This is a genomic window from Chitinophaga sp. 10T418 (assembly GCF_056394125.1).
In genome coordinates this window covers 346028-403698 of record NZ_JBFTHG010000008.1, presented here as the reverse complement: position 1 = coordinate 403698, position 57671 = coordinate 346028, and the positions used below count along the sequence as shown (strand labels likewise).

General features: G+C 45.0%; 52 protein-coding genes (2 of these 52 running past the window's edge). 17 read left to right on the top strand and 35 right to left on the bottom strand.

Going from position 1 to position 57671, the window contains the following annotated elements; all coding sequences use genetic code 11:
* The 8 genes from AC1DCV_RS24280 to AC1DCV_RS24245 form a co-directional block, all read right to left on the bottom strand.
* Positions 1 to 989: the start of a DUF6443 domain-containing protein gene (locus tag AC1DCV_RS24280; protein ID WP_477025583.1), read on the bottom strand. The gene continues 3403 nt to the left of window position 1, outside the view; the window shows 989 of its 4392 coding nt (coding positions 1–989); the start codon lies at positions 987 to 989; its stop codon lies beyond the left edge, outside the window.
* Between the two features lie 68 nt (positions 990 to 1057).
* Positions 1058 to 4819, bottom strand: a complete 3762-nt coding sequence (locus AC1DCV_RS24275) for an RHS repeat domain-containing protein (RefSeq protein ID WP_477025582.1) — start codon at positions 4817 to 4819, stop codon at positions 1058 to 1060.
* A gap of 371 nt (positions 4820 to 5190) precedes the next feature.
* On the bottom strand, positions 5191 to 6522 hold the full coding sequence (locus tag AC1DCV_RS24270; protein ID WP_441574178.1) for a DEAD/DEAH box helicase: 1332 nt from the start codon (positions 6520 to 6522) through the stop codon (positions 5191 to 5193).
* Between the two features lie 108 nt (positions 6523 to 6630).
* On the bottom strand, positions 6631 to 7614 hold the full coding sequence (locus AC1DCV_RS24265; RefSeq protein ID WP_477025581.1) for a DUF6528 family protein: 984 nt from the start codon (positions 7612 to 7614) through the stop codon (positions 6631 to 6633).
* Positions 7614 to 9173 carry a RagB/SusD family nutrient uptake outer membrane protein gene (locus tag AC1DCV_RS24260; RefSeq protein ID WP_477025580.1) on the bottom strand — a complete coding sequence of 520 codons (1560 nt, stop codon included), beginning with the start codon at positions 9171 to 9173 and terminating at the stop codon, positions 7614 to 7616. The genes AC1DCV_RS24265 and AC1DCV_RS24260 overlap by 1 nt, the downstream gene beginning before the upstream one ends.
* 22 nt (positions 9174 to 9195) lie before the next feature.
* Positions 9196 to 12330: a SusC/RagA family TonB-linked outer membrane protein gene (locus AC1DCV_RS24255; protein ID WP_477025579.1), complete on the bottom strand. Its 3135-nt coding sequence runs from the start codon at positions 12328 to 12330 to the stop codon at positions 9196 to 9198.
* Between the two features lie 79 nt (positions 12331 to 12409).
* Positions 12410 to 13429 (bottom strand): FecR family protein, encoded by a 1020-nt coding sequence (locus tag AC1DCV_RS24250; RefSeq protein WP_477025578.1) that lies wholly within the window; start codon positions 13427 to 13429, stop codon positions 12410 to 12412.
* An 86-nt stretch (positions 13430 to 13515) separates the two neighbouring features.
* The gene (locus AC1DCV_RS24245; protein WP_477025577.1) at positions 13516 to 14049 is read right to left on the bottom strand and encodes an RNA polymerase sigma factor; all 534 of its coding nucleotides are present in this window, start codon (positions 14047 to 14049) and stop codon (positions 13516 to 13518) included.
* Between the two features lie 178 nt (positions 14050 to 14227).
* Here AC1DCV_RS24245 and AC1DCV_RS24240 point away from each other — a divergent pair, with 178 nt between their 5' ends.
* Complete coding sequence (locus tag AC1DCV_RS24240; protein WP_477025576.1) at positions 14228 to 14692, top strand: hypothetical protein; 465 nt, start codon at positions 14228 to 14230, stop codon at positions 14690 to 14692.
* A gap of 42 nt (positions 14693 to 14734) precedes the next feature.
* Here the strand turns inward: AC1DCV_RS24240 and AC1DCV_RS24235 are convergent, their stop codons facing one another.
* The 7 genes from AC1DCV_RS24235 to AC1DCV_RS24205 all read right to left on the bottom strand — a co-directional run bounded on the left by AC1DCV_RS24235 (position 14735) and on the right by AC1DCV_RS24205 (position 25729).
* A complete protein-coding gene (locus tag AC1DCV_RS24235) occupies positions 14735 to 16390 on the bottom strand; it encodes a serine hydrolase (RefSeq protein WP_477025575.1) in 1656 nt (551 codons plus the stop codon).
* Between the two features lie 144 nt (positions 16391 to 16534).
* On the bottom strand, positions 16535 to 18931 hold the full coding sequence (locus AC1DCV_RS24230; protein ID WP_477025574.1) for a TonB-dependent siderophore receptor: 2397 nt from the start codon (positions 18929 to 18931) through the stop codon (positions 16535 to 16537).
* Between the two features lie 198 nt (positions 18932 to 19129).
* Positions 19130 to 20185, bottom strand: coding sequence for an SO2930 family diheme c-type cytochrome (locus AC1DCV_RS24225; protein ID WP_477025573.1), 1056 nt, complete (start codon positions 20183 to 20185; stop codon positions 19130 to 19132).
* Positions 20186 to 20210: 25 nt separating this feature from the next.
* The gene (locus tag AC1DCV_RS24220; RefSeq protein WP_477025572.1) at positions 20211 to 21485 is read right to left on the bottom strand and encodes a parallel beta-helix domain-containing protein; all 1275 of its coding nucleotides are present in this window, start codon (positions 21483 to 21485) and stop codon (positions 20211 to 20213) included.
* 18 nt (positions 21486 to 21503) lie between these two features.
* Entirely contained in the window at positions 21504 to 24254 is a 2751-nt protein-coding gene (locus tag AC1DCV_RS24215) for a TonB-dependent receptor (protein ID WP_477025571.1), read from the bottom strand.
* A 144-nt stretch (positions 24255 to 24398) separates the two neighbouring features.
* Positions 24399 to 25283: a LytTR family DNA-binding domain-containing protein gene (locus AC1DCV_RS24210; RefSeq protein ID WP_477025570.1), complete on the bottom strand. Its 885-nt coding sequence runs from the start codon at positions 25281 to 25283 to the stop codon at positions 24399 to 24401.
* Between the two features lie 59 nt (positions 25284 to 25342).
* The gene (locus tag AC1DCV_RS24205; protein ID WP_477025569.1) at positions 25343 to 25729 is read right to left on the bottom strand and encodes a hypothetical protein; all 387 of its coding nucleotides are present in this window, start codon (positions 25727 to 25729) and stop codon (positions 25343 to 25345) included.
* Between the two features lie 61 nt (positions 25730 to 25790).
* Between AC1DCV_RS24205 and AC1DCV_RS24200 the strand changes: the two genes are divergently transcribed.
* A complete protein-coding gene (locus AC1DCV_RS24200) occupies positions 25791 to 26264 on the top strand; it encodes a hypothetical protein (RefSeq protein ID WP_477025568.1) in 474 nt (157 codons plus the stop codon).
* Here AC1DCV_RS24200 and AC1DCV_RS24195 read toward each other — a convergent pair whose 3' ends face one another.
* From AC1DCV_RS24195 to AC1DCV_RS24175, 5 genes are all read right to left on the bottom strand, one after another.
* A complete protein-coding gene (locus tag AC1DCV_RS24195) occupies positions 26265 to 27047 on the bottom strand; it encodes a hypothetical protein (protein WP_477025567.1) in 783 nt (260 codons plus the stop codon).
* An 8-nt stretch (positions 27048 to 27055) separates the two neighbouring features.
* The gene (locus AC1DCV_RS24190; RefSeq protein WP_477025566.1) at positions 27056 to 27574 is read right to left on the bottom strand and encodes a hypothetical protein; all 519 of its coding nucleotides are present in this window, start codon (positions 27572 to 27574) and stop codon (positions 27056 to 27058) included.
* Positions 27575 to 27621: 47 nt separating this feature from the next.
* Positions 27622 to 29214: a Na+/H+ antiporter gene (locus AC1DCV_RS24185; RefSeq protein WP_477025565.1), complete on the bottom strand. Its 1593-nt coding sequence runs from the start codon at positions 29212 to 29214 to the stop codon at positions 27622 to 27624.
* Positions 29215 to 29239: 25 nt separating this feature from the next.
* Positions 29240 to 29788, bottom strand: a complete 549-nt coding sequence (locus tag AC1DCV_RS24180) for a flavin reductase family protein (protein ID WP_477025564.1) — start codon at positions 29786 to 29788, stop codon at positions 29240 to 29242.
* Positions 29789 to 29856: 68 nt separating this feature from the next.
* On the bottom strand, positions 29857 to 30102 hold the full coding sequence (locus tag AC1DCV_RS24175) for an Atu4866 domain-containing protein (protein ID WP_441574197.1): 246 nt from the start codon (positions 30100 to 30102) through the stop codon (positions 29857 to 29859).
* 179 nt (positions 30103 to 30281) lie between these two features.
* Here AC1DCV_RS24175 and AC1DCV_RS24170 point away from each other — a divergent pair, with 179 nt between their 5' ends.
* Entirely contained in the window at positions 30282 to 30812 is a 531-nt protein-coding gene (locus AC1DCV_RS24170) for a VOC family protein (protein WP_477025563.1), read from the top strand.
* 52 nt (positions 30813 to 30864) lie between these two features.
* On the opposite strand, the gene AC1DCV_RS24165 is transcribed toward AC1DCV_RS24170, so the two are convergent.
* On the bottom strand, positions 30865 to 31416 hold the full coding sequence (locus tag AC1DCV_RS24165) for a ferritin (protein WP_477025562.1): 552 nt from the start codon (positions 31414 to 31416) through the stop codon (positions 30865 to 30867).
* 166 nt (positions 31417 to 31582) lie between these two features.
* Here AC1DCV_RS24165 and AC1DCV_RS24160 point away from each other — a divergent pair, with 166 nt between their 5' ends.
* Positions 31583 to 31903 (top strand): Bor/Iss family lipoprotein, encoded by a 321-nt coding sequence (locus AC1DCV_RS24160; RefSeq protein ID WP_477025561.1) that lies wholly within the window; start codon positions 31583 to 31585, stop codon positions 31901 to 31903.
* A 30-nt stretch (positions 31904 to 31933) separates the two neighbouring features.
* The gene (locus AC1DCV_RS24155) at positions 31934 to 33442 is read left to right on the top strand and encodes an FAD-binding protein (protein ID WP_477025560.1); all 1509 of its coding nucleotides are present in this window, start codon (positions 31934 to 31936) and stop codon (positions 33440 to 33442) included.
* A gap of 9 nt (positions 33443 to 33451) precedes the next feature.
* On the opposite strand, the gene AC1DCV_RS24150 is transcribed toward AC1DCV_RS24155, so the two are convergent.
* Positions 33452 to 33970, bottom strand: a complete 519-nt coding sequence (locus AC1DCV_RS24150; protein WP_477025559.1) for a DinB family protein — start codon at positions 33968 to 33970, stop codon at positions 33452 to 33454.
* A gap of 122 nt (positions 33971 to 34092) precedes the next feature.
* Between AC1DCV_RS24150 and AC1DCV_RS24145 the strand changes: the two genes are divergently transcribed.
* Positions 34093 to 35325, top strand: a complete 1233-nt coding sequence (locus AC1DCV_RS24145) for a thioredoxin family protein (protein WP_477025558.1) — start codon at positions 34093 to 34095, stop codon at positions 35323 to 35325.
* On the opposite strand, the gene AC1DCV_RS24140 is transcribed toward AC1DCV_RS24145, so the two are convergent.
* Positions 35326 to 36033 carry a LytR/AlgR family response regulator transcription factor gene (locus tag AC1DCV_RS24140; RefSeq protein WP_477025557.1) on the bottom strand — a complete coding sequence of 236 codons (708 nt, stop codon included), beginning with the start codon at positions 36031 to 36033 and terminating at the stop codon, positions 35326 to 35328.
* Positions 36030 to 37055 (bottom strand): sensor histidine kinase, encoded by a 1026-nt coding sequence (locus AC1DCV_RS24135; protein ID WP_477025556.1) that lies wholly within the window; start codon positions 37053 to 37055, stop codon positions 36030 to 36032. The genes AC1DCV_RS24140 and AC1DCV_RS24135 overlap by 4 nt, the downstream gene beginning before the upstream one ends.
* A 219-nt stretch (positions 37056 to 37274) precedes the next feature.
* On the opposite strand from AC1DCV_RS24135, the gene AC1DCV_RS24130 reads away from it, so the two are divergent.
* Positions 37275 to 38171, top strand: a complete 897-nt coding sequence (locus AC1DCV_RS24130) for an alpha/beta fold hydrolase (RefSeq protein WP_477025555.1) — start codon at positions 37275 to 37277, stop codon at positions 38169 to 38171.
* Positions 38172 to 38219: 48 nt separating this feature from the next.
* On the opposite strand, the gene AC1DCV_RS24125 is transcribed toward AC1DCV_RS24130, so the two are convergent.
* The gene (locus AC1DCV_RS24125; protein ID WP_477025554.1) at positions 38220 to 39068 is read right to left on the bottom strand and encodes an NAD(P)H-binding protein; all 849 of its coding nucleotides are present in this window, start codon (positions 39066 to 39068) and stop codon (positions 38220 to 38222) included.
* A 210-nt stretch (positions 39069 to 39278) separates the two neighbouring features.
* On the opposite strand from AC1DCV_RS24125, the gene AC1DCV_RS24120 reads away from it, so the two are divergent.
* Positions 39279 to 39644 (top strand): hypothetical protein, encoded by a 366-nt coding sequence (locus AC1DCV_RS24120; protein ID WP_477025553.1) that lies wholly within the window; start codon positions 39279 to 39281, stop codon positions 39642 to 39644.
* Between the two features lie 88 nt (positions 39645 to 39732).
* Here AC1DCV_RS24120 and AC1DCV_RS24115 read toward each other — a convergent pair whose 3' ends face one another.
* The gene (locus AC1DCV_RS24115; protein WP_477025552.1) at positions 39733 to 40233 is read right to left on the bottom strand and encodes a hypothetical protein; all 501 of its coding nucleotides are present in this window, start codon (positions 40231 to 40233) and stop codon (positions 39733 to 39735) included.
* Between the two features lie 161 nt (positions 40234 to 40394).
* Here AC1DCV_RS24115 and AC1DCV_RS24110 point away from each other — a divergent pair, with 161 nt between their 5' ends.
* The 3 genes from AC1DCV_RS24110 to AC1DCV_RS24100 all read left to right on the top strand — a co-directional run bounded on the left by AC1DCV_RS24110 (position 40395) and on the right by AC1DCV_RS24100 (position 42262).
* The gene (locus AC1DCV_RS24110) at positions 40395 to 41027 is read left to right on the top strand and encodes a DNA-3-methyladenine glycosylase (protein ID WP_477025551.1); all 633 of its coding nucleotides are present in this window, start codon (positions 40395 to 40397) and stop codon (positions 41025 to 41027) included.
* Between the two features lie 73 nt (positions 41028 to 41100).
* Positions 41101 to 41610, top strand: a complete 510-nt coding sequence (locus AC1DCV_RS24105; RefSeq protein ID WP_477025550.1) for an RNA polymerase sigma factor — start codon at positions 41101 to 41103, stop codon at positions 41608 to 41610.
* A gap of 4 nt (positions 41611 to 41614) precedes the next feature.
* Complete coding sequence (locus tag AC1DCV_RS24100) at positions 41615 to 42262, top strand: hypothetical protein (protein WP_477025549.1); 648 nt, start codon at positions 41615 to 41617, stop codon at positions 42260 to 42262.
* Between the two features lie 11 nt (positions 42263 to 42273).
* On the opposite strand, the gene AC1DCV_RS24095 is transcribed toward AC1DCV_RS24100, so the two are convergent.
* Together AC1DCV_RS24095 and AC1DCV_RS24090 are read right to left on the bottom strand one after the other, a co-directional pair.
* Positions 42274 to 42963, bottom strand: a complete 690-nt coding sequence (locus AC1DCV_RS24095; RefSeq protein ID WP_477025548.1) for a hypothetical protein — start codon at positions 42961 to 42963, stop codon at positions 42274 to 42276.
* A gap of 146 nt (positions 42964 to 43109) precedes the next feature.
* The gene (locus AC1DCV_RS24090; RefSeq protein ID WP_477025547.1) at positions 43110 to 43991 is read right to left on the bottom strand and encodes a heme-binding protein; all 882 of its coding nucleotides are present in this window, start codon (positions 43989 to 43991) and stop codon (positions 43110 to 43112) included.
* 594 nt (positions 43992 to 44585) lie between these two features.
* Between AC1DCV_RS24090 and AC1DCV_RS24085 the strand changes: the two genes are divergently transcribed.
* Positions 44586 to 45251 (top strand): GNAT family N-acetyltransferase, encoded by a 666-nt coding sequence (locus tag AC1DCV_RS24085; protein ID WP_477025546.1) that lies wholly within the window; start codon positions 44586 to 44588, stop codon positions 45249 to 45251.
* Between the two features lie 32 nt (positions 45252 to 45283).
* On the opposite strand, the gene AC1DCV_RS24080 is transcribed toward AC1DCV_RS24085, so the two are convergent.
* On the bottom strand, positions 45284 to 46009 hold the full coding sequence (locus AC1DCV_RS24080) for a class I SAM-dependent methyltransferase (RefSeq protein WP_477025545.1): 726 nt from the start codon (positions 46007 to 46009) through the stop codon (positions 45284 to 45286).
* A 78-nt stretch (positions 46010 to 46087) separates the two neighbouring features.
* The gene (locus tag AC1DCV_RS24075) at positions 46088 to 46756 is read right to left on the bottom strand and encodes a flavin reductase family protein (RefSeq protein ID WP_477025544.1); all 669 of its coding nucleotides are present in this window, start codon (positions 46754 to 46756) and stop codon (positions 46088 to 46090) included.
* A gap of 229 nt (positions 46757 to 46985) precedes the next feature.
* Here AC1DCV_RS24075 and AC1DCV_RS24070 point away from each other — a divergent pair, with 229 nt between their 5' ends.
* Together AC1DCV_RS24070 and AC1DCV_RS24065 are read left to right on the top strand one after the other, a co-directional pair.
* Positions 46986 to 48026: a bifunctional transcriptional activator/DNA repair enzyme AdaA gene (locus AC1DCV_RS24070; protein WP_477025543.1), complete on the top strand. Its 1041-nt coding sequence runs from the start codon at positions 46986 to 46988 to the stop codon at positions 48024 to 48026.
* 19 nt (positions 48027 to 48045) lie between these two features.
* The gene (locus tag AC1DCV_RS24065; RefSeq protein ID WP_477025542.1) at positions 48046 to 49473 is read left to right on the top strand and encodes an MFS transporter; all 1428 of its coding nucleotides are present in this window, start codon (positions 48046 to 48048) and stop codon (positions 49471 to 49473) included.
* Positions 49474 to 49476: 3 nt separating this feature from the next.
* Here AC1DCV_RS24065 and AC1DCV_RS24060 read toward each other — a convergent pair whose 3' ends face one another.
* Positions 49477 to 49935, bottom strand: coding sequence for a DUF2147 domain-containing protein (locus AC1DCV_RS24060; RefSeq protein WP_477025541.1), 459 nt, complete (start codon positions 49933 to 49935; stop codon positions 49477 to 49479).
* 123 nt (positions 49936 to 50058) lie between these two features.
* Here AC1DCV_RS24060 and AC1DCV_RS24055 point away from each other — a divergent pair, with 123 nt between their 5' ends.
* Positions 50059 to 51570, top strand: a complete 1512-nt coding sequence (locus AC1DCV_RS24055; protein WP_477025540.1) for an alpha-L-fucosidase — start codon at positions 50059 to 50061, stop codon at positions 51568 to 51570.
* A 45-nt stretch (positions 51571 to 51615) separates the two neighbouring features.
* On the opposite strand, the gene AC1DCV_RS24050 is transcribed toward AC1DCV_RS24055, so the two are convergent.
* From AC1DCV_RS24050 to AC1DCV_RS24035, 4 genes are all read right to left on the bottom strand, one after another.
* The gene (locus AC1DCV_RS24050; protein ID WP_477025585.1) at positions 51616 to 52842 is read right to left on the bottom strand and encodes an RNA polymerase sigma factor; all 1227 of its coding nucleotides are present in this window, start codon (positions 52840 to 52842) and stop codon (positions 51616 to 51618) included.
* A gap of 52 nt (positions 52843 to 52894) precedes the next feature.
* Positions 52895 to 53248, bottom strand: coding sequence for a YciI family protein (locus AC1DCV_RS24045; RefSeq protein WP_477025539.1), 354 nt, complete (start codon positions 53246 to 53248; stop codon positions 52895 to 52897).
* A 99-nt stretch (positions 53249 to 53347) separates the two neighbouring features.
* Entirely contained in the window at positions 53348 to 53803 is a 456-nt protein-coding gene (locus AC1DCV_RS24040) for a type II toxin-antitoxin system RatA family toxin (RefSeq protein ID WP_477025538.1), read from the bottom strand.
* 180 nt (positions 53804 to 53983) lie between these two features.
* On the bottom strand, positions 53984 to 55108 hold the full coding sequence (locus tag AC1DCV_RS24035; RefSeq protein ID WP_477025537.1) for an epoxide hydrolase family protein: 1125 nt from the start codon (positions 55106 to 55108) through the stop codon (positions 53984 to 53986).
* 294 nt (positions 55109 to 55402) lie between these two features.
* Here AC1DCV_RS24035 and AC1DCV_RS24030 point away from each other — a divergent pair, with 294 nt between their 5' ends.
* Together AC1DCV_RS24030 and AC1DCV_RS24025 are read left to right on the top strand one after the other, a co-directional pair.
* The gene (locus AC1DCV_RS24030) at positions 55403 to 56419 is read left to right on the top strand and encodes a LacI family DNA-binding transcriptional regulator (RefSeq protein WP_477025536.1); all 1017 of its coding nucleotides are present in this window, start codon (positions 55403 to 55405) and stop codon (positions 56417 to 56419) included.
* Positions 56420 to 56543: 124 nt separating this feature from the next.
* Positions 56544 to 57671, top strand: partial view of a glycoside hydrolase family 172 protein gene (locus tag AC1DCV_RS24025; RefSeq protein WP_477025535.1) — the 5' portion only. Its footprint extends 12 nt past the window's final position; only the first 1128 of its 1140 coding nucleotides appear in the window; it begins with the start codon at positions 56544 to 56546; the stop codon falls past the right edge of the window.

The following is a 57671-nucleotide window of genomic DNA, read 5'->3' as shown; positions in this document are numbered from 1 at the left end:
ATCGTCATTCGTCCACGACCATCATAACGGTAAATAAAGCAAAGTTCTGCAGCAATAGCGTTGCTGATTATCCAATTGCTCCATATGGCTTCTACCGCCCTGGGGGGAATGACAAAACGGAGATTCCCCATATCATCATATGTATAATAGGTGCACAACCATCCTGCATGGGCAGCGCCAGGCGTAGTCACCAACTGTACTTTCTTTAATAGTATCTTACCCTCCCTGTCTTTAAACTCAACTATCTGATTTCCCGCTTCGTCAATCAGGATATTTTTATACAATGTTCCTGGCCGGTATATGCTGTCGCTGGTGGGAATAAGGCCAGTGGCTGACAGATCCCACAGTCTTACGGAATCTGCTGCGGTATTAACCATATACTGGTTTTCAACCGGATGATTCCCTCCTCTTTCTACGGTAGACAAATCATTTTTTGCCCAACTGTTACCAGGCGCATATGTTTTCATCACACGATTTAAGGGGGATGCTTCATAATCAATACGACTATAATAAACAGATTCACCGTCGACACCGGGCATCAAAGTCTTATTTTGATAAAACTGCTGTTGACGAACAAAGGGATTGTTTTTAAACCTTCCATCGCTGCTACTGTCGCTTTGTGGTATGTAAGGCAGGTACTTAAACTGTTCTCTGCCCAACGAATCGTATACGACAGGACTCACCAGATCTTTACCACTGATACTAACTCCTTTACTAACAGTTTGTATCAGGCGTCCCAGACCGTCAAAAAACTGAGTCGTTTGCTTCACCTTCTTAATATCATTTGCCTGTTCTACTGCATCCGGGTCGGCGGTTGGCATACTGGGTTCCCAAACACGCACATAGTTAAGAACCATATTAGTATAGGCTGCCGGTGCAGTTACCGGCACACCTGTGACACGGGGAGTAGTACTGGGTTGCTGCGCCAACAACCTGGCAGGCAGCAGCAAGATAATTATAAATAAAGCGGATATCTTATTTCCTGACATACCAAATACTTTATAATGTTTTCTATAACGAATTAGCCTTAAATACGATGAATGATAATATCATGCATTTAGTCTTCTATTACCCTGCATTCATCGGAACTGAAGGTTTCTACCGTTTCATTAGGGCCATAGCTATACTTTATAGTAAATGTGCATTTCCATTTTCTTGGAACATCCTGGATAATAGTACCACTGACGGTGACGGTACCATGTTCGCAGACATTCTTTATTGCTCTGTAGCCTAATCCCACACATCCCTGTATTACAGGACAGGTACTACCCCCGGGTTTGGTCACCCACTGGGTAGTGTTGTAGGTAACACTTAAAGGATTCATGTCTTTTTGCTGTACGGATTGATTGCCCGTATTGCTTCCCCAGGCGTCCAGTAAACAACTGTAGTTACCTGTGGGCTGCCAGTTGGGCGTAATGTTACAGGCAGCAGTTTGACCATTACTGAGCCATTTAGTGGTATTATAGGTGGGACTGTAAGGATTCAGGTCTTTTTGTTCTGCCAGTTCCTCTCCTGTATAATGATCAAATCCATCCGTCGCGCAGCGTTTAACGCCTGTAGCACGCCAATCAGCCACCACCGGGCAATCAGGACTGGCTTTCTTTGTCCATCGAAGAGAGTCATAAGTATAGCTATATGGATTAATATCCTGCTCTTCCTGCTGCTGTTCACCGGTTAAATATCCGCCCGTTCCTGTTATACAGTTTTTTCTGCCGGTAGTTTTCCAGTTGGGAGTCAATGTGGCCTGGTATTGATAATCATATTCTTTCAGGATTTTCCCATCGTGATCCTTTATCCGCTTTAATCGTTGATAGTTATCATACTCATAATAGGTGGTTTTACCAGCAGGATCTGTTTCACTGGTTACGCCGGTGATCGGAGCGTACGTGTAAGTGAATACCATGGCCGGCGCAGGTATATTCTTACGTATATTATTCAGTTTATCTCTCAGTACCAGATCTCCCGGAGGGTTTTGCAGCGTATCACTATTCACCATCCCGCTTATAGTGGTATAATCGCTTCCGCTTACTTTTGCAACAGGATATAGTCCATTGTATCCCCATAAAAAAGAAATGTTCTGGTCTCCTGATTTGTGCATCTGTAGCAGATTGCCGCTGGTATCATATTTATCAAAGTATATGATCGTGTCAAACCGGTTATCGTATACCAGTTTCTCTGTTTTTTTGGTCACTCCGTTTATTACTTCTGTATAGGTATTGATGCTTGTTGGCGTATAATCCGTAATCGGATTGCTGATATTCAACGACAATATTTTTGCCGGAAGAATATCCCCTGATACGGCATCTTTTGCAAACAACTGTAACCGGGCCGCCGTTACTTTATTGCTTCCGCTATAATTAACAGCACTACTCGTTTCTATAGGAGTTGATATCATATTCCGATTCAACATCTCTGTATAAACGGTGGGATTATCTGATTGAAGAGGGGCATAATCAGGTGGATAATTATAGACATTTGTCCGGCTATGACCTTTACTATCAACCAGCGTAGACGATTTCAGCAACCGGTACAGGTTATCGTATGTATAGCTGTTGACTGTACTTACCTGGTTGGCGCCATTCTGGTCGTAGGTAATATCAGTTTCCTTTGTCAGGTATCTTGGGAACGTGTAAATCAGGTAAGCGGTGGCTCTGAAATCGCGTGCAAATCCGTAATTCCGGAGAGACAGATTTATAATACGTACATTATTATTATACCGGGCGGCTGACTCATCATATTCATACTTAGTATCTTTTATCAATGTTTTGTTCGCTTTAAAATACCGCTTTCTTAGCACCTTCCCTCTATCTAGTGACATGCTGGTATTGGGATCCAGGTTCCATACATCCGATATTGGATAAATGCCACCTAACATAGCTTGATCCAGATATTGGGCCTGATCATGATTAGCGTAGTTATTGATAACATAACTCCCATCTGCCGATTTCTCCACTACTTCACTATAAGTAATGTGGTTACCATTGGTGTTACTTAATGGCTGTATGGCATAATCATACCAGTACCAATAGCTGATGGTTTTACCATTGACTATTTTACTTCCTTCATCCAGGTACACCGGGTTGCCTGCCAAAATACCACTGGATACGTTTCCTCCCAGGTTATAATCCTTTACGTAGAAGTATTCTTTTACAACCGGTACACTACCAGGAAATGCGGTATCTGTTATTTTTCGAATTCTCAATCCCCCGCATGGCAGGTTGCCGTTCACACTATCAACAGTAAAGGGGTAACGCTTTGCAACGAGATGATAGGCATGAGGTTCGTACTCAAACTTCGTATAGCCTCCTGTGGGATATCTGATACCTGTTAATACACCTGCCTTCATCAGTGTAGCATTCGGTGCTCTGCTGGCAATATAATCTGGTATATCTGCTTTCGTATAGGTATACGTATTGGGCTTACTATTGAAGAAATTCACGCCGTTATAATATCCCCAGTGATCATTTTTTTGCGCATTATAGGGTGGCAGCGATGTGGTGTCATAATCAAACTGATAGGATTCCACTGCATCGTAATGGGTATTGGTCTTATCAACGCCTTTTAACATCAGGCGGGAATTTGCATCGTTGGAAAACCGGAGGATCGCTGATTTCAGCAACGTATTACCAGTAGAATAAAATTCTATGATCTCCAATTGCTTCCATTTAAATAGGGTATTTACATTGACACGGGTATTTTTAAAATCMTCATATCCTTTTAAAAGATCCAGTGTTGCCTGTTCAAAATTGTATGGTAATTCTATACTGTGGTCCATTTCAAAAGCAACTCTCTGTGAAGGCGCCGTTATTTCATTGAGATAACAAGGGTTGATGACACTAATGCTTTTGGCGGATGGATTAGTAGAGCTTTTCACATTGGCGCCGTTTTCGTTATACGAAAAGATGACCGAAGAAGAAGATTGTGAAGCAATAATATCTTCCCGCTTATATTTGAAATTTATTTTCCGCCCGACTTTAGTAATGATCTGTGTCAGGTACCAGGTGGTGGCAACAACATTATTGTGATAAAGCCCGTCGCCAGAGGGGTTCACGTTCCTGGTAAACTCGATGGCATCCTTATCTCCTCCAAAAATATACTGAGTACCATCAGGTGTGGTAAGGGTAAATTTATAGAAAATACGTTTTATGGAAAGGTCACTGGAAATGGTTGTTTCTAATGCCTTTAAAATAAAGTCAGTGCCCAGTACTTCTTCTACTTTCATGTACACCGGGCTCTCCGATTTTACCTGCCATTTTCCTTTATGATCATAGTAAAAAGAACCAGAGTAGTTCCCAAAATTGAACATAAACTCATCCGGAGCCGGATCGCCTAAAATTGTGGGGTTATAAGGCCCGTATAGGTTCAGATTATTGGATGTATACCAATTACTGATATCTAGTTGATTGAAGTTATTGTAATAATTGAATTTTGTTTCCGGAGGATTGGGATCCAGGCTTTCATCCACCCTTCCATTTACTCTACGGGTAATGGCGCCACCAGCATTTAGATTCCATCCCAGGCCCACCCAGCCAGGATGTTGCTCCGGATTAATGCCCCCACCATGATAACTTAGGCTGATATCCACATTTACCTCGTCAAGTGTAACATTGCCAAGTGGAATGGAGATTTGAGGCAATCCATTGAAAAGAGAAACAGGTACTTGTCCAAATGTACCAAGAGAGGCTGCATTTGGCGACGGAGGGGTCACCGGAGGCAGAATGGCCGAAATTTCGGGGGGCGTAGATTGCGCAAGTCCACTTTCAACATATAAAGCCATTGCCATTATACCTACTACTGCACGGAGTAAACTTTTTATCATACTGTATCTGGTCTTAATGTCTTAAGGAATTAACAGGCCCTTGGGGTGGCCTATCACAATTGCTGGTACAGGGACACGTTGCTTTAAGCATTTAAAACAACAGTCACTAGAAAATTATAGCCAATGTCGATCAGGACTATCATCCACTATGAACCTCAAACAACAAGACATCTGCAGCACCGGGATAAGGATCATTGTTTTCATAAAGGCTAACGGAATAAATAATATAACAAATCAATAGTTAACAAAAAAGGGCATTCTTACGATATCCAATGTCGTAAAAAAGAAAACAAATTATCCAATTCTTTTTGCCGGAAATTAAAAAAGCAGCGACCAATCGATCGCTGCTTTCCAATTATATAAACAGATAGTTATCTAGCGATATCAATCTTCACTTTCTTATTCTTAATCCTTTCATTCTTGATTTGCTCCAGTGCATGTCCTACTTTGGATTTCACCACTGCTACAAAGGAGAAGAAATCTTTCACTTCAATTAAGCCGATATCTTCCTGTTTCAGGTGCGCTCTCTTGGAGAGGAATCCTACTATATCTACTTTATTCACTTTATCTTTTTTACCGGCGCCGATGAAAATGGTAGTCCATTTTGGTTTATCCGGTAAAGTGGAAGTGGCTGGCAATTCAATCTTTTCCACGATTTCGTCTGCGAGGTAAGGCATCAGTTTCTCATCCGGAGAAAGAATCACGATGGCAGTACCACTGGCTTCCATTCTGGCGGTACGGCCATTACGGTGTGTCCAGCTATCTTCTGTATGTGGCAGGTGGAAGTGTACGATATAACGGATATTCGGAATATCAAGACCGCGTGCAGCAAGATCAGTCGTTACCAGTACGTTTACAGAGCCATTGCGGAATTTGCAGAGGGCCGCATCGCGTTCCTGCTGTTCCATGGCGCCATGGTAGAAGGTGTTGATAATACTTTTTTCAGACAGCATTTTGCTGGTACGTTCTACTGCTTCGCGGTGATTGCAGAATACAATGGTAGAGCGGTTGCCCAGGGAGCAGATGAGGCGAAACAGGGTTTCTACCTTATCATTTTCCGGCGACAGTACTTCTTTAATGGTCAGTCTGGCTGCCGGCGTGCCTTCTTCGGGGAGATAATCCAGCTTCTGTGGCTCGTTGAGGGCCAGGAATTCCGGTATTTCCACTGATTCGGTAGCGGAGGTCAGGATACGTTTTTTAACATTGGGAAGGGATTCAATAATGAATGACACTTCCTCCTGGAAACCGAGTTCCAGTGTTTTATCGAATTCGTCCAGTATCAGCGTTTCAACAGCGGCTACGGTGATATTTTCCCTGCGGATATGATCACCCAGGCGGCCTGGTGTTCCAACAATCACCGCTGGCGGCTGTATGAGGTTATTTTCTTCTGTTTCCCTCAGGTGCCCGCCATAACAGGCAGTGATTTTATAACCGGTTCCCATGAGTTTGAACACCTTCTCTATCTGAAGGGCCAGTTCGCGGGAAGGTACTACTATAAGCGCCTGCGTATTTTTATTGGCAGGGTCCAGTTGTTCCAGTATAGGCAGCAGAAATGCCAGCGTTTTACCGGAACCGGTAGCTGACAACAGAATTACATCAGCGTGTTGCTTGTTCGCGTCCACCGATGCCTGCTGCATTTCATTGAGTGAATCGATCTTGAGATTGGTAAGGATATTACCTAATGAGTATTTTTCTTTTTGCATTTGGGGGCAAAAGTACGAAAATTAAATTTGGCCGGCGGCAGGCGGCCTGCCTTTTACGGATTTTGTCTTACCCGATGGGGGTTCGGGTAAGACAAATCTCCGCCTGCTTTACCGGCACAGGTGCATCTGATCATTGGCCGGATAGCTGAAGGTATTGGGTATTACCCATCTTGCTTTATAAATTTTCCACCCTTTTCGGGAGAAGATACTGTTCCCTTTCGCATCCAATACTTCGTCCGTCCACCACGATTCTTTGGGTCTTACCAGGAGTGCCGGAAAACCGCTCCCGGCGGAAGAAACACTCTTAATATTGGCTTGCAGCACATTAGCCTGCGTCAGTTGTTTACTGATCACATTAAACGTATATACGTTGGTGGTATTGGTCAGCCATAAGTTATTTTCACCATATACCGGGAACAGGTCATGTGCTTCCGTACCGGGGATGTTAATGATGGTATCTGGTATCAGATCGGGGGCAGTACAATTGAAATTATACCTGAACGACCGGATGGTAGCCATGGCAGCAGACCAAAGTCGTTGCTGCCCGGCATCCCAAACTACGTTATGCCCGAAGTCAATGGGCACTTTTTTCGTATATACGCCATCAGGGAAGTGAAGCGTATCTGTTTTAAACAGCATCAGGTAATTTCCTGTACTGGAAGCGCTGATAATATTGCCATCGGGCAATAGTTCAGCGGAGTGGGTGTTTCCACCGGCATAGGCATAGAACACCGTTTTTTTATCTGCTATCCTGATCAGGGCCACGCCTCCACCGGAGGCGTTAGTCAGGATGTATTGATTATTGTATACGGCTTTTGCGTCGCTGGGGTTGCTAAACCACTTTACATGTTCCGGTTTTACATTGGAGTTTTCAGGTTTCCATTCCCAGATCACCGCCCCGGAGTTGATATCTGCTATCACAATCCGGTTCTGCGATTGCTCTGCCACGACCATACATTTGCTGCAGGCGGCCACCGTAGCGGGCGTATCTATTTTCACCACTGGTGGCACCGGCGCTACATTGCTTTTGCCGGAACAGGCGATGGCCAGGAGGCTCACACCCGAGAATATATACCATAGTTTTTTCATCATCAGTAATTATCGTTTTGCGCAAGATTGGGGTTCAGGTCACGCTGTGTTTGCGGAACGGGCCACCAATAATCTCTTTGCTTGTTAAAGGTTCTTTTTACGATCTGTTGATTTTCAGAATTAAAAATGGCCGCATTCATTACTGTTTCCGCCAGTTTCCAGCGGCGGATATCTGTATAATAGCTGCCTTCAAAAGCAAATTCAATACGTCTTTCATGCCGGATCAGTTGCCGCATGCTGGCTTGTGTTTGCGTAGCGGGTATTTCGTAAGGCACCAGTCCCGCGCGCTGACGCACCCGGTTTATGGCTTCATACACATTGGCATCCGGACCAGACACTTCATTCTGTGCTTCTGCGTACATCAACAATACATCCGCAAAACGAATATACATATAGTTTGTTTCTGATCTTAGCGCCTGGTTAATCAGGTTAGTAGTGGCTTCTTTATCATAAATGCTGTATTTCTTCACACCATAGCCGGTGATCTTAAAAGGCGCCGTGGGAGTAGTTACCGATCCAATATAGGTATCTCCCGGAAATACCATGCTCTTATAGAAGCGCGGGTCACGGTTTTCATAAGGCTTTGCCGGGTTGTACAACGGAGACACTTCTTTGGATGCACCATCTTTCATGTCATAGGCATCTACAATATCGCGCAAAGGTGCGTTGGTATTGTATTGGCGATCGATCAGATCGAAAGAGTTACCCAGTTCCGGAATTTTTGCACCTATATCGAAAATACATTCCTGGCTATTTTCGTTGGCAGGCAAAAACAGGCTTCTGTAATCGGCAAATAGCCCATAGCCGGTCCCAGCCAGGTCCATCACTGCTTTGGCAGCATCGGCGGCCAGCTTCCAGCTGGCGATGTTACCTGAAGGGTTATTCAGCGGACTGGCATCAAACAGCAATACCTTTGCTTTCAGCGCCATGGCAGCACCTTTGGTAGCACGGCCAATATCCCCGCCACTGTATTTCACCGGCAGGGCCGCAGCCGCTTCGTCCAGATCTTTCAGCACTTGTTGTACTACGGCGGCGCGGGTATCACGGGGCAGCTTACCCTGTTTAGCAGGATCGGGGGCCTCCAGTATGAGCGGTACTCCACCATAATAGGTGGACAACATGCCGTAATAAAGTGCTCTTAAAAATTTCGCTTCTCCCGTCATACGCGCTTTTAAGGCGCTATCCATTGGTACCGCCGGAGATCTGGCCAGGAAATTATTACATCTCCCTATACCCACATTGCAATCACGCCAACGGGCATTGATGATAGTAGCATTAGTAGGTGTTTGCGTACCGAGCGCAATGGAGTTAAATCCCCTGGAATCATCATAGTTATAAGCGTTAGGCGTGGCGGTTTCTTCCCACAACACGGTAGCATCTCCTCCCAATACACCTTCCAGTCTTAATGCAGCATAACAACCCGTTAATGCAGCAGTCACATTTTTTTCAGAAGTCCAGTAGCTATCATCCGTATAACGATCCTTAGGCATGGTGTCCAATGCCTTGTCCGAGCATGCTGCCAGCAGCATTATACCTGTTGCTATCAAAATCAGTTGTTTCATCGGCTATAATTTACAGGTTGGATTAAAAAGTTAGGTTTACGCCGAAGCTGTACGTCTTCAAAGAAGGGTACTCATAAAAAGTATCTCCTTTGATATTTTTCTCCGGGTCAAAATTTTTGAATGGCGTAAACGTGAGCAGGTTTTCACCATTGGCAAATACTGCCGCACGCTTTATTTTCAGCCTGCTGAGCCAACCTTGTGGGAGTTCATATTTCAACTGCAGGTTTTTCATGCGCAGATAAGATCCGTTCTTCAACCAGAAAGTAGAGGGTTGAAAATTTTCCGTTGCACCGGTGGCGGTAGTAAGGATAGGCAGCGATGCATTTGGATTTTGCGGTGTCCAGGAGTTGTCTACCCATTCTTTGGTAACGCCGGCGCCGTTGTTGAAGGGCATGGCCAGGTTCACGGTAGGATACAGGTTGATGCCCTGCACGCCCTGGAAAAATGCGTTCAGCGTAATCCCTTTATATCCGAGGTTGATGTTAAAGCTATAGTTGTATTTAGGAATAGAACTACCGGCAATGATACGGTCATAAGCATCTATTTTACCATCGGGTTTGCCATCTGGTCCGCTCAGATCCGCATACTTCACATAGCCGGGCTTTACCGCATTACTGATTTTGGCGCTGTTATCCACTTCCTCCTGTGACTGATAAATACCGATGGCCTGGTACAGGTAATATGCATCAATAGGCGCTCCTGCCTTGGTAATTCTGCGGGTGCCGATAATAGATTCTCCATTCAGGCTAATCACTTTATTCTGCACATAACTAACGTTAGCGGATATACTATAATTGAATGTGCCGATATCATTGCGGTGTGTAATGGTCACTTCATAACCCGTATTATTCACGGTGCCCACATTGGTAACAGGTCCTGCCAGTCCACCACCCTGTTGCGCGATCTGCACCGGGCGCAGGATGTCTTCTGTACGTCTTTTAAAAACATCTACGCTGACTGCCAGTTTACCATTCCAGGCGCTGGCGTCTGCACCCACATTGTAGGCGGTGGTGGTTTCCCAGGAAATATTGGGGTCGCTGAATTTGGTCACCGCTGCACCGGGGTTGACGGTATTATTAAAAGAATAATCCTGGCCCAGGTTTACTGTACTCATGTAGCCGTATAGATCTGCTGCGTCATTTCCCTGGTTGCCCTGGTTACCCAGTTTACCATAGGAAGCACGGAGCTTCAGCAGATCGATGATACGGGACTGTCCAAAGAAAGCTTCTTTATCAATGCGCCAGCCGGCAGATACAGCGGGATACAGCCCCCAGCGGTTACCGGGTGCAAAGCGGGAAGATCCATCATAACGTACGGTGGCTTCCAGTAAATATTTATCTGCGAAATTATAATTCACCCTGCCGAAATAAGACGCCAGCACATCGCGGGTCACCCTGCCGTTGGCAGTGGGATTCAGCGAGCCGGCATCGAGGTCGGTGAGCGTATTATCGAAATAGCCTTCGATGTGCGCAGTGGTACCGGCATTGTCGAAACGGTTATAACTGGTACCCACCATCAGGTTCAGGTGATGCTTGCTTCGGAAATCATGTTGCCAGTTCAGTGTCTGGTAAAAGGAAATATTGAGATTATTGTCGTCATAGCTATTGGAAGAAGGATTGATATTATAATTATTAGGCGCTCCTGTTTTAGGATTATAGGTCACCAGGTAAGGCACAAAACTACGTGCGTAGCCATCCAGCTTATCTACCCCGAAATTAATGTTATAGGTGATATTAAAAGGGAGCTGGTAGTCTGCATACACCTTTGCCAGCATACGTTGTGGCGCATGATAATTACTTCCTTCTTTCAGGAGCATCAGTGGGTTTTCAATAGTATTTCTGCCGGGGGTAGTAAAAACACTGCTTCCATATTTTCCATCTTTTGTATAGGGAGAAAAAATAGGCAGTACGCGTGTCAGCCGGGTAAAATAATAACCGGTGGCATCACCGCCGCCGAAAGGTGGCTCTGTATACGTGCGGTAATTACCGATGATGCTGGTACCCACATGTAATCTTTTGGATACGTTGGCAGACACATTTACATCCAGCGTATAGCGATTAGCGTGATTCGCGGCGATGAGTACGCCGTCCTGGTCCATATAGCCCAGCGCAATACTATACAGCACATTATCCGAGCCGCCGGAGAAGCGCAGATTATGTTGCTGCAGGTTACCATTTTTCAACACCAGGTCAAACCAGTTAATATTCGGATAGGCGTATGGGTTAGTGGCCATGCCGTTCTTATATTCTTCTATCTGCGCGGGGGTGTAATCTACTGCGGCAGGCGACTTCCCCTCATTGAGGAGGGCCTGGTCTTTCATCTGCATATACTGTATGGGATCCCATACCACATCCGGTAGGGCCGTAGGGTTCTGAATGCCATAAGAGTAGCTGTAGTTGACTTCCATCTTTCCTTTCTTACCACTTTTGGTGGTGATCAACACCACGCCGTTGGCGGCTCTGGAGCCGTAAATAGCAGCAGAGGCATCCTTGAGTACCGTGATGTTATCAATGAAGTCGGGATTAATTTCATTGATGTCATATTCCACACCATCTACCAGCACAAGTGGGTTATTGTTGTTGAGCGTACCTACCCCTCTTACGCGGATGGTGGCGCCATCTTGTCCGGGTTTACCACCGGCCTGATTTACCCATAGTCCGGATACGCCGTGCAGTGCCTGGCTGGCGGAGGTAACAGGTGTATTTTCTTTGGTGCGCATATCCAGCGTAGAGATCGCGCCGGTAAGATTTACCTGTTTCTGAGTACCATATCCCACTACAACTACCTGGTTTAAGGCAGTAGGAATTTCTTTCATTTTCACTACGAGCGATAGCTGCTCACCTTGCTTGAGCTGGTATCCTGCCAGTGTTTGAGGCTCATAGCCTACATAGGTAAATATAAAGCTGTAAGGGCCGCCGGCTTCCAGGTTATTAAAATGGAAGAGCCCTTTTTCGTCTGTCTGCATTCCTTTCGTAGTGGCGTTACCGTTTAACTTAACGGCCACGGTTACACCGGGGAGTGCTTCGCCTTTTTCATCTTTCACAATACCGGTTACGCTCACGTGCGACTGTGCCTGCAGGGATAAGTAAGGAATAGTCAGGAGCATCCATACCAGGGCCAGATAAAGAAAAATAGTTTGCTTTTTAGCGGTGATCATATACCAGGTTTTAGGCAATACGTTTTTAATTTCATCATTGGCTGATGAAGCATGTTTGTTGAAAATGTAGAAGAAAAGTTTACTTATAAATATGGAATCCAGTACTGTCTTGCGTTACACTGAGTTTATTCAATAATCCGATAGTATTTAAAATATTGGCCGGTGATTCTGTTTTCAATAATTGTCCGGAGAAATAATATTTCTTCAACCGGACGGATGAATAGTTAATATGGATATTATATTGTTTCTCTAGTCCTGCCAGCAGTTGTGGCAGTGGTACTTTAGTATATACAAATGCATCACTTGTTTCTTCCACGGTGCCCATGATGAGTGCAGTCGCAGGCGTTGGTTCCGTTTTATGGCGTTGTACATCAAAGGTTTTTGCTGCTGCCCTGAAATCTGCTGCCTGACCGGGTTCCAGGTAAACAATATTTGCCATTGACGTATCTGCTGCCGGCTGGATCATGACTTTTCCTGATACCAGTTTGATATGGGTAGTTGTGCGGGCATTGATTTCAAACACTGTACCCAGTACCGTAGTGGTGACTTGTTTGGTATACACGACAAAAGGATGCGCGGCGCTGGCGGTAACGGTAAAACGCGCCATCCCTTCCAGGCGTACCTTCCGTTGGCCGGGTCGCCATTTCAGTTCACTGTTGCGCCCCAGTTCCACGATAGAACCGTCTTCCAACGATACATGAACATTTTCCTGATCTTTATTTACGATTACCTTTTCCGGCGGGAGTGCTGTAGACGCTATATCAGCAGCGGATTCACGGGACGTGCGCTTTTCTTTACCGGAAGGCCAGAAAACAAACGTCAGCAAACCGGCTACCACGGCGGCAGCAGCCCATCCTATTTTTGTATACATCCTTCTTACCGGCGCTACGGGCATTTCCCGTTTCACTTCCTGCAACATGGCCTCGCTGAGGACAGGTGAAAGATGTTCCGTTGTTTCAAACTCCTCCCATTCCTCTTCCGGCATCCATTGTTCCAGCACTTCCGGATGCTGTTCCAGGTAACCGGCTACTGCGGCCGCCTCTGCAGCAGTACATTCATTGGCTAAGAAACGCCGGATCAGGGCGGGAGTTATTTCCATATTCAAAAATATCAGGCAGTTCAGTATATATTACGTTTGAAAAAAGCGTTGTACCCACGCGTCACCCTAAAATAATTTTGCGGGGGTTATAATTGGGAGATAATAAGCAGTAGCACCAGTACTTCTTTGATTTGCTTAATAGCGCGGTTGACCTGGTTTTCCACCGTTTTAACGGAAAGGGATAGCTGTTCGGCAATTTCTTTATTGGTGAGACCATTAATCCGGTACTGGAATATTTTTTTCCTTTCTGCCGGCAACGATTCCATGGCACGATGGATCAATTGCATGTTATCGCGGTGAATGAGTGCGGTAGACATGTCCGGCTCCGCCGATGGCATTTCCGGATCTACCGGTACCATTTTCTGCTGAGCCTTTTGTCTGAGTACATCTATTAATGTAGTCCGGGCAATCCGGAAAAGCTGTCGGGAGAGGGGAATATTTTCATCGAGATGACCAAAGTACCGCCATACCTTAATAAAGGTAAGCTGTACCAGCTCCTGCGTAAAGTCTGCGGAACCGGTGCGTTTAAGAAAATAGTAATACAGTTTTTCATGAAACTGGTAATACATCTTTTCAAACGCGGCCGTGGATCCTGGTTGTATGTGGTCTGATTTGTTCAAAACAACAATTAGCAATAATTACATTGTTCACAAAGTAACCTACAATAGCTTTTATTCGGAAATTAATTGATTGTTAACTCGCTCTTCACTGCGATCACACATAATTACAATCTTTTTTTCGAAATAAAAAGGGACCTCCGGCAAAAGCAGTATGCTGCTTTTTGTTTAATTTCAGTGCATGAAAATACCTTATATAGTACTGGCGCTGGGGACTGGCATCCTCGTATCCTGCCATCAGCAGGGACAACAACAACAAAATAGTGTAGTAACAGATTCATTACCGGCAGAAACCGAAAAAAAGGTAAACTGCTATGAAAAAGTCCAGGGCAGAGATACCATACAGCTCACCCTCTCCTACCAGGACAGTGTGGCTTCCGGTAAACTGGTGTATAATTTCTTTGAGAAAGATAAAAATACCGGCGAATTCAGGGGGATTGTTCATCATGGTATTATCCGCGGCAAATACACTTTCTTCAGCGAAGGCGTGGAAAGCAGCAGACGGGTTATATTTAAAGTCACCAAAGAGCAGGCATTTGAAGCAGTACCAGAAAGTATCGATCAGCAAGGCTTTCCGGTATTCCCTATTGACGACAGCCAATTGAAATTTGATAGTATCCCGCTGGAAGAAGGCGCGTGTAAATAATATTTTCATCAGGCTCTGGATGATCCGGAGCCTGATAAATTCTTACCGGATCTTCTTACAATGAACGGGGCCCTGCGTAATCCGTAGCATTTGTACCTTCCCGTCAGGCTGTCTTACAAACTCCAATTGAAAATCAATTCCGGGAGCATTATATTTAAACTTATCCGGAGCCACCGGTAATAATTCCGCATCCGGCAAAGGCGTGGTGGAAGATGCCATCAGTTTATTATCATGAACGGTAATGGTAGTAAAGGTGTTCTTCATCGTTGGCAATTGGTATTTGCCGGCATAAGCCTGCAATGATTCATTAGCCACGGCAACATCGCCTGTTACCTTTAACCAGTCAAACGTAGCTTGCTGTAAAGAAATCAGTTCCTCTACATTGCCTTCCCTATCTTTTATAAACTCAATGCCGGAAACCGGGTTTGCGCCCGGGATAATAAATTTATCCGGCCCCACAGGCAGCAGTTTAAAACTACCTTCCATCGAGGCATTACAGAAAAGTATCCCTTTCTTATTACGGATATCTATTGTTTGCTTTCCTGCCTGGTAAGTACCAGTGTAGCTGTCCAGCTGTTGGGTGCTTACTTTTATGGGGACCGTTTTTTCTTCGCCGAGTGCCAATGCAGTGATTTGTGCAAACAGTTTGAAGCGACGGTCACTGAAATCAGTTTTATCTTCTCCCGATTTCACATTGGTTAAAATAACGAGGTACATTTCTTCTGAAGGAAAATATTTTTCCATGGCAATAAACCCGCTGGTTTGTCCTTCATGGTGGATACATTTTTTACCCGCTTCCTGGTCAATAAACCATCCATAACCATAGGAAGAAAAGGTACCATTGGTGAGTTGGTATGGCGTATATGCTTTTTCCAGGGTAGCGGCGCTAATTAACCTCCCTGCCAGCAGCGCCTCGTTCCATTCGTTGAGGTCCTGCGCGGTAGAAAGCAGGTCCCCGCAGCCATAGCCCATAGAAAGGGTTTGATAGGCGCAGTGTTCATAAAAACCATTATCCCTGGTATAACCGGTCACCCGCAGCGGCACGATGGTTTTTTCCTCAGCAAAACGGGTATTTTCCAGACCGACAGCTTTGATCACCTTTTCCGTAATGTACTGGTGATAGGATATCCCGGTTACTTTTTCGATGATATACGCCAGCAGGACATAGTTAGAATTGGAATATCCGTAACGGCTGCCCGGAATAAACTCCAGTGGTGCCTGCTTAAAATAGTTGATGATAAACTCGGGGGTAAAATCCCTTCTTTCAATAAAAGGCTCATCGCTCTCAATAGAGGTATACTCGGTGAGGCCGGAAGTATAGGTTAATAAGTTTTCTATGGTAATAGTAGCGCCTTTAGCCGGGAAGTCTTTTACATATTGCTGTACACTATCCTGCAGGGATATTTTCCGCTGCTCCACAAGTTGGAGGATGCCAACAGCGGTAAACTGTTTGGTAACGGAACCTATCTGGAACACCATATCGGGTTTCAGTGGTACCTGCAGTTCCAGGTTGGCGCTGCCGAAAGCCGCTTCATAAATGACCTTCCCTTTTTTGGCCACCAATACCACTACACCAGGATCGGGCGGTGGGATAGCGGCAGATAAAACCGGGTCAAGTTGCTGGGAGAGGTTCGTTTGTGCGTGTACGTACATCCATGCAAACAGGCATAATAACAATGATAGCATCCGTTTTCTCATGCGAAATTTTTATACCTGCAAAACTGCGGTGAATGCAGCAACCCGCATAAAAACCTATCACTCAAATCGGGATTTGAGTGATATAAAAAGAACAGCCGGCCTCTTTTTAGAGCCGGCTGCTGCCTGTATGAATAACATGACAACTTAAAACTTATAGGATACCGTTCCGGTAAACTGGGTAGGCGGTATTGGGTTAACGCTATAGTTTTCGTGTACGTAATAGTTGTAGGTGTTGGTAACGTTGGATACTTTCGCCATTACACCAAAGCGTTTGAAGTTGTAGCCGGCACTCAGATCAAGAGTAGAGAAACCTGGTGCGGAGATGAGGCGGTTATAGGTCTGTGTTTGACCGATGGTGTTGTTCCATCCTGAAAAACGTTGACCCAGGTAATAATAACCCGCACCCACTTTCAGACCTTTGAGCTTTGTTTGCTGCAGGGTATAGAATACGCTTGCGTTAGCGGTGTGATTAGGATTTCCCACCAGGCGCTCTCCTTCTATGGAGCTGCCTTTTACACCTGGCGTATTTTCGATAGTCATGCTATTATAGCTATAACCCGCGATTACATCCAGTCCTGGTAAAGGATGACCTGCGATATCTACTTCAACACCCTGGCTGAGTGTTTCGCCAATCAATGCTTTAAAGTTGGTATTATTGTTTGGAGCACCGTTTTTGTCAAATGGTGCTGTTTGCGTATAGTTACTGTTCCTGATGCGGTAAGCAGTTACGTTTACAGACAACAGCCCTTTCAGGAAATCGTTTTTAACACCTGCTTCATATTGTGTGATGAGAGATGGTTTCAGATTCTGACCATATATATCCTGTCCGCTGTTGGGGGTAAAAGATGTAGAGTAACTGGCAAATAAGGCAGTCGTGGCAATAGGCTTGTACACTAATCCCAGACGTGGAGAAAATGCCTGATCATATCTTGATTTTCCCACTGTTTTACCACCTTTGAAGTCATAAACTACCGGTGATTCTGTTTGCAGGTAAGAGTAACGTATGCCTGCCATGAATTTCAGTTTTTCTGAAATGCTGATCAGGTCCTGTACATAGATACCTACTCTGTTCGTAGGTGCGTTAGATACTGATTTCAGGGTATCTCCCGGCATATCGGTACGGCGTGGGTACATGGAAGGATTCAGTACATTGATGCTATCATAGATACCAGTAGTCTTACTGAGAATAGAAGGTACTCCATAAGCATAAGTACCCGTCAGATATCTGTCTGCATCTACACCAGCCAGGACAGTATGTTCCAGTGAACCGGTTTTAAATGTGCCAGTTAAATCCACCTGACCGGAATAATAATCTTCATTGGTAGCATTAGCACCCAAAGGACGTAAGAAGTTACCGTTTCCTTTAGCCTGTATTCTTTCCAGTGAGTAATAATCACGTTGATATTTGGAGTAAGAAACAATACCATTCAGCGTCCATTTTTCATTCAGCTTATGTCTGATATTGGCGGAAGTGCTGGTTTGTTGTGTATGTGCATAGTTCCATCCTTCACCATAGAAAGTATTGCGGGATACTTTATTAATAGCCGTATCACCAATGGATCCAATACCAAAATCAGGTGTAAAATCATGTTTCAGGTAATCTGCCTGTACCAGTAATTCCGTACGGTCGCTCAGTTTGAACAACAGGGAAGGATTTATATAATAACGTTTGGAGTGTACCTGGTCACGGTAGCTGTCTGCTGTTTCGAAGGTACCATTTACGCGGTATGCTACTTTGGAAGACAATGGGCCATATATATCAAATGCTGGCTTTAATAAACCATAGCTACCAACGCGCAGATTTACTTCCCCACCGAAATTAAACTTAGGCTGTTTGGTGACCATGTTCAAAATTGCACCTGGCGCTACGTTACCATATAAGATAGCCGCACTGCCTTTCAATACTTCTACTCTTTCCAGGGAGCTCATTTCCGGCATCGCACCGGAGTTGACACGGGCGCCATTTTTAAATGTGTTGGTGCTGGAAAAGCCATAACCACGGGCGTTAAAGGTTTCCTGGGTACCGGCTCTGGTAGAAGCCATGTACACACCATTTATATTTTTCACCACATCGCTCATGCGTTGTGATTGTTGATTTTCAATTACTTCATGGCCTATCAGCGCTACTGCCTGTGGCAAATCCATTACAGGCACCGGTAATTTACCAATGCTGACAGGTCTTTTATTAATGGTCCTGGTGTGAGTACCATCTACCACCACCTCACTCAGCTGGCTGGAAGTGGCTTCCAGTGCAAATGTCACAGCAGTTACCTGATCCGCTGCCACCGTTACCTGGCTCTGCAGGGTTTTGGTACCTGTGCAGGAGATGACCAGGGTGTAATTGCCCGGTTTCACGTTTTTCAACGCAAACTCGCCTTCTTCATTGGTAAGCGTACCTTTCTTGGTATCCTTTAATCCAATAGTCACAAATGGGGCAGCATGTCCGTCTGCCGAGCTGATTTTTCCTTTTATGATACCGTTTTGAGCGAGTACTGTAAGGTTAATTAAAATGAGGCCGATGATAAAATAAAAGTGCTTCAATACCGTAATTTTGCGCAAAGGAACGTTAAAGCGTGCTGTAAGGATGATCAGATCGGGAAAATGATTTACGCAATCGGGAAACATTTTTCCCGATTGCGTAAACGGCAACCTTTAGATCCGGAAAGATCCCGGAAAAAATTTGGGGAGATATATATGAATATATCCATATACATCTCCCCAAAACCTTTCCTATCCTTGCTATTTCTTCATTTCGTTAATCCATTGCTTAATCAGCACCACCCCTTCCTTATGAATCACGGTACGCGCCAGTTCCGGCATGGCAGTGCCGGGTTCCACGCTGTTCATGCGGTAGGCCAGGATGGAATGGAGGGCATCACCGGGAATCACGTCAAAATCAAGTCCACCTGCGCCGCCACCGGCAGAAACAGGCGATTTCAGGATACCCAGGTGGTCGGCACCCGTTTGTTCGTACTCCAGGAAAAGACCGGTATTATAGGCATCTCCGCCCTGGGTATGGCAATGGGCGCAGTTTACGTCCAGGTAGGCCCGGGCCCTTTCATTAACGGTATAATGAACACTGTCTTTCCAGTTGGGCAGCTGTGCTACCTTGTCCAGGGCAGGGAGGCCAGCGAGCAATCCGTTGGCAGCCCATTGCTGCAACTGGTTCTGCGTTTGGCCGCTGCGGGTGAAATTCAGGTTACGTGCCTTGGGGCCAATTGGCGTCAATACGCTGTTATTAATGTGACAGCGCTTACAGTCGTTCGTATTGGGCATCTGGTACACGGTAGACTGCTGTTGTCCGCTGTCATCCAGGAAGGTGATCGGGATCTTCTTGCCCAGGATCCACTTCTCCGCGTCCTGCTGGGCCGCATTCCACAGGTAGTTCATCACCTTCCATTGCTTATCTGCCGGATCTTTGAAGAGCAGTCGTGTTTCGATCATGATCTTTTGATGGGCAGGATTTGTATAGGCAAAGTTTTTAACGATGAATGTCGAATCGGGAAAATCCAACGCGCCATGGGAAGTATACTGCATTGTCTTCCCTTCAGGCAACACAATGAAACGGTCTTTTACCGAATAATCCGTAAACAGCGGGGTGGATAGCTCATAGTTCTGCACTCCTTTACGTGGCAACAAATCCTTGAGCGCGCCGGTAAAGAAGCCATAATCCGATAATTTTTCTTTGAACTGAAACGGCCCTGCTGCCGCAGCAGGCGCCGGTTTCTGCTGACAGCTCTGCGTAACGGCGATCCAGCATATAAAACACACAATAATTAAGCAAGGCTTCCTCATCTCCCTAAAAAAAATTTAATAAAAACTATTTACAAACATAAGGCGTGACATCCGTGCTGGGATGCCAGTTCTTTGATGTCATATTCAAGGCATCTACATTCACGAATAAATTAGGGCCTGTTTGTTTAATACAGAGTGAATCCGGATTTACAGCAGTCCCMTTGGTCAGTATATTAGTGGTGATGCCATCGTAGGTGATGAAAGGTAAACGGGCGTTTTTACGTGCCGGATCCATCGCATTTAGCTGCTGCTCTATGCCTACCAGTATTTTACCGGTATGGTGTTCGTATACAGCAGGTGGAAATGCGCTACCCACTTCCATGGTATTATCATGGATATATACATTTTTGGGGATAGGGAAATAGTGGTCGTTAATTTTTGCACCTGCATTTTCATCTATAAAAAATCCGGATACCACAGAAATGGCACTGGAATTATTGTTGATGATACGGTTATTATACAGTTCTATATCTGAAGCGGCCAGAATCACCACACCACTGCCGGGAGCTGCATTACCAACGCCCCAGGTAGAACCGAAGCTACCGGATTTGGCAAAATTCCTTTCATTATTATCATGGAAATAATTGTCATGTGCTTTTACAAAACCACCACGTTTTGACAGGTCAGGCAGGTCGAAAATGAGGAAACCTGCGGTATTTCCCCAAAACTCGTTGTCATAAACCTGTGCATGGGAGGTATTTTCTATTTCACAGCCGGCTACGTTTTTAAAGGCTTTACATTTACGCACGATGGCGCTATCTGTTTGTCCTACGTAAATGCCCGCATCGGAAGCGCCCTGTGCATAACAGTTTTCTACCAATACATTCTTACACATTACCGGGTAGATGGCATAGCCACCGCTGGTAGAATCGGACACTGTCCAAACAGCATGGAGATTGGTTACCACCACATTTTCGCTTTTGTTGATCTTTATCAGATCGCCTTTGGAATCGCGCAGGGTAAGGCCATCGATCGTAAAGCCTTTTACATCGGTTACCCGGATTCCTTCCCCACCCTGGCTTTGGGCCGAAAAGTCGAGAATCGTTTTGTCCGGACCTGCACCCTGAATCAGGATATGCTTTACCTGGGCAATGCTCAGGTTATCGAATTTGTAGAGGCCTTCTTTCAATGTAATACTACTACTGTCGGTCAGCGACAGGAAAGCTTCTGCAATCTTTGTTTCTTCACCGGGGCCGAAGTTCAGCCGTGTTTTATAGCCGCCGGTTTCTTTTACTTCCGGGTTATTATGACAGGCGGCCAGTAGGGCAATCAATAATAAGCAGACATGATATCGTTTCATATATGGGTTTTTAAAAAATCAGAAAACATTGTAAGCAAAAGTAACATAGTACATGCCACCAATAGCGGGGCTACCAAAGCCATTCCTGTAATACGTGTTGGTCAGGTTAACGCCACCCAGTTTGATGGTGGAATGGGCCTGCAGCAGGCGATAGCTCACCTGCGCATCTATCACGGCGGAAGCTGGTACGGTACCGCTGCCAAAACCTATCTGGTAGAAATAGGCCGGGCGGTAACGGAAAGTGGTATTGAAGGAGAAATGCTCTTTCTTTCCAAAACCGGTATTACCAAAGTCTATATTGAATTTATAGTTGGGCGTATTGAAATTATTCACCTGGCTGTTGTTCCTGTTTTTCAGGAAGTCGGAGGAGAAATTCACTTTCGCCAGGAAGTGATGCGACAAGTCTACGCTTACACTGGCGGCATAGCCATAGGTATTCACTTTTTCCGCACCGTTGTACGCAATATTATACTGTATGTATTTGCTGTGATCCAGGAAATCGTTCGGATCCTTGCTACCAGGCGTATTGGCCACGTTGACGTATCCGATAAAGTTTTTCCAGGTAGAATAGTAGCCCAGTACATCAATGAGTACGCGGCCGGCGATGAGAGAAGAATAACCTAACTCAAACGCATCTACGGACTGCGGCTTGATATCACTCAATGCAAACTGCTTGAGATCTGCCGGGTTTTTGGTGCGCTTAAAACTATCCACGCTGGCCAGTGTGTAGGCAGGATACTGATCAAAATGATACACACCATTGAGCAGGCGGTCGGAGCCTCCGGAAGCAAAGCTGTTATAGTCTACCGGCGTGCTTTGCAGCGATTGTATATTAGACGGGAAGCTGTAAGCATTCTGGTAGGAGAAGCGGATAAAGCTTTCCTTGTTTACTTCCAGTACGGCCGATACCCTGCTGGTGATACGGGGCTTGGCGAACAGGGTATTTTTATCGTAGCGGAAAGCGGCCGCCAGGCTCAGTTTCTCGTGTATTACTTTTTTGGTGAGATGCGCATAAGCACTGTACTCTGCCACATCGATCGGGGAGTCATTGTCGGGGAAGAGTGTCCCTTTCGAATCCAGGCGGTAGAGGCGATAGTTTAAGCCGGCAATGAGTTCCGCAAATTTTATCAGGTGTGTAAAATTATATTGGGCTTCGGCATTAAAGAGCCGGCTCCTGTCGGTGAACAGGGTACCTCCTTTCGAGGTAGGGATGTTGGAGATGCTGTCTTTCAGTCGCAGGAACTGCGCACTGCCGGCATCGGGTCTGCCCTGATCGGCGAATGTTCTGGCCAGGTTGCTGGCGTCCAGGTAACTTTTCCCCTGAGACATAGCTTCCAGTAAGGCGCTGGTATATTGTGGATACCAGCCGTCACCGGTGTTGCCATCATAGCTGGGCTTCCAGGCTTCGTTGATCAGCTGTGCAGTAGGCATCGCAATGATGGTATGCCCTGAATTTTCCCGGCTGGTGTAAGCACGTACAAACCAATGTTCGGCTTTCACTTCCGCACGGTACTGTCCCAGGTGAAAACCGTTCAGCGCGTAACGGGTATCATTGCTATATACCGCATCTCCTTGTCCGTAGGTACCGGAGAGGATCGCTTCCAGTTTGGGCTGTATCTTATAACGCAGTTCCACATTGGCTTTGAACATCTTCGCATCGCTGCTCAGGTAGCCGTACTCGGGGTAGCCGGTACGGGCTACGTTATGGTTACCTTCTGCCAGCAAAGGGTTGATGATAGGCGCCAGCTCTGGCACCTGTTGCAGGGCTCCTTCCAGGAAGGGGTTAATGTCTACGGAGGTTTTGCTACCGTAGATATTCACTCCGTTATAGTTGGGATCCTGCAGGGGGCCACCGGGGCCGTTGGTGTTGGTGGTGTCATTGGCCATCCAGTCTTTCGCCTGGGTGTATTGCACATTTATTTTGAAGGCAAACCTGTCATTCACTTTTTTCGCCCAACGAACGGTCCAGTCGTAGTATGGTGAAGGACCCAGCGGATCATTCGCCTTTCCTTTACTAACGTGGTTGATACCCTGGGTGATCTGGGCGCTGAGTCCCTGGTATTTAAACGGGTCTTTACCGGTCATAACCATGGTACCATTCAGGCCGCGGGAGCCGTATAAAGCAGAGGAGGCGCCGGAAAGCACTTCCAGGTTATCTACGTCCAGCTCTGTTAACCCGATAATAGCGCCTATGGGGAAGTTCAGACCGGGCGCCTGGTTATCCATTCCATCTACGATCTGGGTGAAGTTGGTATTACCGCTGGTATTAAAACCGCGGGTGGTAACGGTAGTGAACAGCAGGCTGGAGGTGGTAACGTCTACTCCTTTGAGGCCTTGCAACATATTATAGTAGCTGGGCTGGGGCGAATTAATGATGTCTTTGGTGCTGATTCTTTCAATGGTAACAGGAGATTCTATCTTTTTCTGAACAAACCGGCTGGCAGAAACCACCACTTCCTTACCCAGTACGGAGGCCGGCGACAGCTCTATTCGCTGGAATCCAGGGCCGGAAATGATGATTTCTTTTGTTTCAAAGCCTACCGATGATAGTATAAGTGTAACAGGATAACTTTTCCTGGTGGAGAATTTAAAGTTCCCCTGGTCATTGGTATAGTCGCCGTTAGGTGCTTCCTTTATGGTAACGGATACTACAGGAACCACTTCTTTAGTAACGCTGTTGCGGACGTTTCCTGAAAGTACGGTTTGTGCCAGGGCGCCATACGGTAACAGAAGCAGGCAAACCAACCCTATAATTATGGATCTTAGCATCGGCAGGGGAATTTAGATGGTTTGGTTGTAAGATTTTACGTGTGTAATACTGGTAATGTGACACAGCGATATTACCAAAATACCCTGAGTGGAAATGGCAGTGGTGGTGACTTTGGGGCGAAATTGTGGCTATTGGGGGTAAAATCAGGCGGCCGGGGCGAATCGTTCCTGGAAGGTGGGCAAACAGGTAGCTGATACCGGGATGCTGATGTCATTTAAACCTTCCAGTTGCAGGTAATGTCCTTTTGCATTTTTCTTAAAAAGCACCACTTTGGTCAGGTTAACAAGATACGAGCGATGCGCCCGCACAAAAGTACCGGCAGGTAAACTTGTTTCCAGTTTTTTCATGGACGTTCTGATCAGTTCTTTGCAGATGGTATTCCCTGACAGGTAAAACACCTGTACATAATTATCTTCTGCCTTCATGAGCAGCAATTTACCCGGATGCAGGGTTAATACCGGCTTATCATGTTCATCACGGAGGAGGATACAACTGTCATCGGTTTTGGCTACCTGCTCCTGTGCTGTCTTCAGACTTTTCAGCTGGGCGATCTTTTCCCGGGTAAAAAACCATAAAAGGCAGATGCAATAAGGCAAAGGCAGGATCAGCGCAGTATAATGAAGGGTATTAATAAACTCTGTCCAGGTAAAGAAGAAAGTATCAGTAATGGTGACGTTTACGATGGTAACCATGAGCGACACCAATATGATTTCACCCAGGAACCAGCAGCCGTAAGTAGCATTGGTCAGCTTGCGGCGCCACTTGAGTTTTGCCAGCCCGAATTGAGTGATACACATCACCACCACTCCGCATAAAGTAAAAATCAGGAAGAGTGGCAACAGGGAAAGGTCTTGCCCTTCATACCACATATTGATATTAAAGGGCAGGAAGATATACATGAACAGGAAGCTGAACACGCTGCAAAAAGCTATCAGTGAAATCCTGTTGGCGACCGGGTCCAGTAAAGTAAAGCGGGGTTGCTCTGCGGCATATTTTGAAATAAGTGGCAAAGTGTGCAAGCTTTTCATATCGTGGATGATTTTCTTCATTTAAGATAAGTAAAAAAGCCGGAATCCCGATAGCCGGTTTACCATTCGCGCCATAAATCGGAAATCCCTTCTCCATCGGCATAATCCGAAGGTTGCAATCCCGCCGCGATGGTGATCATATCCAATACTTCACAGAGGTCTTCGCGTTCACCAGTTTCTATGAAACCGGAAATTTCATCATTCAGGTCGTTATATGCTTTTATCGCTTTTTCAAAAAGGGCCAGTTTAGTTTGTTCGGCTGCATTTTCACCGGCAGCCTGCAGGTCTGCGATCAGGTTATCCATAATCCCGGTAGCGGTGTCACAGTTTTCAGCGCTGTATTGTTCCATACCACCTACATCATTTTCGTCCGGGTAAAATGCTTCACTCCATTTTTCAAAAGGGTAATGTACTTTTACTGCCTGCAATTTCTCCTGGTATGTCATATCAGTTTTTTGAGGCTGCAAATATATAAGATATTACAGGTGAATTTTAAAAAACGTAGATATGCCACCCATTTATACCACAGAGCGGTTTCGGATACCGGATTTTTTCAGGATGATGTGTTTTGTGCTGAGTGTCGTTATGCTTATCATGGCTGGTTACACCATTTCGGTGATCCATGTATCGCCGGTGCTTATTTTTATAGCTATTATTTTTTTATTCCTGGCGTGGTCGATGTTTACTTATGCGCGACAGGAGCTGATCCTGTCAGATACCTCGATTATTTTCAAACAGGTATGGAAACCGCACGATATAGACTGGCAAACGATTACGAAGGTAGATATGGCAGAAGTGGGGAAATACGACGATCCACAAACCACGATCTATTACCTGGACAGGAAGCTGAAAATAGCGCACAGCATGTTTCTCAGGCGGCAGTACAAAGAGATCCTGTTATTGCTGGAAATGAAGTTGCCTCCGGAATTATTTACGGCGAAATATCAGCAACTCCGGGAAAAGCTGGCGAAGAAATGGTGATTATTTACGGTCATAAAGCGACCGTATTTCACCCACTATACAACCGGAACAGGTAATAACGGGGGCATTTCTTTGCTTAATACGACCGTATAATTTACTATTGAGCTTATCTATGGTCACTCCTTTTTTGATCAGCAAATCAATGGCTGTTACACCGAAAGCCTGTATCTCGCAAGACAGATGTTGCAACATCACTGTGATTTCCGGGAGCGGGTCGTCTTTCAATACAAGATCATTTATACGCTTGCCCTCTTTTGTCAATGAAGCTGCAATACCACAATTCATGGCGTACATCTCGTTGCCCGAAAGCTCTACTGATACATCGTTCACCGTTTTTTCCGAGCCGTAAAAGTTATTTCGTTCTTTCAGAAAAAGGTTGGTTACAGGTGCATTATAATGTATCGCCCTGACAGTGTTATCCGCCTCTTTAAATCCTGGTCCTTCCGAAAACGAACTGGTAGTGAAATAGACCGTACTAAAAAAAATGCTGTCATTTCTTGTCAGTAAGTTGACAAAAAAATTGTTAGGATAAAACCTGATGGCGATGCGCTGATGATTAAAATCACCATCAAGTGGCCGGTTCAATTGTAAACCCACGCCACTACGGGATTCCATATAGTTTTTCAGCAAAATATTCAATCGCGTCATTAAAGCTTTCGTTGTTTTGGCACTATCCACCACTGCGTTAATAATGTCAAAATCTTTTTTTGCAAAATGCTGACTATAGCTGTTCATACACAGCAGTAAGGCAAAGGCGATAAGGATATTTGTACGGAAAAACATAGTTGGCATTATTTAAAATCTGGTATTTCTCCGGGCTTCAATTCTCTGCCACGTTTTTTTTCTGCTATCACGAAAGCTTCGTCTGTCAATGCTTTGAAGCCCTTGGGCGCTTTATTGGCCGGTCCTTTATAAATACCTATAAATGGTTTTGAAAATGTTCTGCGGGTAACGGGATCGGTCATACGAAAATACTGCGTATACCATCCTTGCACGATGCTGGTATCCGGCAGTGGTTTATTCGCCGCTTTATTCCTGTTAGCGAATATTTTGTCCAGGGAGATGTTGTCCGCATCGGCTGTGGAGAAGAAATAAACTTTGCGTCCCCGTAACGACTGGCCGGCACTACTCTTAAATACGCCGGCATGATGCCATTCTGTAGCAAACGGCTCCAGCTCCTTTGCTGCTATTTTAGTATTGAATTTCTTTGACAGCAAAGTCGCTACCTCACCGGCTTTCAGTAAACCTTTATCTTCTGCGTCCTGGTAATTTTCGGACTTCCCCTGCCGGAGGTAATGACTCATTTTCATAGGGGCAAGATACAATTTATGAGGGAGTTTGGAAATTTTGCCGCACCCTATATATTTTCATACTTCATTCTTAAAATTTCTTCTTCAATATCAACCAGTTCATGATATTTCCTGATAATTTCATGCTCTGTACGGGGATCTTTATTCAGGTCATGCAGCACACTGCGCTGATGCTCCAACATTTTCAGGTATACCTTTTTATACACTTTATGATCCACCCCTTCCAATTTATTGTGCATGGATACAGACTTACGGTGTATCAGGTCTTCCCGCAGTTGCTGCAATGCAGGGTTTGATTTCAGCTCCTCCGGAAAATGTGTATCCAGGTATTGAACACTATGTTGTAATAATGCTTCGCGGATATTCTTTTCCTGTTCTGCCGGCGACAGATGACTATCCGGGTCTTCCATATTTACCCACTTAATCACCAGGGGCAGGGTAAGCCCCTGCACCACGAGGGTGAGCAATATCACGGTGAAGGTGATAAACAGGATCAGGTTGCGTTGTGGGAATAGTGCACCATTGTCCATGTAAACAGGAATGGATAATGCGGCTGCCAGCGATACCACTCCCCTCATGCCTGCCCAGCCGATAAGCAATGGCCCCTTCCATCCGGGACGATTGTCGGCAGTCGTAATATACCGGCTGATGAACACCGTAAATACAGATGCTCCCAGCGTAGAAAGTAATCTTGTTACAATTAAAACGCCTGTAATGATAAGCCCGTATTTAATAGCCTCTCCCAAACTCACCGTACCCAGCTCCCTTATGATCACCGGCAATTCCAGCCCGATGAGCATAAACACCAGTCCGTTGAGTAAAAAACCCAGCGTTGACCAAACATTGGCTCCTTGTAAACGGCTTCTGTAATTGAGGATACGCTGACTCCGGGCAGAGAGAAAAAGCCCGCCACTCACCACTGCCAGCACGCCGGAGCCATGAAAGGATTCCGCCGCAATGTACATCACATAAGGCGCTGTGAGGGTTAATAGTACGTCCATTTCTGTACTGGTAGGCAAAAAACGGTGCATCACATAATATAATAACCCAACCAGTAAGCCAATCGCAATTCCCATCACGATCACTACTACAAAGCTCACCGCTGCATCCCGCAATACAAATACCCCGGTCATGACCGCCACTTTGGCGAAGCCGAACACAATTAAACTGGACGCATCATTCATCAGGCTTTCCCCTTCCAGGATGGCGGACATACGTTTCGGTACTTTCACGTACTTGAGGATAGTGGTAGCCGAAACAGCATCCGGCGGCGACACAATGCCGCCCAATAAGAATCCCAGCGCCAGTGTAAAACCGGGAATAAGCGCATGAGATACCACGGCTACCACCAGTGAGGTAACGATCACTATCAGAAAGGCGAAGCTGGCTATGACCCGCCGCCATCGCCAGAACTCCTTCCAGGAAGTATACCAGGCCGCTTCATACAGCAGCGGAGGCAAAAATATCAGTAAAATCAGTTCAGGATTAATCTGTATAGAGGGCAGAAAATGAAACATGCTAAGTATCAACCCTCCTATTACCAGTATAATAGGATAGGCTATTTTCAGCTTCTGCGCCAGCATCACCAAAAAAAGGATAATAAAAATCAGGATAATATACTCGATGACGTTAGTAAGCATATATGAGCGCTATAGATTTTGTGGCTTAAACTTTCCCGGTAAGGCCATATGTTTTCCCGATACCATAAATACTCCTTCTCCCCTGTAGTGAACAGTTCTGGGGTATTTGGGATAAACAGCTGCCTGTGCCCTTACCACTTCCAAGATAAAAAAAATTATAACCGGATAACAACTGGGTGTCCATTACTTTGCATTCGTAATTGGCATAACATTCTTTTATCAACGGCGCTTTTACGATTGCTGCTTCTTCCGCAGTAAGACCAAATTTCCTGAATTTGTCCAAATGTGTCCCCGTACTGTTGCCAATTCCAACCACTTCGTTGATCAGGTCTACAGTTGGAATATTGATCACACACTCTTTGCTCTTTCGGATCATCTCATAGCTGTGATTGGCACTGGTAATCATACAGCCTATCAGGGAAGGGGAAAATTTCATGACCGTATGCCAGCCCATCGTCATGATATTCGTCCTGTTTTTCCAGCGGGAGCTCACCAGCACAATAGGGCCGGGTTCCAGGAATTTGCGGATCTTCTCTACCGGAAGGTCCGCTTTTTTATAGACTCTTCTCATCATATCGGCGTTTCAAATATATTATTCAACATAAGGAAGTATTACATTGTTGAGCGTTCCCTCCATTTGTGTCATTTCTCCCGGTAAAAAATATACCCGCCGTGATACAGCGTATCAGGATCGTTAAAATCCCCGGTGGCTGTAAAGCCGGTATCGTCCCAGTATTTAATATGATCTCCGCTGATCTCATACCTGCCTGTGTAAGCACTTTGTTTATTACCTCTTGCCTCATCATAGCGGCCATCAGGCAGCAGCTCCTGGCGGATATAACCGTTACTGGTTACCCACATACCTACGTATTTGTGTTGTTGTTCCATGGTTGTTTTTTTATACCACAAAACTACACCCCGGCAGGGGAAGGTTGTTTACAGAAATCAAACGGATCATTGCAAAATTCAAACATTATCATAAGGGCTCACCTGCTTTCCGGAAGCTAAAGAAGTTGTCGTTTTTCTACAAATACCCAACAGCAGTTGCTATTTACCTTTACGGCTATATGAAAACAATCACCATGTTCCGGGTATTTTGTATGGTAGCGATGTTAGCTGCCTTCAAGGCTTCCTCACAAACAAAAACACATGCCATGAATCAACGACTAAGTGTAATCACCATTGGTGCAGACGATCTCGCTGCTATGCGCGCCTTTTATGTAGACAAATTTGGCTGGACACCTGTTGCGGAAAACAAAGATATTATCTTCTTCCAGCTGAATGGTTTTTTATTTAGCCTATATGGCAGCAAAGATTTATTCGCGCATGCCGGAAAGCCCGTAAAGGAGAAGGTCCCCGGATCCATTACCCTGGCCTATATGGTCAATTCCAGGGAAGAAGTGCTGGCGCTATATGCTTCCCTTAAAGAGAAGGGCGTAAAGATCATTAAAGAACCATTTACGCCTTCTTTTGGAGGACACTTTTTCCTGTTGGAAGATATAGAAGGCAATGTCTGGGAAGTGGCTTATAATCCCTTTATTCCGCTGGATAAAAACGGAGAGGTGATGACGCATAAGCGTATAGATCATCTGCAATGATATATTATGTGGCTTTTCCTGTGGAGGGAAAGCCACATAGTATCCTTTATCCTCACGGATTAGCGGCAGATTTGGTTTCAGCCAGCTCCGCTTCATCCGGCTCCTGTTGAAGATCTTTGTCCAGATTGTATAAAGCATCATCAGATGCTTTTTCACCACCGGCCACTTTAATTTTATCCAACAGATTTAATGCAAGGGTTTCTTCTTCTGTTTGTTCTCTTACAAACCATTGCAGGAAATTCCAACTGGCCCAATCTCCTTCATCAAAGCTTAGCTTCACCAGTCTATAAATTGATGCGGTGTTCTCTATTTCCTGCTGAAATACTTTCTCAAAGCAATTCTGCACACTTACCGGATCGCCCGGAGGCTGTGGAATGGCCTCTATAGCTACCTTTCCACCTCTTTCAAGAATGTACTCCAGGAACTTCGTCATGTGATTGCGTTCCTCGTTTGCATGCCGGAAGAGAAAATTGGCGATGCCGCTATATCCTTCACCGGAAGCCCATGCTGCATAAGATAAATATATCTGGGATGCCAGCGCTTCCTGGGTCATTTGTTTGTTCAGCCCGGTTTCCATATTTGGCGAAAGCCTGTTCCTGTTCATGGGGAAGGTTTTAGAAGGTTATACAAATCTGTGCTGTTGAACGTCGACTCAAAAACTGCACCACTAATTACATACAGATAGCAGACTGCAGCGGTTATTTCCTTTACAAATAGTATATTTAGGAAAATATAAATCTATGTGTAGCCCCAAATTCCATAGATATCGTATGCACTTGCTGCTGGTAACCGGCATGCTGTGTATCAGCAGTTGTTACACTTATCGCGTGGCGACCCACGCACTACCTTCAACAGATACCTCTCCCGTAAACAGCAGACGGACATACAGTCTGTTCTGGGGACTTCTTAACAAGCCACAGGTAATCAGTACGCCCGTATGCGATTCCCTGGGGGTAAATGGTGTATCAGAAGTAACTGTCAAAACTAATTTTGGCAATGCAGTACTCACCATTTGTACCCTTGGTATTTATTGCCCCGTTAAAATAGAATGGAAATGTGCCAAGCCCTGTTCGCAGGAGGTCCCGCTATAACTCATTTCTTCACCCCATTATTCGTCTGCCATGAAAATTGTTAAGCACGGCGGCTTCCCCTGGAGTAACCTGCACAATACCTTCACACAACAGGTTACGGATCTCTATGACCTCGCCAATGACGTAACCGGCACGGTACTGCAGAAGTATAATAGTACAACCAGCGGCATTCAGCAAATCATAAAAGATGCCATACAAAGCGGCACCTCCCTGCGTACGCTGGGCGGGAGCTGGTCATTTTCTCCTATTGCAGCCACCAAAGGTATTTTGCTTAATACGAAGCCACTGAATATCCGTTTCACCATCAACAGCAGCAGCACCGCAGCAGCGTATGCCGGCGATCCCAAAAAACTTTGTCTTGCGCAATGTGGCAACGGCATCTGGGAATTAAACGACTCCCTGCATCAGCGGGGGCTGTCTTTATCGGCATGTGGCGCGAGTAATGGCCAGACGATTGCAGGTGCCATTGCTACCGGCACACACGGCGCCGCCATTGGCTTTGGCGCCGTACAGGAAGGAGTGGTAGGCCTGCATATCATTACGGGGCCGGATAAACATATCTGGCTGGAAAGAGCTTCCTACCCGGTGGTAGCCGACGCCTTTGCGAATAAACTAGGCGCCACCATTGTGCGGGATGATGAAGCCTTTAATGCCGCCGTAGTTAGCTTTGGTGCATTCGGTTTTATACACGGTGTTATGATTGAAGCGGAAGATGATTATCTGCTGGAATATTATCTCCGCCGGGTACCTTTCGATGATGCACTGATGCATCAGCTCACCACACTTGACTTTGCATACCCTCATTTGCCTTATCCGGATATCATCCCCTTTCATTTCCAGTCACTCATCAATCCCTACGACCTGAACAAAGGCGCCTATATGACCACCATGTATAAACGTCCTTATCGTGATGATTATACAAGACCCAAACCCAATGGCGCCGGGATAGGCCCCGGTGATGATGCACCATGCTTTATTGGTAAACTGGCAGGTGTATTGCCCGCCGCCGTACCACTATTGGTCAATAAAGTACTGGCGAAAAGTCTTACGTTATGTGAACAGCAATTTGGACGACTGGGAGAAATATTCAACAATACAACACTCCGTGGTAAAGTATCCAGTGCGGCAGTAGGACTTCCCGTTGCCGTAGTAGACCAGGTCATCAACGGACTGCTGCGGGTAAATAAAGAGTCTGGACCCTTTGCCGGATTATTTGCATTTCGTTTTGTAAAAGCCTCTAAAGCCACTATGGCATTTACACATTTTGCCCCCATCACCTGTGTACTGGAACTGGATGGCGTACTGTCGCCCGAAACGATACACTTTTATGAAGCCGTATGGAATATGCTGGACCAGTTAAACATCCCTTTCACCTTCCACTGGGGCAAGATGAATACGTTAACGCCGGAACGATTACAACATATGTACGGCGATAAACTGGATCAGTTTCTGGCGGCACGCGCCAGGATAGTGGATCCGGATATGATACGGATTTTCAGTAATGAGGCCATGCAGCAATGGGGAATTGATCCCGTATGAGATCCGTTTTCAGATGAGGTATTTTTCGCGGAGCAGGTTACAATGATGGATGCTATGCCCTACCACCATCCAGCCTAAGCTTCTGGCGGTGTAAATATCTTTGCCGCCAAATCCTTTGAAGTCAAGCATTTCATCTGTCATCCCACTAAAAAGACTGATAGTCGCTTCTCTTATCGTCAAAAGCTCTGCTGCAATATCTGCTAATGTACGATTCGCGGCATTGAAGTCTTTCCTATATCGCTCCCCTGCCGGTACTTCGAGGTGAACATCTATTCCCCTCGCGTAACAAAAAATTTTATACGCATAATATCGTTCATCATCTGCCACATGAATAAGCATCTGTTTGACAGTCCATTTACCCGGAGCATAGCTAAAGTCTGCTGCAGCAACAGGAATGGAGTGAATCAATTGTTGTACCTGCAGCTTATTATTTTCTAAAGCTGTTATTAAATCATCTCCCGTAGCCAGATCAAAGAAATATGGATACCAGTGAGGTGCATCGTTTATATCGGGACGGTGAATGTTCATCTTATTTTTTTTAATGAATTTGCCTTTCCATGTTATCTTGTCCGAACTCCTTATCCGTTCTTCACTCAACTTATTATCTTTGTAAGCACCCACTATTTGTCACTCAATTTAAGCAAAAGCGTATGAAAACAAGCCTGGCCATCATCATTTTATGCTTAACCAAATTTCTTGTGCTGGCTCAAGTGCCACAGCAGTCGGGGATTCACTTCTTTCAGGGTTCCTATGCTGAATTATTAAAGGAAGCACAGCAACAGCATAAAATGATTTTTATAGATGTATATACTGACTGGTGTGGGCCGTGCAAAGCAATGGATAAAAACATTTTCCCTTTAAAAGAAGTAGGTGATAAATATAATCCGTTATTCCTGAGTTATAAACTGAATGCAGAAAAAGGAGAAGGCATTGCACTCGCAAAAAAATTCAACATCGAAGCCTACCCTTCTTTTCTTTACCTTAACAGCAGCGGTGATCTGATTCATAAAGCAGTGGGCGACAGCCCTGCGGCAGCATTTAACGCTCACGTAGACAAAGCAGTAACCCTGGCGGGAGATAAAAATCAGTTAAGCAACCTGGAGGCAGCGTTTACATCCGGCAACCGCCAACCCGAATTTCTGCGCACCTATATTTCAAGGAAACTGGCGTTAGGACTCGACAACAGCCAGGCATTTGATGAATGGCTTAAAGTAGTACCTACCGATGATTTGAAAAAAGAAGACAACCTGGTATTTATTGGACAACATATGATCGGCACACAAACCAATGCCCTGGTGTTTTTAATGGAACACTATGATTCATTGAGTGAACCATCGAAGGCGGCCATCAAACGGCCGCTGTATAACCAACTGGCTGAAACGGCCATTCCAAAGGCCATCGGGGAGAAAAGAACACTGGAAATAAAACAGCTGACCAATTACGTGCAGCAATTGGGTGCACTCAACGAACAACAATTGGTACACATGAACCGGATCAATCTGATATATGCAGGTATGGTGAAAAACGAGTCCCTGGCAAAGAAGTGCGGCTATAACATGGTGGGTAACTTAATGAACATCTCCATAGATTCCATTCACGCACAAGATGCCCGGCGATATGAGCAACTAATGGCACCTTTCCTAAAAGGCGAACAGGATAGCACCAAAATACCAGGCTTCCAGGAAGAAAAAAAATATATTGTCAATGTTTTTTCGAGAGAAGTGTATTTCCGGCTCTTTACTGCTGCCTCGTCCTTCAGCACCGTACTTGACAGCAAAGACAAGGCTTTGGAAGATGCACTCAAATGGGCAATAAGGGCACAGCAGTTAATACCAGGTGTGAAAGAAACTTCAGATCTTATCACTAAACTGAAAGGTAAATAGCTATTTTTTAATCAGATGATCATTGATCAGTTTCATCAGCTCTTCTTTATAATTTTTACTCACAGGAATTTTGTGTGTACCAATCATGATTTCATTGTTGGCAATAGATTGAATTTTATCTATTGCCACAATAAATGATTTTTGTATCCGCAAAAATTTGGCGGCCGGCAGCTGTTCTTCGATGGCCTTCAGCGTACTCAGTGTCAGAAATTTATTTTGAACCGTATAGATGGTCACATAGTTCTGGCTGCCTTCTATATATAAAATATCCTGGTAAGCTATTTTCTCGTAGCTATTACCAGATTTAATAAAGAAGAATGTGTCTGATGAGGGAGACGCCGGCTGCTGGGATTGTAAAAACTCCTGCGCGCGGTTTACACTACGCAGAAAACGTTCCGGGGTAATCGGTTTTACAAGATAGTCGAGCACATTGAGTTCAAACCCTTCCAGGGCGAAATTGGGATAAGCCGTAGTGATGATCACGAGTGGCTTGGTAGTAAGACCTCTCAGGAAATCGGTACCCCGTATTTTCGGCATCTCAATATCCAGGAACATCAGGTCTATTTTCTCCTGTGATAGTACCTGGCTGGCTTCCATCACATTCCTGCAGATAGCAGCCAGTTGAAGAAAACCGGTATCCCGCACCAGTAGTTCGAGTCCTTCCCGCGCCAGCGGTTCATCGTCTACAATAATACATGATATGTTCATAAGATATTGATCGAAAGTAACACTCCGTAATGTGTTGCACCCGGAGTAATGCGTAAGTCGTAATTCCCTTTATAAATAAGTTCCAGTCTCCGCTTTACATTTTCCAGCCCTATACCACCCCGTTTATCATCTTCCAGGTGGATAGCCGCTTCCGTGGTATTATCTATTTCCAGTGTAAATATATTATTTTGATAGTGCAGATGTAGCCGTATGCTGTTTTCTTTGTTGGTATAGGTGGATACGTATTTGTATGCGTTTTCTACGAAAGGGAGCAACAGCAGCGGCGCAATCGAAAAATTCCGCACTTCTGCGCCTACCTGGTAATCCAGTTGCAGCGACTTCCCCTTACGAAGTTGTTCCAGTTGCACGTAATTATTCAGGTAATATATTTCCCGCTCTATCGGTATATTAGGGGTGTTGCATTCATATAACTGATAACGCAGCATATCCGCAAAAGTGGCCAGCGTACTGGCGGCCATTTCCTGGTCTTTCCTGATAAGCACATAAATGCTGTTAATAGCATTAAAAAGAAAATGGGGGTTCATCTGTGATTTGAGAAAGCGCAGCTCATTTTCCGTGCGTTCTTTTTCCACTGCATGATGATGGCGATCGCTGACTATTTTGTTTTTAATCAACTTTGCTGCAATAAACACAAAGGAAGTATAAAAATTAGTCATGCCTATGAAGAGGGAAAAGTACAGCAAATTTGCAGACGTTTTGAGCTTCTCACTGCCTATAAAGTATATTTCTATACCTGCAATCAGGAAGGCAGAAGCCACTAATAACAGGATAGCAACCGCCATAAATTTCCCGTACTTTTTCTGATAAAAATACCGCGGAAGCAGCCAGTAAATAATCGAATACACCAAAGCCGCCTGGAAAAACAACCATATACCAGTAGAGATAAAAGCGAATAGCAGAGATGCATCGTAAGATCTATAGGAAAAGACGGACCAGAAAATCAGATCGGCCAACCAGAACAGGATATGAAACCCTTTATATTTAGTAAAGAATAAACGCATAATGGGTAACAAGGTATTTTGGGTACTACAAAATACCAATATTAATTGACGAAAGCACGCTGCCGGTTGATCAAATGTAAAGTAGCCGGAGGAATGAACCATAAAGTAGTGAATATCCCCTTAAATAAGACCTTATCCTTTAAAACACCTGTTTGGTCAATATGATTTCCGCAGCCAGCACGTAATGCTTCTCTTTACGGAAACAATAAAACTTTTTTTATGAAACAGGTCTTTTCACATTTACCTGCCCGTATCCTGATAATAGCTTTCCTCTTTCTGGGTACCATACCCATTAACGGATACGCCGCTCATACCTGGTCGTTTGCCGTTAAAAAAGAGGGACAGGGCCAACCGGTTATCTTCATACATGGACTCTATTGTTCCGGCGCCGTTTGGGATGAAGCAGTCGCACATTACAAGAAGAATTATACCTGCTATGAGATTACATTACCGGGTTTTGCCGGACAGGCTCCTATCCGGTCAGATAGCATTCTCCAAACCGTTACCCGTGAGCTGGCCGACTTTATCCGTGAAAACAAGCTAAACAAGCCCGTGATCATAGGACATAGTCTGGGGGGCTGGCTGGCCATACAATTGGGCATATGGTATCCTGATCTGCCGGGTAAACTCGTATGTGTGAGTACGGGGCCTTTTCTGCCGGCATTTATGATGGGGGCTGGCGCTACTCCGGATAGCAGCCGTGCCATGGCCCTTCAGATGAAAGAAAGGATGTCGTCCCTTACCGCTGAACAGATCCGTGCAGCGCAGAAATATATGCTGGGCGGCATGATTACGGATAGTGTCAACATAAAAAAGATAACAGAGATGGCCGTTACCTCCGATTCACCTACACAGGGAGAAGTGATGTATGAATTATATACTACTGACCTGCGGGATCAGATGAACATGATCACCTGCCCTATTCTTGCACTGGCAGACTGGGCAGCCTATAAAAGCTATGGCGCTACCCACGAAAATGTGTTGGAGAACTATCATCAGCAATACCAGAAAGCTCCGCAAACAGTTGTTGCGATAAATGATGAATCCAAACATTTTATCATGCTGGATCAACCGAAATGGTTTTTTGAACAGGTAGATGCCTTTCTGGCTAAATAAATAAAGGGGATCGTCTTGTTGGTTAATAAGACGATCCCTTTACTGCTACTAGTTGTTGGGAGTATTCCAAACACCGGCTTCGGCGGTATTTTTGGCATAGGCTGCAAAATCTCTGGGAGCTCTTCCCAACGCCCGCTGTACGCCATCAGTCAGATAGGTATTGCGGCCATCCAGTACTTCTGCAAATAAATAGGTCACCAGCCAGATGAAGTCTTCCGGGATAGCGTATTCCTCCATCATGGCTTTATATTCTTCCATAGATACCTGCTGATACTGAATAGGCTTTCCGGTAGCATGGGCAATTTCTCCAACTGCTTCTGCAAAAGTCATTAAACGGGGGCCGGTGAGCTCATATAATTGCCCGGCATGGCCTTCTTCTGTAAAGGCAGCAACGGCTGCATCTGCAATATCATCCGCATCTACAAATGGTTCTACCACACTGCCGGCAGGCAGCGCCACATGACCAGCCAGCAAGGGATCTAACAAATAGCCTTCACTAAAGTTCTGGTTAAACCAGGCTGCCCGGAGAATAGTCCAGTCAATGCCGGCATTCATTACTATTTCTTCACAGGCCTGCGCTTCTTTTTCACCACGACCGGATAACAACACAATATGCCGGATACCATTTTTCACAGCAGTTTCGGTAAATGCACGAACAGTATCCACAGCACCTGGCACTGCCAGATCGGGGTGATAGCTGAGGTATACCGCATCCATACCCTGCAATGCAGGCTCCCACGTTGTTTTATTTTCCCAGTCAAAAGAAGGATTGCCTGATCTCGAACCAATACGTACCGGCCAGCCTTTCGCCGTCAGCTGCTCTGCCACTCTGCTACCGGTTTTACCGGTGCCACCTAATACAAGTACATTCAATGGGTTGTTCTTTTTCGCTTTCATGATTATTTTCTTTTCCCAAAACTAAGACGGCTGACATCCGGAAAATAGAACAAAACCGACATGGGCAATAAAAATGTCCGGAAATTAAAAGAATATTGAAAAAGGTTCCTGTGTTTTTTCACCTGCATTTGCGTTGCGTTATTTCGTTTTAATTTAGCCTTCTCAACCCCACCATTGACACCCTATTGCTCATCTCAAAACAATCAAACCATGAAACGTACGCTATCTATGTTCTTATTGCTGACATTCATCTGTTCCAGCGTCTCTGTTGCAACTACTCCCACCAAAAGCACTATGAAAACGACCGTCAGTCGTGCCCGTATTCATGCGCACCTGCAGTTATCGCAGCGCGTGCTGGGTATTGATGTAAACATACCCACTGCGCTGTATACCGTGGTAAACCTGAATACAAGTGCCAACGGCACTATTTACAACAGTAATTTGTATGATGTGGAAGTACAGGAGGGAGATGTACTTTATCTGAATACATTGGGATTAATACCTTCTATTACTTACACGGTGACGGCGGCTGATATTGCCAGCGCGTATATCCATGTGTCTATTTTGTCGCTTTAGTGAAATTGTATGACCAGACAAACCAAGCCATCCACATGATATGTGGATGGCTTGGTTTGTCTGGTCATAACGTGTCATTTATTGTACCCTAATCTTCTTTCCATATTTTTCTTATTTTGCCTTCCAGATGCAGATCCCGCCAATGTCCTTTCTGGTCATCATTGGGGATAAACGTCGTTAGTTTATCTCTCTTCTTGATTTTAAAATACAAATTCAAATATCGTCTGGCCATATTATCTTCTCTCAATTTGTAATACGTTATACTGAGTCTAAACCGGCAGTCGTTCTTAATTGATTTTGCTCTTTTAACATCAACGTTTGTATATTTACAAATCTTCTCAATCCTCCAATTAATAATCCCCTTTGAAAGAATGATCTCCTTTTCATGCCATCCCAGCATTCCCAAATCCGCGGACAGATTTGCCATATGAATAGCATTCTTTCTGTTACACATCCACGCACGCCTGTCATAAACATATGCTTTCTTATAATTTTCTTCTCTAAAATAACTGGCTGCGATCTCGCATAATATATCCGGATCTTCCCCTGCTTTCTTTAAAGCTGCAAATAATTGACGTCTCGTCTTCATAATACTATTCTTATCAAAGCAGCGGGCCTAATTAGCGCTCCCACCCCATTAAATTAATACAAAACCTCCTATCTTTCCTGTAAAACCCGATCATGGTAAATTACTGTCATCCTGCAAATGATTTGTAACTTCCACTATCCCAAACAGATATTTTCTCCCATATGAAAATAAAAAAACTGACGGCTGCATTTTATCAGCAAAAAGATGTGGTAAAGATCGCCAGGGAATTACTGGGCAAAATGCTGGTCACGGAGATAGATGGCGTACGTACTGCCGGCAGGATTGTGGAAACAGAAGCGTATGCGGGTGTTACCGACAAAGCTTCCCATGCCTGGAACGAGCGGCGGACCAACCGTACCGCCGTGATGTATATGCCCGGCGGACTGGCCTATGTGTACCTGATCTATGGCATCCATTACCTCTTTAATGTGATCACGAATGTAAAGGATACACCTCATGCCGTATTGATCCGGGCGCTGGAACCGGTGGATGGCATTGATATGATGAAAGCCCGTTTTCTTCCTCTTCTGACTCCAAATATTACCGCCGGACCGGGGAACCTGAGCAAAGCACTGGGCATTGATATCTCGCTTACGGGGGAAAGCCTTACCGGCAACAAAGTATGGATAGAAGACGCCCCCAACCTCCCCGATGATCAGATGGTGATATCTACCCGCGTAGGCGTGGCTTACGCCGGAGAAGACGCCTATCTCCCCTATCGCTTTAGCGTAAAAGGTAATAAATGGGTGAGCAAAGGCAAAGGACTCATTAAAAATTCTCCGGGCAAAGTGTGATTTTCCAGACGTTGGTGCGAATAATGAAGAAAGCAACATTTTTTTCAATCTGGTACGCTGACAATTAAAACGCATGAAGTCAATTGACAAATCGGAACACTTTCTTACCGTTATTCAAACGCACAAAGGCATTCTATATAAAATAGCGAATGCTTACTGCCACGATGCGGAAGATAGAAAAGACCTCGTGCAGGAAATTATTGTACAGTTGTGGAAATCATTTGACAACTACTCCGACCAGTATAAATATTCCACCTGGATTTATCGTATCGCCTTAAATGTGGCCATTTCATTTTATCGCAAAGAAAGTCGCAGAAAACAGGTAGACAATCCACTATCGGAAGGTGTATTGAATATGACAGATACAGCTACACCGGACGAAACAGCCACCAATATTGGCTTTTTACAACAGTTCATCGCTGAACTGAAAGAGTTAGACAAGGCCCTGATGCTGCTCTACCTCGAAGAAAAAAGTCATAAGGAAATCGCTGAAATCATGGGTATCTCCGTTAGTAATGTGGCAACGAAAGTCAACAGAATCAAAGCCGTTCTAAAACAAAAATTTACGCATCTCAAAACCTAGCACAATGGAAGACACAGAAATGATCCATCTCTGGAAATCTTATGATAAAAAGCTGGAAGAGACCCTGGTGTTCAACAGGCAAAATGCAGCAGACATCACCCATATGAAAGTCCAGTCAGCCCTGGCTTCCATGAAACCACTTAAAATATTTACCATCCTTATTGGTATTATCTGGGTGATTTGGGTAGACAGTATACTGATCAGCACCTTCCGCATCGCCAACCCGTTTTTCCTGGTTTCGGCAGGAATACAGGTATTGCTGACAAAACTGGCCATTGGGATATATCTCTACCAGCTCCTCCTCATTCAGCAGGTAAACATTAACGCTCCCATACTGGACACCCAGGAAAAACTATCGAAGTTGAAATCCTCTACGCTTTGGTGTGCCCGGTTGCTTTTCCTGCAGCTACCTGTATGGACTACTTTCTACTGGAACCAAAGTATGCTGGACAATGGCAATGACTGGTTATACGCACTCCAAATCATCGTAACAGTATCATTTACCTACCTGGCCATCTGGCTATTTATCAACATCCGGTATGAAAATAGCCACAAAAAATGGTTCCACTTTATTTTCAATGGCAAAGAATGGAACCCGGTGATAAAAGCGATGGAATTACTGCACCAGGTACAGGAATTCCGCAATGCTTAACACCCGGCAGATCACTTGCTATCCGCTGTTAAACTGTTAACATAGGCGATCAGCTTTATCAGGTCTTCGTCATTCTTTACATTCAACTTATTACTACGGATATACGCTTCCAATGCGGTGCTGTTGCCACCAAGGGCTTCCAGTACCGCTTTTTCATTTTTCTTAATCGTTACCGGCAATCCTTCTTTTGCAATAAAATAAGTAGTGTATTCTTCTATGGTACGAGTAGTAGTGGCAGAGCCATATGCTTTATCCTCATGTACTTTTTTCACCTTCCTGACCAGCAACTGTATTTTACCATCGGCCAATACCTGGTAAAAAGAGTTCTCCGTACCATTCTTTACCGGGGTAAAACCATTGCGAAATAACAGCGGCTGATTGTCTTTCCGGTTGGTGATAGTAAAAGATTTTACCGGCTGCGCAAATGTGTTCATCTCGTTCTTTTCATTTCTAAACAGCAACACATCTTTTACCTGGTCATATTTCAGGGCTACCCCCTTATAAGATGTACCGTTCTTAAGTTCCACGTTACCTACTGCCCATTCCTCCTGCAGATAAGGGGATCCCTGCACATCTACATAACTCTTTTCAAAAACAGGATTGCCATCTGCTCCTTTTGACAACAAAGCCGCACCCGCCTGCGCAGATACACGCCCCAGGCTAACGATTAATACGAATCCGATTAACAAGCAACGTTTCATGATATATTCTTTTAGCATTTTATGACGCTAAAATACGAAAGAGCAACAGCTATTCTATAGCTACTGCCTTTTATTTTAACTCCAAACAAAAACCCGCCTCGCAGCGGGTTTTTGTTTGGAGTTAATGCTTGATAATTATAAAGTGCTTACTGTTTTACCAGTGTATTGATATTAATATGAGGCCACATAATTAATCCGGCTTCACCAAAGCGGGGCAGAAAATTAAAATTTGTCTGCTGCGTATATTGCAACTGCAGGAAGCTGGTATTACCCGCCGTCACCTCTTCTACCCAGAAAGTGGTGTTAAAATTATTAGGGTTTACATGCTGGGTAGTAAAAGGAATATTCAGCAGGCTGGAAGTATCCAGTACAAACGTCGTCACCTTACCGATCTGTTGATTGGTTAATGCTTTCCGTAGTGTAGCATTAGGATTCTTCACATCAAAATCGGGAAACTTTGTTTGTGCCTGCAGGTATTGATCCAGGTAGCCTAAAGGCACGTTGGGACCTGCCTCCGGGGTAGAACTATTATCTGCTATAGCAGGCGTCCCCTGCGAAATAAAGGAGTTGCCCAGCACCAACACGGCATCACCATGCGGAATACTGGCCTGCCGTGCAATTGTCTGGGACGGTGGTGCTATGGGAGCAACAGCGGTAAGCTCCACTTTTTGTGGTTCTATATGAGACAGATTAAGCCACATACCATTTTCCACATGCAGCACGCCACCCGTGAGATTATCCGTTACCACCAGGTCATATAAAACCGCACCTACCATTTGTTCGATAGTACCACCACGATTAGGCACCGGCGCACTCACGGCAGTGAAGTTGATCGTTTCTGTATAATTCTGTATCAATAACAGGAAGCCTTCAGCACCGTTGGGGACTGCTACCAGGTTCCAGCCACTAGAACCCTTCCAGGTTCCGAGCAACGCCGCCAGCGGCCCTAACTCTTCTTCAATCTGGGTATTGGTACCGGCCAGGCGGACAAAATTCCTTAAAGGGGGAACGTTTTGAAATGTTTGCATGATATAGCTATTTTGGGAGTGGATAAAAGCAGTGGACTACTCCGGCATCAACGGCATTACACCTCCTTACGGTAGTTGCTTACCACTGATAAATTTCCGAAGTATTAAAATGGATGAATTTATTATTCAAACAATAATAAACTCAGCTCAACTATCGCTAAGCATCTGTCATTTTATTTTTAGTGTGCGGATGTTTCTGTAAATAAGTACTGCATAAATACGCAGCTACCAAAGGTAGTCTGAGGAGAAGGGAACTGTCCTTGTAAAAAGGTACATACATTTCTTTCCTGATGTAATCAAACATGCTGTGGTGGTAAATTTGAGGGTATCATGAGAATTTCAGGGTATGCCGTAAGTAGAGAGAAAACCAGCTTTGTAATTCTATTAATAGATAATTGAGTCGTTATCTTAAATTGAGTCTTTGAAATTCCTGATAGCGGTTTTTATAGTCGTACACTATAAATGTAAAATAATTTTAGCTAAAAAAGAAATTGATTTCCAGTGGATAGTATATTCTGAAACGCCCTTTTTGTTTTGTCTCACAAAGGAATTTCCCCCATCATACTATATCTTTACTTTATATTCAGCAGCACTATGGATGACCAACTTTACCAGGCCGACCCGCATATTGTAGCAACATGGGCAAAAGGATGGGCTATCGCCCGGGAAGTATCCCCTCCGGTGCCCGACAGCGGCGCATTCCGGATAGAAGTAGGACTCCCCGATCACGTGAGACGCTACATTTTTTCCGCTGCCACCGCAGCAGTACGGCAACTCGCAGATACCATTACCGACCCTTATATTTTCCTGAAGGTATGCGCACCACCTGATGTGGTGAGCACACTCCTGCCTCCCGGCTGGATCATACAACCGCAGGCTTATATGATGACCTGCTTCGGAGCCATGGCGCCGGTTAACACCGTACTGCAGGAAGGATACGTACTGGATATCAGCGAAGACATTCCAGTTCCCATTGTCAGGATATTAACAACGCAGGGCGAAGTAGCTGCTATTGGCCGTATTGCCTTTGTAGGCGATTATGGTATCTATGACCGCATTGAAACACATGAAAGTCACCGCCGCCGCAAACTGGGAAGTGTGATCATGAAAACGCTGGAAGCCGTTGGTGCCGCCCGTGGTATTAACAAAGGGCTGCTGGTGGCCACCAGGGAAGGCAGAGCACTGTATGAAACACTGGGTTGGCGATTGCATTCACTGTATACTACTGCTGAAATTCCCCGTCCTGTATTACCAGGTTAACCAAACATTTTCACCCGAAAGGGCTACACAGCTCACTTCTCTGCCACTATCACGAAACGATCTTTCTGCACATCCAGGTAAGGATGAACAGCAAAGTAGTCTTTCAGCAAAGCCGATATTTTTGTGAAATCAAAATCATCATAGTCTTCGAATAAGTAAGGCATAGACCGAACATAAAACAACAACGCTTCCGGATCATAAAATCTCATAAAGCCTACATCCTGCGCTTTAAAGGATATTTTGAAAGCAGTGGGCACAAATTCCTGCAACGCATAATCCAGGTTCCAATACAAAAATTCTTCATTAGGCTTTACCTGAAGTACCGTGGCTACAGACAAATCACTTCTCCCATCTACCTGTTGTGTAATAAAATATCCACCGGGCTTTAAGATGCGGTATACTTCGTGTACATCATAACTTTCATGACGATCTATCACCAGATCAAAAAAATTATCTTCAAAAGGAAGGTGGTCGTCTGTATAGTCAGCAATCAATGTACCACCAAATGTTTGTAATCGTTTGGTGGCCAGCTCCACATTTGGCGCATACCCTTCTGTGGCATATATCTGAAGCGATGCCTTATCCGGCAACAGGCTCAGAAACTCGCCTCCCCCGGTGCCCAGGTCCAGCAATACACTCCCGGGTTTAAGATGCTGACATATGGTCACAAAGTAATTCCAGGGCAAAGGGCTTTCCATCATCCTGCCTGTATTGGTTAAATAAGTAAAGTCCCAGCCGGTTGCTTTATCTTCCTGCATATCACGAAAATTTTCTCCAAAGAAATTAAACTTAAGTAAAATGCCGGACTAAAAGAAAAGGATGGTGGATCACCTGCATTAATGTTTTTCGGGAGAAGATAAAGGCGATGTTGTTTTATATAACCGTTCCGGTATTCCGGCGAGTGCAGATGAATGTACCTGTTCTCCCAGTCCATAGAATTGCTGAAAGCTCATGATCAGTGGACGCCACTTGTCAGGATCGATCCTGTTAGGTTCTCCGGCCATCAATATTGTTTCTTCCACGTGTACTCTTTCTATTTTCAACTCAAACGTAACGATGCGCCAGCGTTGCTGTGGGTCATCTTCTCCAATAGGATGCACCGCGGTAACAGTTGCTTCCATTTGTACCGGGCACTCTGCAACACGTGGAGCGCTTACCTTGTCAGCCGCTACGGGTGTAAGTCCTGCGGCTTCAAATTTATTTGGTTCAAAACGATATCCCCGTTGTCGTTTCCTTTCGGGCACCGGATCTGTTCCGGTAGTTAAGGCCAGCTGGTCAACTGCCGCTGCTTCATGTACGGAGGGCAGATTTAACACACATTGCCTGGTACGCAATAGATTCTCTGTTGTTTTAGACGACATCCCCAATCCTATTATACAACGCCATCCCAGCCAGAAAACGGAAGACATGGGCGCCAGGTTATAGCTGCCGTTTCCATTCACGGTGCTGATAAGCACTACTGGCGTACCAAAGTACAGAATGGCGGGTTCACTGATTTTATGCATATATCATGTTTTAACGAATGCCCAAAATTGGTGATTCTCCACCCGGAGGCAAACCCGAATCTTGCGATGTTGCACAAAATTCATCATCGCAGGATTCGGGTTTATTGTGGCTCCTGTACTCACATTTCAGCAGCTCAGCAGTAAACCTCCTTTGAACAGAAAAAAATACTTGTTCAGTTTCCGGTTGCCACCCAACTGCAACTGGCTTACTTTTGGATAAAAGAAATACATGCTGACTCATGAAATCATGTACCAGGCGCTTGTTGATAAGGACGTTTCTTACGAAGGGACTTTTATAGCAGCAGTGAAAACGACCGGCATATTCTGCCGGCCTACCTGTACAGCCCGTAAGCCGAAACAGGAAAACGTGGAATTCTTTCAATCGACTAAAGAGGCGATACTAAAGGGCTACAGACCCTGTAAGGTGTGTAATCCACTGGAAAAAATGAACGAAACACCGCTGCATATAAAAGAGATCCTGGACGAACTCAATGCCGATCCATCCAAAAAATTCAAAGACGCAGACCTGCTTCAAAAAGGCATTGAGCCCATTACCATCAGGCGATGGTTTCTAAAAAACCATGGGGTGACCTTTCAGGCTTACCAGAGAATGTTTCGGATCAATTCTGCCTTCAAAAAAATACAAAACGGGGAACCTGTTACCTCCGTGGCTTTTGATGCAGGGTACGAATCATTAAGTGGCTTCTCTGACTCTTTTAAATCAATATTCGGGGTATCTCCCTCCAATAGCAGGGATAAACAGATCATCAATATTACCCGGCTGGAAACACCGCTGGGGACGATGTTCGCCTGTGCAGTAACACAGGGTATCTGCCTGCTGGAATTTACCGATCGTAAAATGCTGGAAACAGAACTGAAGTCGCTGGCGAAGCAACTGAATGCAAATATCATCCAGGGCGCCAATCCACATTTTGAGATGTTGAAACAACAATTGGAAGAATACTTTGAAGGAAACAGAAAAGTGTTCACCGTTCCGTTGTATTCGCCGGGAACACCGTTCCAGGAAACGATCTGGGACATACTGCAAACCATTCCCTATGGTGCTACCAGTTCTTATAAACAACAAGCCCTGGCGGTTAACCGGCCAGAAGCCATTCGTGCCGTAGCCAATGCCAATGGTATGAACAGGATTTCTATCCTGGTGCCCTGTCACCGCGTAATTGCCGAAGATGGCCAGCTCACAGGCTATGGCGGCGGAATATGGAGAAAGAAATGGTTACTTGACCACGAAAAAACAAATTCAATTTAACCCGGATATCACGATTGTTATGGAAAAGAAAAGTTCTAAGTGGATGGCACTCCTCGTCATCCTCACTGCCCCCCTATTGTATGTTATTGACATTTTCATCATCAATATGGCGATCCCGGGCATCAAAAAAGGGGTACATGCCACAGATGGAGAAGTACAACTGGTAATAGCAGGCTACCTGCTGGGCAGCGCCTCTTTTCTCATTACCGGCGGCCGCGCCGGCGACTACCTCGGCAGAAAGAAAGTATTTTTCTGGGGCATGTTCTTCTTCACATTGACATCTTGTTTATGTGGCTTATCACAAACCGCCCTGGAACTGAATATCACCCGTTTTTTCCAGGGTCTCAGTTCTTCTTTTATGGTGCCGCAGTCGATCGCATTTATACAGGTACTCTTTACCGATCCACGCGAAAGGGCCAAGGCCATTGGCTGGTACGGTATCACCCTGAGCATTGCGGCGATCATTGGTCAGATACTGGGCGGTTACCTGGTAGATACACATTTCCTGATAGAAGGCTGGCGCCTGATTTTCTTTATTAACCTCCCGGTAGGTATCATCGCACTGTGGGCCATTCACCGGTATCTGAAAGAAACACCCCGGGATACCGGGCAGCGATTTGATTATTCAGGCGCGTTGATCCTGGCTACCGGGCTTGTCTGCCTTATTTATCCATTAACTAAAGGACGGGAAATGGGATGGCCACTATGGAGTATTGGCGTGATGCTGCTATCGCTGTTCATTTTTGCTTTCTTTATCCGTAATCAGCAAATGAAGGTCGCCCTACGCAAGGGCAGCCTAATTGATACCGCGCTTTTTAAGATCCGCGAATTCAATATTGGTCTGCTGGCGGTACTGTTTCATTTTATGATGCATACTGCTTATTTGCTCATGAGTGCTATCTACTTACAGAACGGGCTTGGGTTCACTGCCCTGGACTGTGGCCTCGCATTCATCCTGCATGCGGTGCTGTTCATGATCTCTTCTATTATCGCATCACGCTTGATTGTACGGTTCGGGAAGTGGGTGCTACAGGCCGGTCTTTTGATTATCCTGGTTTCTTTCCTGCTGCAAATATTACTCTTTAAACCGGCCGTCAGTCCGTTTTGTGTAACACTACTGATTGGCATTTATGGATTGGGTAACGGCCTGGTGCTACCTTTTTTGTTGAACATTGCATTAAAAAGTGTACCGGTAAAATTCGCCGGAGTGGCTGCTGGTGTATTCTCTACTTTTCAGCAAACAGCATCTGCATTAGGGATCAGTATACTGGGCGGTGTTTTTTACTATGTTGTCAGCCAGCAGGCCTCATCTCCAAATTATCTCAAAGCTTTTGATACCGGCATTGCCTTTAGTATTATTTGCCTGGGAATAGTAGGTATCATGTTATGGATGTTACCCCAAACAATGGAAAACAATGTGGTGGAGTTGCAACCCGAAGGGATCTGACGATTATTTTATCCGGTCCCAGTAAATGGTTTTTCCCAGCAGTGAAATGCCCACATAGCCCCTGATTTCCAGCCGGCCATTCCTGACTTTCATATTAGCACGGTAAGACTTGCCGGTGGTAGCATCATAAATTTCGCCACCTTCCCATTGCCCGTTCTTATACTGAAAACCGGTCAGCATCACCATATTCAGCCATTCCCTGCTTCTTAATCTTACATCGGGGTTCTTTGTATCTTTACGAAGAACTCCTTTTTCATCGAGCATGTATTTGCCCCATAATAGTTTCCCCTCGTAGATACTTCCTGATTGATAGATTTCAATTTTACCGGTTTTATCTTCGTTGAACCATACACCCAGCACACTGTTGGCAGGACTACTTTGTGCATTTATTTTTATCGTAAAAGAAAAAAGACAACAAAAAAACAGAAGGGCTTTTTGGGCTACCGGATGATATTTTTTCATTAGCATTTGATTAAATAGTATGGGCATTATGGTGTTAAGATAAGCGTTCATCGCGTAATATGGTATGCACTTKTTTTTTTAAATAAAAAAATTGCTGTATACTGGCTTTTTATACAGATGAACATGAAGAAGAAATTACTTTTTTTAACGCTTGCCTGCAGCGTAGGCTCTGCTTTTACGGCTCACGGACAACAATCATCTTATGTAAGTATTTTACTGGGAGATGATGAAGCCGCCATTATCCGGAAGGCAGCGAATGTACGCCCTACGGAACGGCAGTTGCGCTGGCAGGAGCTGGAAGTAACCGGCTTCTTTCATTTTGGTATGAATACTTTTACAGAAAGAGAATGGGGAGATGGCAAAGAATCACCGTCCCTCTTCAACCCCACCGAACTGGATGCCGCCCAATGGGTACGGGCAGCTAAAGCCGGTGGCATAAAACAAGTGATCCTAACGGCCAAACATCATGATGGCTTTTGTTTATGGCCGAGTAAGTATACCGGCCATTCCGTAAAAAATAGTCCCTGGAAAAACGGGAAAGGCGATGTGGTAAAAGAAGTAGCGGACGCTTGTCACCAGGCGGGCATGGGCTTCGGCGTATACCTGTCACCATGGGATAGAAATGCTCCCATGTATGGTACAGATGCTTACAATGATTATTTCGTAAACCAGTTAACGGAGCTTTTAACCAACTATGGCCGCATAGACGAAGTATGGTTTGACGGCGCCAATGGAGAGGGCCCGAATGGTAAAAAACAGGTGTACGATTTTCAGCGTTGGTATAGCCTCATCCGCAAACTACAACCCGGCGCGGTGATTGCGATAATGGGACCGGATGTACGCTGGGTAGGTACAGAATCCGGCTATGGCAGAAGCACAGAATGGAGTGTGGTACCTGCCAGCAATTTAGATCAGAATACAGTGGCGGCTTTATCTCAAAAAGAGCTGCTGATAAAGCCCTCCGGATATGGCAATGGCGAAGATATGGGCAGTCGCGATGCCTTATACAAAGCCAACAGCTTAGTATGGTTTCCTGCTGAAACAGATGTATCTATCCGGCCAGGATGGTTTTATCACAAGCAGGAAGATGACAAAGTAAAATCGCCGGAAAAATTGCTGGACATCTATTTCAATTCCGTTGGTAAAAATGGTGTACTGCTCCTCAACATTCCACCAGATAAACGGGGATTGATAGCCGAAAGTGACGTAAAAAATCTTACGGCATGGAAAAATTCGATTGATCACATCTTCTCTGAAAACTTTATCAGCAAGGCTAAAATTACTGCCAGCAGTGGCAAAAATACAAAGGGCCTCGCCGATGCGAATAAAAATACTTACTGGACAACTAAAGATAAAGACACCACCGCCACCATTGAATTCGATCTGGGTGCTGTAAAAACGTTCAATGTATGCCGCTTACAGGAATACATCAAAAAAGGACAACGGGTAGAAAACTATGTATTGGAGTATAAAGCAGGCAACGACTGGAAAGAGGCTACAAACGGTACCACCATTGGTTATAAGCGGATGCTCACTTTCCCGGATGTGAGCGCACAATTCATCAGGTTGCGTATTACATCTTCCCGTATGGAACCGATCATTTCGGAGATAGGCATTTTTATGCAGCAAAAATAAAAGCCAATACAAGATATTTAAAGCATGATCACCAGCACAGCCGGGTTACTCCAGCTGTGCTATTTTTTGCTGAATCGTTCGTTTATCCGTTCCCGTTTTTGCCAGCTTTAATGCGTGCTGTAGATGCTGTAGGGCTTTCCTGTTGTCAATACCCGTGTACAGTTCGCCCAACAACACAAAGTAATAGTGGTTGCCGGACAGCTGTAATTTTTCTGCTTCGGCAATCGCCACTTCCTTTCCCTTTACTTTTGAGAGTGCATAGGTTCTGTTCAGTGCTGCCATGGGTGAATATACCAGTTGTAATAAGCGATTGTATAGTTGCAGAATATGATCCCATTTTTCGGGGGTATCTGCTTTCTGCGTATTCCAGTAAGCAATCGTGGCTTCTATATGGTACCTCGACATCTGCTTTCCTTGTGATGCTGCATGAAGGAAGTACACACCTCTGCCGATCAACTCCTCATTCCAGCGTGTTTCATCCTGGTCCTGGTATAAAACAATTTCTCCGTTTTCATTTTTCCGGGCTTCAAAGCGGGAAGCATGGAAACACATCAGGGAAAACAGGGCATTTACGCGGGGCTGATTGACCTGTTCATTTTCAATGAGCAGATAGGTCAGCCGCATGGCTTCCAGGCAAAGGTCTTCCCGCAACACCACATCCTGACTTTCGGAATAATACCCTTCATTGAATAATAAATACAGGGTAGTCAACACGGTATCCAGCCGGTTATTAATTTCCCGTTTATCAGGAAACAGGATGGTTACTTTTTCGAGGCGTAGCTTTTCTTTGGCCCTGAAAAGTCGTTTGTTGATCACGTCTTTGCTGGTGAGAAAGGCATTGGCAATTTCCTCAATACCAAAGCCGCACAGAATGCGGAGCGCCAGGCCTATTTGCGCTTCCATAGGGATAGCCGGGTGACAAATTGCAAATAACATTTGTAACTGGCTGTCCGCTATATTTTCGGCCGATAAATTAATCTCCATTTCAACGGCTTCGGGAGTATCTGCTTTTACTTGTGCGGCAATCTTCTCAGCAAAGAGCTGGTTGCGTTGCAGATAATTCTTTGCTTTATTTTTTGCCACGAGATAAAGCCATGCGGTGGGGTTTTCCGGAATTCCTTTATAAGGCCAGGTTTCCAGTGCTGATAAAAATGTTTCACTGGCCAGGTCTTCCGCAATCTCCATATGTTCCATACCAAATACTTTACAGAGCACAGCTGTAATTTTCCGGAATTCTGACCGGAATAAATGTGGTATCAATTCGGATTGCATCATACGAACAAAGACCCCGCAATACCTTGCTGTTTATGGGGACATTTACTTTTTAATGAACACCATCTGCTTTGGCAATTTTACGGACTTCCACCGTATTACCTTCTCCCTGTAAAACAGGACAACCCTTTGCAAACTCCACAGCCTCATCTACCGAGTTGGCCTTCACGATGATATATCCGCCAATCGTTTCTTTTATTTCACCAAAAGGGCCATTTGTTACCATCTGGTTGGAATGCACTACCCTGCTGTCATCGAAAGGAAGTCCATTCCCACCGCTGAATTTGTTCTGGGCAGCAATCCCTCCTATCCAGTCCATCGTTTGTTTCATCCAGATCTGTATCTGCTCCGGAGAAGCGACCTTTTTGCCGTCTTCATGTCTGAAAATTAACATAAACTCATCCATGTTTTTAAGATTTTAGTGTTCGGGAATAATGATACTATACCCTGATAACAAATGGAATGTCGGTAATAGGACACAGGAGTCGGAAAATAAATCCATTCTTTACAGCGCAGGCTGGTACTCTATATGATGTTTCAGGTCTGCCAGCCGTTGTTTTACATTATTTTCCAGATGACGCCTGATAGATTTTGCCAGCAATGTAAAGGGAAATCTGACGGCAAAAGAATATAGGAAGATGACCTCCGTGGTATGATGGTCGATGGCTTTAAATGTCCATGATCCCAGGAATGATTTAAACATATAAGGCCCTTTAGTCATTCTGACGGCCGTTACTTTAGGAGGATTGAAGGTAACATACTCCGTTACCATGCCCAGCCCGTTTTGTGCCACACAGTGGGCCTTTACACCTTTAGCGGCAGTGTTGGCGCCATCCATGAGGTCTGCCTTTTTCAGGAAGGTATCCCACTGAAGCCGCTTACCATAATCCTGCGTATAGTCAAAAACGTTTGCAGCATTTGCCTGAATGCGGATAGCTGCCGTAAATTTGATTACTTGCATAACGGGAGTAATATTTATAATGACCTGGTTGATCTGTTGAACGGGGCGGCGGGCACCCGCGCTTCAATAGCCACTTAAGATACGGCTTTCCTGTCAGAAAACGACTTCAACGAATGCAAAGCCCCCAAAAGTTTAAACTTTTGGGGGCTTTGCAAAAACTGCCTTTATTTATTTTAACGCTTATCCCAGCAGCTGTGCAAAATGCTGCAACTCCTGCACATATAACGCTGGTGTTTCCAGTGCTGCAAACCTTCCACCTTGCGGCAGCTTGTTAAAGCTCTTCAGATTCACGCGGCGTTCTGCCCATTCTTTCGGTGTATTACTGTCGGCCGGGAAGATAGATACCGCTGTAGGTACTTCTGTTCTTGGCACTGGTTTCGGTCCGTGTTCTCCAAACATGGAACGTGCATCTTCCAGGTATCTTCTGATGGAAGTATTGATGCTGGAAGATACCCAATAGATCATAATATTGGTGAGCAATTCATCTTTTGTAAAACTGTTTTCTATATTTCCTTTGGTATCGCTCCAGGCATAAAATTTCTCCAATATCCAGGAGGCCAGTCCTACCGGTGAGTCGTTCAAGCCATAGCCCAATGTTTGCGGCTTGGTAGATTGAATCATGTTAAAAGCACCTTCCATGAACCACCAGCCCTGGATAAACTGTCCGAACTGTTGCTCTGCCGGCGACATGGTGGACCAGTCTTCCGTACCATTAGGATAACCGGTATCGGTAAGGTGAATACCTTTTACCTGTGCTGGATAGTTTTGTGCCAATGAAGTGGTGACTGCGAAATCACCTGCTGCAAGGAAGCTGGAGTAGCCAAGTACTTCCGTCATTAATTTCGCCCACAGATGTGCTGTTTTTTCAGAGGTCATAGCTACCTTACCGGAAAAGCCGTGACCTGGTATAGAAGGAATGATCAGGTCAAAAGAAGGTGCTCCGTTTGCAGGTTCCGTGAGCATAGGAATTACTTTATAAAAACGGAAAAAAGAGTCAGGCCATTCATGTGTGAGCAATAGTGGCTTTGCATCATTTCCTTTTCCTTTCACATAAATAAAATGGATCTCTACGCCATCAATTGTTGTCTTAAACTGAGGGAAGCTGTTTAACAGGGCTTCCTGTTTACGCCAGTCGAAGCTATTCTGCCAATAGTCTGTCAATTCCCGCAGATACTGCGGATTGGTGCCATAGTTCCAGCCGGCATTTTCCGGTTCATCTGTCCAACGGGTTTGTTTCAGTCTTGCTTGCAGGTCAGTGAGCAGGTCTTCAGATACTTCGATTTTAAAGGGCTGTAGTTGTTTCATGATCGTATTTTCTTTAAGTGATTTTTTAATGTCGCAGAGTAGGTAGCTCCTATTCTGAAACAAAGCTAGTCACACAATGTGACAACAGTGTGTCAGTTGAAAAAAAGAAAGTTGAAATATTTTTCAGGAGATGATGTTGAGGATAGCCATATCTTAGCATAATACCATTTTTCCTGCAGTCTCCGGTAAATTTCCCCGGCGGCAGAACGATCCTCCAGGTATACATCTCCCTGTACTCAAAAAAAATTTGACAAAAAACTTGTTTACTTAAACGTTTAAGCATATTTTTAAGAAATGAAGAAGGTCTCGCTGAAAGATATCGCTACAGAAGCAGGTGTGTCCACGGCACTGGTATCCTATGTGCTGACGAATAAAGAGAAAGAAGCCAGGGTTGGGGAAGAAATCGCCAAAAAGATCCGGGAGATAGCGCGCAAGCTGAACTATCAGCCCAATCATATTGCCCGTAGTTTAAAAAGTGGCCGGTCTTTCACCATAGGATTGATTGTAGCCGATATTTCGAACCCTTTCTTTGCCAACATTGCCCGTACTATAGAAGATGAAGCCAAGCGTAATAATTATACGGTGATCTTTGGCAGCTCGGATGAAAACGTGGATAAATCCAGGGACCTTATTAATGTATTATTAAACCGGCAGGTGGATGGATTAATCATTACGCCTACGGAGGGGTCGGAAGAACAGATCAACCAACTGAAAGCGCAGAAAGTGCCCTTTGTGCTGATTGACCGTTTCTTTCCGGAGATTGAAGCCAGTCATATTGCCGTGAATAATTATGAAGCGGCGTACAATGCGGTATCGCACCTGTTGAAGATGGGCAGGAAACGCATTGGCATGGTGGCCTATAAAACAACCCTGCATCATATCAGTGAAAGAAAACGTGGTTATAAAGAAGCATTGCAGGCGTATCATATGACAGGGAATACGTTGCTGAAATCAGCAAGGTATTCACATCTGAAAGAAGATATTAAAGTATCGATCGATCAACTGCTCAGTGGCCGTCACCCGGCCGATGCTGTTTTTTTTGCGACCAACAGCCTCGCCATGGAGGGATTGAAATATATTAACTCATTGGGCATACACATTCCCGATCAACTGGCTGTGATCACCTTCGATGAAGGAGAAGCACTTGACCTGTTTTACTCACCCGTTACGTTTGTACGGCAGCCCATCCTGGAAATGGGAAAAGCAGCGGTACGTGTGCTGCTGGAAGAAATCAAAGACAATAAAAAAGAGATCGAACATATTTGCATCGATACGGCGCTGGTGGTCAGAAAGTCCTGTGGTAGCCGCTAACAGCGGTTATCCTCTACACACCATTGCATAAGATGCCTGTTATTTTTACACAAATGCTTAAACGTTAAAGCATTGATTAACTAAAAGCTAAACGCTAACTGCTAACAGCTAAATCAATCCACACATGATGAAAAAACTGCTGCTGCTATCTTTATCTGCCTGTCTCAGCTGGGCCACCTACGCACAACAATCCTTTAATGGATTAGACATGAACATGGGAAATCTTTTTCGTCTCTCTAATGCGAAAACACGCTCTATCAGTCCGGAGAACCTTACCGGCGAACCCGGCAAAGGAGGCATGGCCACACTCGATCAGGGCAACGCCCGCGGCGCCGCCAGGGACCTGGGTCAGGGCTGGAAAGTAAACCCTTATATTTTTATTGAACCCGGTAAAACAGTAACGCTGGCTGAAATAACCGGCCCCGGCGCCATACAGCATATATGGATGACGCCCACCGGCAACTGGCGCTACTCCATCCTCCGCTTCTACTGGGATGATGAAACCACTCCTTCTGTAGAAGTACCGGTAGGTGATTTCTTCGGCATGGGCTGGGGCGAATATGCTCCCCTCAGTTCTCTCGCGGTATGCGTAAATCCCGGCAGCGCCTTCAACTGCTACTGGGCTATGCCTTTCCGGAAGAAGTGCAGAATCACCATGGAAAATATTAATACAGAAAAAATGACCCTGTACTACCAGGTCGACTATACGCTGACCACTGTACCAGAGGATGCCGGTTATTTTCATGCTCAGTTCCGCCGCAACAACCCTGTGAAAGATGCGTCTTTCACGATGTTGGACGGCGTTAAAGGACAGGGACAATACGTGGGTACCTACCTGGCCTGGGGCGTTAATAACAACGGCTGGTGGGGCGAAGGAGAAATAAAATTCTTTATGGATGGTGACGGTAAGTTTCCTACTATTTGCGGTACCGGTACGGAAGATTATTTCTGCGGCTCCTATAACTTCGATCACAAAGGCCGTTATGCAGAATTCTCTACCCCTTATACCGGTCTGCACCAGGTGATCCGCCCCGATGGATTATATAAATCGCAGCAACGCTTTGGCTTGTACCGCTGGCATATTATGGATCCCATCCGTTTTGAAAAAGAACTGAAAGTGACGATACAGGATCTGGGCTGGCGCAGTGGTGGCCGTTATCTGCCACAGCAATCGGATATCAGCAGCGTTGTGTTCTGGTATCAGCGCGAACCACATGCCCCTTTCCCCAAGTTACCATCTATGAATGAGCTG

Bases quoted from the DNA above. Each gene is read 5' to 3' on its own strand.
- AC1DCV_RS24105 (WP_477025550.1), top strand. From the start codon at position 41,101: ATGAAGTCAATTGACAAATCGGAACACTTTCTTACCGTTATTCAAACG.
- AC1DCV_RS24095 (WP_477025548.1), bottom strand. From the start codon at position 42,963: ATGAAACGTTGCTTGTTAATCGGATTCGTATTAATCGTTAGCCTGGGG.
- AC1DCV_RS24100 (WP_477025549.1), top strand. From the start codon at position 41,615: ATGGAAGACACAGAAATGATCCATCTCTGGAAATCTTATGATAAAAAG.
- AC1DCV_RS24110 (WP_477025551.1), top strand. From the start codon at position 40,395: ATGAAAATAAAAAAACTGACGGCTGCATTTTATCAGCAAAAAGATGTG.
- AC1DCV_RS24260 (WP_477025580.1), bottom strand. From the start codon at position 9,173: ATGAAACAACTGATTTTGATAGCAACAGGTATAATGCTGCTGGCAGCA.
- AC1DCV_RS24045 (WP_477025539.1), bottom strand. From the start codon at position 53,248: ATGGATGAGTTTATGTTAATTTTCAGACATGAAGACGGCAAAAAGGTC.
- AC1DCV_RS24185 (WP_477025565.1), bottom strand. From the start codon at position 29,214: ATGCTTACTAACGTCATCGAGTATATTATCCTGATTTTTATTATCCTT.
- AC1DCV_RS24240 (WP_477025576.1), top strand. From the start codon at position 14,228: ATGAAAATACCTTATATAGTACTGGCGCTGGGGACTGGCATCCTCGTA.
- AC1DCV_RS24200 (WP_477025568.1), top strand. From the start codon at position 25,791: ATGCCACCCATTTATACCACAGAGCGGTTTCGGATACCGGATTTTTTC.
- AC1DCV_RS24155 (WP_477025560.1), top strand. From the start codon at position 31,934: ATGAAAATTGTTAAGCACGGCGGCTTCCCCTGGAGTAACCTGCACAAT.
- AC1DCV_RS24075 (WP_477025544.1), bottom strand. From the start codon at position 46,756: ATGCATAAAATCAGTGAACCCGCCATTCTGTACTTTGGTACGCCAGTA.
- AC1DCV_RS24225 (WP_477025573.1), bottom strand. From the start codon at position 20,185: ATGAGGAAGCCTTGCTTAATTATTGTGTGTTTTATATGCTGGATCGCC.
- AC1DCV_RS24170 (WP_477025563.1), top strand. From the start codon at position 30,282: ATGAAAACAATCACCATGTTCCGGGTATTTTGTATGGTAGCGATGTTA.
- AC1DCV_RS24205 (WP_477025569.1), bottom strand. From the start codon at position 25,729: ATGACATACCAGGAGAAATTGCAGGCAGTAAAAGTACATTACCCTTTT.
- AC1DCV_RS24135 (WP_477025556.1), bottom strand. From the start codon at position 37,055: ATGCGTTTATTCTTTACTAAATATAAAGGGTTTCATATCCTGTTCTGG.
- AC1DCV_RS24055 (WP_477025540.1), top strand. From the start codon at position 50,059: ATGAAGAAGAAATTACTTTTTTTAACGCTTGCCTGCAGCGTAGGCTCT.
- AC1DCV_RS24180 (WP_477025564.1), bottom strand. From the start codon at position 29,788: ATGATGAGAAGAGTCTATAAAAAAGCGGACCTTCCGGTAGAGAAGATC.
- AC1DCV_RS24210 (WP_477025570.1), bottom strand. From the start codon at position 25,283: ATGAAAAGCTTGCACACTTTGCCACTTATTTCAAAATATGCCGCAGAG.
- AC1DCV_RS24070 (WP_477025543.1), top strand. From the start codon at position 46,986: ATGCTGACTCATGAAATCATGTACCAGGCGCTTGTTGATAAGGACGTT.
- AC1DCV_RS24195 (WP_477025567.1), bottom strand. From the start codon at position 27,047: ATGTTTTTCCGTACAAATATCCTTATCGCCTTTGCCTTACTGCTGTGT.
- AC1DCV_RS24255 (WP_477025579.1), bottom strand. From the start codon at position 12,330: ATGATCACCGCTAAAAAGCAAACTATTTTTCTTTATCTGGCCCTGGTA.
- AC1DCV_RS24130 (WP_477025555.1), top strand. From the start codon at position 37,275: ATGAAACAGGTCTTTTCACATTTACCTGCCCGTATCCTGATAATAGCT.
- AC1DCV_RS24235 (WP_477025575.1), bottom strand. From the start codon at position 16,390: ATGAGAAAACGGATGCTATCATTGTTATTATGCCTGTTTGCATGGATG.
- AC1DCV_RS24215 (WP_477025571.1), bottom strand. From the start codon at position 24,254: ATGCTAAGATCCATAATTATAGGGTTGGTTTGCCTGCTTCTGTTACCG.
- AC1DCV_RS24115 (WP_477025552.1), bottom strand. From the start codon at position 40,233: ATGAAGACGAGACGTCAATTATTTGCAGCTTTAAAGAAAGCAGGGGAA.
- AC1DCV_RS24125 (WP_477025554.1), bottom strand. From the start codon at position 39,068: ATGAAAGCGAAAAAGAACAACCCATTGAATGTACTTGTATTAGGTGGC.
- AC1DCV_RS24030 (WP_477025536.1), top strand. From the start codon at position 55,403: ATGAAGAAGGTCTCGCTGAAAGATATCGCTACAGAAGCAGGTGTGTCC.
- AC1DCV_RS24065 (WP_477025542.1), top strand. From the start codon at position 48,046: ATGGAAAAGAAAAGTTCTAAGTGGATGGCACTCCTCGTCATCCTCACT.
- AC1DCV_RS24040 (WP_477025538.1), bottom strand. From the start codon at position 53,803: ATGCAAGTAATCAAATTTACGGCAGCTATCCGCATTCAGGCAAATGCT.
- AC1DCV_RS24120 (WP_477025553.1), top strand. From the start codon at position 39,279: ATGAAACGTACGCTATCTATGTTCTTATTGCTGACATTCATCTGTTCC.
- AC1DCV_RS24270 (WP_441574178.1), bottom strand. From the start codon at position 6,522: ATGCAAAAAGAAAAATACTCATTAGGTAATATCCTTACCAATCTCAAG.
- AC1DCV_RS24060 (WP_477025541.1), bottom strand. From the start codon at position 49,935: ATGAAAAAATATCATCCGGTAGCCCAAAAAGCCCTTCTGTTTTTTTGT.
- AC1DCV_RS24035 (WP_477025537.1), bottom strand. From the start codon at position 55,108: ATGAAACAACTACAGCCCTTTAAAATCGAAGTATCTGAAGACCTGCTC.
- AC1DCV_RS24080 (WP_477025545.1), bottom strand. From the start codon at position 46,009: ATGCAGGAAGATAAAGCAACCGGCTGGGACTTTACTTATTTAACCAAT.
- AC1DCV_RS24160 (WP_477025561.1), top strand. From the start codon at position 31,583: ATGCACTTGCTGCTGGTAACCGGCATGCTGTGTATCAGCAGTTGTTAC.
- AC1DCV_RS24090 (WP_477025547.1), bottom strand. From the start codon at position 43,991: ATGCAAACATTTCAAAACGTTCCCCCTTTAAGGAATTTTGTCCGCCTG.
- AC1DCV_RS24085 (WP_477025546.1), top strand. From the start codon at position 44,586: ATGGATGACCAACTTTACCAGGCCGACCCGCATATTGTAGCAACATGG.
- AC1DCV_RS24145 (WP_477025558.1), top strand. From the start codon at position 34,093: ATGAAAACAAGCCTGGCCATCATCATTTTATGCTTAACCAAATTTCTT.
- AC1DCV_RS24190 (WP_477025566.1), bottom strand. From the start codon at position 27,574: ATGAAAATGAGTCATTACCTCCGGCAGGGGAAGTCCGAAAATTACCAG.
- AC1DCV_RS24150 (WP_477025559.1), bottom strand. From the start codon at position 33,970: ATGAACATTCACCGTCCCGATATAAACGATGCACCTCACTGGTATCCA.
- AC1DCV_RS24050 (WP_477025585.1), bottom strand. From the start codon at position 52,842: ATGCAATCCGAATTGATACCACATTTATTCCGGTCAGAATTCCGGAAA.
- AC1DCV_RS24175 (WP_441574197.1), bottom strand. From the start codon at position 30,102: ATGGAACAACAACACAAATACGTAGGTATGTGGGTAACCAGTAACGGT.
- AC1DCV_RS24165 (WP_477025562.1), bottom strand. From the start codon at position 31,416: ATGAACAGGAACAGGCTTTCGCCAAATATGGAAACCGGGCTGAACAAA.
- AC1DCV_RS24250 (WP_477025578.1), bottom strand. From the start codon at position 13,429: ATGGAAATAACTCCCGCCCTGATCCGGCGTTTCTTAGCCAATGAATGT.
- AC1DCV_RS24265 (WP_477025581.1), bottom strand. From the start codon at position 7,614: ATGATGAAAAAACTATGGTATATATTCTCGGGTGTGAGCCTCCTGGCC.
- AC1DCV_RS24140 (WP_477025557.1), bottom strand. From the start codon at position 36,033: ATGAACATATCATGTATTATTGTAGACGATGAACCGCTGGCGCGGGAA.